Annotated in this window: 32 protein-coding genes and 1 pseudogene (1 of these 33 only partly in view); 17 read left to right on the top strand and 16 right to left on the bottom strand. The window is 70.9% G+C overall.

The window, feature by feature from the left end; all coding sequences use genetic code 11:
• The 4 genes and pseudogenes from AB0D49_RS15360 to glgB all read left to right on the top strand — a co-directional run.
• Positions 1–522 (top strand): annotated as a pseudogene (locus AB0D49_RS15360) (alpha-1,4-glucan--maltose-1-phosphate maltosyltransferase); the annotation flags it as partial.
• Complete coding sequence (treS, locus tag AB0D49_RS15355) at positions 519–2,219, top strand: maltose alpha-D-glucosyltransferase (protein WP_362756856.1); 1,701 nt, start codon at positions 519–521, stop codon at positions 2,217–2,219. The pseudogene AB0D49_RS15360 and the gene treS, both read left to right, overlap by 4 nt.
• Before the next feature lie 87 nt (positions 2,220–2,306).
• Positions 2,307–3,692, top strand: coding sequence for a phosphotransferase (locus AB0D49_RS15350; RefSeq protein ID WP_362756853.1), 1,386 nt, complete (start codon positions 2,307–2,309; stop codon positions 3,690–3,692).
• Positions 3,693–3,775: 83 nt separating this feature from the next.
• On the top strand, positions 3,776–5,932 hold the full coding sequence (gene glgB, locus AB0D49_RS15345) for a 1,4-alpha-glucan branching enzyme (RefSeq protein WP_362756851.1): 2,157 nt from the start codon (positions 3,776–3,778) through the stop codon (positions 5,930–5,932).
• A gap of 505 nt (positions 5,933–6,437) precedes the next feature.
• Here glgB and AB0D49_RS15340 read toward each other — a convergent pair.
• Both AB0D49_RS15340 and AB0D49_RS15335 read right to left on the bottom strand, forming a co-directional pair.
• Positions 6,438–7,178, bottom strand: a complete 741-nt coding sequence (locus AB0D49_RS15340; protein WP_362756938.1) for a response regulator — start codon at positions 7,176–7,178, stop codon at positions 6,438–6,440.
• A 5-nt stretch (positions 7,179–7,183) separates the two neighbouring features.
• The gene (locus tag AB0D49_RS15335; RefSeq protein ID WP_362756848.1) at positions 7,184–8,887 is read right to left on the bottom strand and encodes a sensor histidine kinase; all 1,704 of its coding nucleotides are present in this window, start codon (positions 8,885–8,887) and stop codon (positions 7,184–7,186) included.
• A 148-nt stretch (positions 8,888–9,035) separates the two neighbouring features.
• On the opposite strand from AB0D49_RS15335, the gene AB0D49_RS15330 reads away from it, so the two are divergent.
• From AB0D49_RS15330 to AB0D49_RS15300, 7 genes are all read left to right on the top strand, one after another.
• The gene (locus AB0D49_RS15330) at positions 9,036–10,454 is read left to right on the top strand and encodes a cation:dicarboxylase symporter family transporter (protein ID WP_362756844.1); all 1,419 of its coding nucleotides are present in this window, start codon (positions 9,036–9,038) and stop codon (positions 10,452–10,454) included.
• Between the two features lie 264 nt (positions 10,455–10,718).
• Positions 10,719–11,144, top strand: coding sequence for a MerR family transcriptional regulator (locus tag AB0D49_RS15325; protein ID WP_362756841.1), 426 nt, complete (start codon positions 10,719–10,721; stop codon positions 11,142–11,144).
• The gene (locus AB0D49_RS15320) at positions 11,141–11,473 is read left to right on the top strand and encodes a thioredoxin domain-containing protein (protein WP_362756838.1); all 333 of its coding nucleotides are present in this window, start codon (positions 11,141–11,143) and stop codon (positions 11,471–11,473) included. Before AB0D49_RS15325 ends, AB0D49_RS15320 begins: the two co-directional genes overlap by 4 nt.
• A gap of 194 nt (positions 11,474–11,667) precedes the next feature.
• On the top strand, positions 11,668–13,887 hold the full coding sequence (locus AB0D49_RS15315) for a UvrD-helicase domain-containing protein (RefSeq protein ID WP_362756835.1): 2,220 nt from the start codon (positions 11,668–11,670) through the stop codon (positions 13,885–13,887).
• Between the two features lie 278 nt (positions 13,888–14,165).
• Positions 14,166–15,536, top strand: a complete 1,371-nt coding sequence (locus tag AB0D49_RS15310) for an extracellular solute-binding protein (RefSeq protein WP_362756832.1) — start codon at positions 14,166–14,168, stop codon at positions 15,534–15,536.
• Between the two features lie 118 nt (positions 15,537–15,654).
• A complete protein-coding gene (locus AB0D49_RS15305; RefSeq protein ID WP_362756935.1) occupies positions 15,655–16,488 on the top strand; it encodes a sugar ABC transporter permease in 834 nt (277 codons plus the stop codon).
• 5 nt (positions 16,489–16,493) lie between these two features.
• Positions 16,494–17,321: a carbohydrate ABC transporter permease gene (locus tag AB0D49_RS15300; protein ID WP_362756829.1), complete on the top strand. Its 828-nt coding sequence runs from the start codon at positions 16,494–16,496 to the stop codon at positions 17,319–17,321.
• A gap of 13 nt (positions 17,322–17,334) precedes the next feature.
• Here AB0D49_RS15300 and AB0D49_RS15295 read toward each other — a convergent pair whose 3' ends face one another.
• A complete protein-coding gene (locus tag AB0D49_RS15295) occupies positions 17,335–17,793 on the bottom strand; it encodes a PPOX class F420-dependent oxidoreductase (RefSeq protein WP_362756826.1) in 459 nt (152 codons plus the stop codon).
• A gap of 42 nt (positions 17,794–17,835) precedes the next feature.
• Positions 17,836–18,861: an ATP-dependent 6-phosphofructokinase gene (locus AB0D49_RS15290; protein ID WP_362756823.1), complete on the bottom strand. Its 1,026-nt coding sequence runs from the start codon at positions 18,859–18,861 to the stop codon at positions 17,836–17,838.
• A 228-nt stretch (positions 18,862–19,089) separates the two neighbouring features.
• On the opposite strand from AB0D49_RS15290, the gene pta reads away from it, so the two are divergent.
• The 3 genes from pta (at position 19,090) to pyk (ending at position 24,028) form a co-directional block, all read left to right on the top strand.
• On the top strand, positions 19,090–21,213 hold the full coding sequence (pta, locus tag AB0D49_RS15285) for a phosphate acetyltransferase (protein WP_362756820.1): 2,124 nt from the start codon (positions 19,090–19,092) through the stop codon (positions 21,211–21,213).
• On the top strand, positions 21,210–22,427 hold the full coding sequence (locus AB0D49_RS15280; RefSeq protein WP_362756818.1) for an acetate kinase: 1,218 nt from the start codon (positions 21,210–21,212) through the stop codon (positions 22,425–22,427). The genes pta and AB0D49_RS15280 overlap by 4 nt, the downstream gene beginning before the upstream one ends.
• Before the next feature lie 170 nt (positions 22,428–22,597).
• On the top strand, positions 22,598–24,028 hold the full coding sequence (pyk, locus tag AB0D49_RS15275) for a pyruvate kinase (RefSeq protein WP_362756815.1): 1,431 nt from the start codon (positions 22,598–22,600) through the stop codon (positions 24,026–24,028).
• Positions 24,029–24,124: 96 nt separating this feature from the next.
• Here pyk and AB0D49_RS15270 read toward each other — a convergent pair whose 3' ends face one another.
• The 4 genes from AB0D49_RS15270 to AB0D49_RS15255 all read right to left on the bottom strand — a co-directional run bounded on the left by AB0D49_RS15270 (position 24,125) and on the right by AB0D49_RS15255 (position 28,613).
• Positions 24,125–25,504, bottom strand: coding sequence for a hypothetical protein (locus AB0D49_RS15270; protein WP_362756812.1), 1,380 nt, complete (start codon positions 25,502–25,504; stop codon positions 24,125–24,127).
• Complete coding sequence (locus AB0D49_RS15265) at positions 25,494–26,081, bottom strand: DUF6114 domain-containing protein (protein ID WP_362756809.1); 588 nt, start codon at positions 26,079–26,081, stop codon at positions 25,494–25,496. Before AB0D49_RS15265 ends, AB0D49_RS15270 begins: the two co-directional genes overlap by 11 nt.
• 177 nt (positions 26,082–26,258) lie before the next feature.
• A complete protein-coding gene (locus tag AB0D49_RS15260) occupies positions 26,259–26,894 on the bottom strand; it encodes a DUF6230 family protein (protein ID WP_362756806.1) in 636 nt (211 codons plus the stop codon).
• A 738-nt stretch (positions 26,895–27,632) separates the two neighbouring features.
• Positions 27,633–28,613 (bottom strand): tetratricopeptide repeat protein, encoded by a 981-nt coding sequence (locus AB0D49_RS15255; RefSeq protein WP_362756803.1) that lies wholly within the window; start codon positions 28,611–28,613, stop codon positions 27,633–27,635.
• A gap of 340 nt (positions 28,614–28,953) precedes the next feature.
• On the opposite strand from AB0D49_RS15255, the gene AB0D49_RS15250 reads away from it, so the two are divergent.
• Positions 28,954–29,586: a TetR/AcrR family transcriptional regulator gene (locus AB0D49_RS15250; protein WP_362756800.1), complete on the top strand. Its 633-nt coding sequence runs from the start codon at positions 28,954–28,956 to the stop codon at positions 29,584–29,586.
• 16 nt (positions 29,587–29,602) lie between these two features.
• Here the strand turns inward: AB0D49_RS15250 and AB0D49_RS15245 are convergent, their stop codons facing one another.
• From AB0D49_RS15245 to AB0D49_RS15230, 4 genes are all read right to left on the bottom strand, one after another.
• Complete coding sequence (locus AB0D49_RS15245; protein WP_362756797.1) at positions 29,603–31,303, bottom strand: methylmalonyl-CoA mutase family protein; 1,701 nt, start codon at positions 31,301–31,303, stop codon at positions 29,603–29,605.
• 139 nt (positions 31,304–31,442) lie between these two features.
• A complete protein-coding gene (locus AB0D49_RS15240) occupies positions 31,443–31,781 on the bottom strand; it encodes a DUF3817 domain-containing protein (RefSeq protein ID WP_362756794.1) in 339 nt (112 codons plus the stop codon).
• A gap of 88 nt (positions 31,782–31,869) precedes the next feature.
• Positions 31,870–32,379 (bottom strand): MarR family transcriptional regulator, encoded by a 510-nt coding sequence (locus AB0D49_RS15235; RefSeq protein WP_362756791.1) that lies wholly within the window; start codon positions 32,377–32,379, stop codon positions 31,870–31,872.
• An 11-nt stretch (positions 32,380–32,390) separates the two neighbouring features.
• Entirely contained in the window at positions 32,391–33,704 is a 1,314-nt protein-coding gene (locus tag AB0D49_RS15230; protein ID WP_362756788.1) for an MFS transporter, read from the bottom strand.
• 193 nt (positions 33,705–33,897) lie between these two features.
• On the opposite strand from AB0D49_RS15230, the gene AB0D49_RS15225 reads away from it, so the two are divergent.
• On the top strand, positions 33,898–34,875 hold the full coding sequence (locus AB0D49_RS15225; RefSeq protein WP_362756785.1) for a DUF5937 family protein: 978 nt from the start codon (positions 33,898–33,900) through the stop codon (positions 34,873–34,875).
• A gap of 111 nt (positions 34,876–34,986) precedes the next feature.
• On the top strand, positions 34,987–35,997 hold the full coding sequence (locus AB0D49_RS15220; protein WP_362756782.1) for a glycoside hydrolase family 6 protein: 1,011 nt from the start codon (positions 34,987–34,989) through the stop codon (positions 35,995–35,997).
• A 122-nt stretch (positions 35,998–36,119) separates the two neighbouring features.
• On the opposite strand, the gene AB0D49_RS15215 is transcribed toward AB0D49_RS15220, so the two are convergent.
• From AB0D49_RS15215 to AB0D49_RS15200, 4 genes are all read right to left on the bottom strand, one after another.
• A complete protein-coding gene (locus AB0D49_RS15215; protein ID WP_362756779.1) occupies positions 36,120–38,051 on the bottom strand; it encodes a kelch motif-containing protein in 1,932 nt (643 codons plus the stop codon).
• A 3-nt stretch (positions 38,052–38,054) separates the two neighbouring features.
• Positions 38,055–39,827, bottom strand: coding sequence for a cellulose synthase catalytic subunit (locus AB0D49_RS15210; protein WP_362756776.1), 1,773 nt, complete (start codon positions 39,825–39,827; stop codon positions 38,055–38,057).
• Positions 39,828–40,078: 251 nt separating this feature from the next.
• Positions 40,079–40,759 carry a TetR/AcrR family transcriptional regulator gene (locus tag AB0D49_RS15205; protein ID WP_362756773.1) on the bottom strand — a complete coding sequence of 227 codons (681 nt, stop codon included), beginning with the start codon at positions 40,757–40,759 and terminating at the stop codon, positions 40,079–40,081.
• A protein-coding gene (locus AB0D49_RS15200; RefSeq protein ID WP_362756770.1) for a DUF4166 domain-containing protein crosses the window boundary here: on the bottom strand, positions 40,756–41,173 show its 3' portion. Its footprint extends 287 nt past the window's final position; the window shows 418 of its 705 coding nt (coding positions 288–705); its start codon lies beyond the right edge, outside the window — the gene reads right to left on this strand; it ends in the stop codon at positions 40,756–40,758. The genes AB0D49_RS15205 and AB0D49_RS15200 overlap by 4 nt, the downstream gene beginning before the upstream one ends.

Below are 41,173 nucleotides of genomic sequence, written 5' to 3'. Positions count from 1 at the left end.
ACCCTCTCCCCCACCTGGGGCATCTACTCCGGCTACGAACTCTGCGAGAACACCCCCCAGGCGCCCGGCAGCGAGGAATACCTCAACTCCGAGAAATACCAGCTCAGGCCCCGCGACTGGGACGCCGCCGCCCGCGACGGCCACACCATCGCCCCCCTCATCACCCGCCTCAACACCATCCGACGCACCAATCCGGCCCTGCGCCAACTGCGCGATCTGCACTTCCACCACGCCGATCAGGAAGCGGTGATCGCGTACTCCAAGCGCTCGGGACCGAACACGGTTCTGGTGATCGCCAACCTCGACCCCCACCACACCCAGGAGGCCACGGTCTCGTTGGACATGCCGCGCCTCGGCCTGGACTGGCACGAGACCGTGCCGGTGCGCGATCTGCTCACCGGCGAGACCTACCACTGGGGCAGGGCCAACTATGTGCGGCTGGAGCCGGGCGTCCGGCCCGCGCACATCCTGACCGTCCTGCGACCGTCCACCCCGCAGATCGGAGGGTCATCCCCCCAATGATCGTCAATGAGCCCGTCCCGGACACGTTCGAGGACACCCCCGCCCAGGATCGCGACCCCGAGTGGTTCAAACGCGCGGTCTTCTACGAGGTCCTCGTCCGCTCCTTCCAGGACAGCAACGGCGACGGCGTCGGCGACCTCAAGGGCCTCACCGCCAAACTCGACTACCTGCAATGGCTCGGCGTCGACTGCCTCTGGCTGCCCCCCTTCTTCAAGTCGCCGCTGCGCGACGGCGGCTACGACGTCTCCGACTACACCGCCGTCCTCCCCGAGTTCGGCGACCTCGCCGACTTCGTGGAGTTCGTGGACGCCGCCCACCAGCGCGGGATGCGGGTCATCATCGACTTCGTCATGAACCACACCAGCGACCAGCACCCGTGGTTCCAGGAGTCCCGCAAGGACCCCACCGGCCCCTACGGCGACTACTACATGTGGGCCGACGACGACAAACAGTACGGCGACGCCCGCATCATCTTCGTCGACACCGAAGTCTCCAACTGGACCTTCGACCCGGTCCGCAAGCAGTACTTCTTCCACCGCTTCTTCGCCCACCAACCCGACCTCAACTACGAGAACCCGGCGGTGGTCGAGGAGATCCTCTCGGCGCTGCGGTTCTGGCTGGACCTGGGGATCGACGGCTTCCGGCTGGACGCCGTGCCGTATCTCTTCGCCGAGGAGGGCACCAACTGCGAGAACCTCCCCGCCACCCATGAACTGCTGAAACGGGTCCGCAAGGAGATCGACGCCCACTACCCGGACACGGTCCTGCTGGCCGAGGCCAACCAGTGGCCCGAGGACGTGGTCGACTACTTCGGCGACTACACGGCCGGCGGCGACGAATGCCATATGGCCTTCCACTTCCCCGTCATGCCCCGCATCTTCATGGCCGTCCGCCGCGAATCCCGCTACCCCGTCTCCGAGGTGCTGGCGAAGACCCCCGCGATCCCCTCCACCTGCCAGTGGGGCATCTTCCTGCGCAACCACGACGAGCTGACCCTCGAAATGGTCACCGACGAGGAACGCGACTACATGTACGCGGAGTACGCGAAGGACCCCCGGATGCGCGCCAACATCGGCATCCGCCGCCGCCTCGCCCCCCTCCTCGACAACGACCGCAACCAGATCGAACTCTTCACCGCACTCCTCCTCTCCCTCCCCGGCTCGCCGATCCTCTACTACGGCGACGAGATCGGCATGGGCGACAACATCTGGCTCGGCGACCGCGACGCCGTCCGTACCCCCATGCAGTGGACCCCCGACCGCAACGCCGGATTCTCCTCCAGCGACCCCGGCCGGCTCTTCCTGCCGACCATCATGGACCCGGTCTACGGCTACCAGGTCACCAACGTCGAGGCGTCCATGTCGTCGCCCTCCTCGCTGCTGCACTGGACCCGCCGCATGATCGAGATCCGCAAACAGAACCCCGCCTTCGGCCTCGGCACCTACACCGAACTCCCGTCCACCAACCCCGCCGTACTGGCCTTCACCCGGCAGTACGAGGACGACCTCGTGGTGTGTGTGCACAACTTCTCCCGCTTCGCCCAGCCCACCGAGCTGGACCTGCGGTCGTTCACGGGACGCCATCCGGTGGAGCTGATCGGCGGGGTGCGGTTCCCGTCCATCGGTGAACTGCCGTATCTGCTGACCCTCGGCGGACACGGCTTCTACTGGTTCCGGCTCCGCCAGGACACCGTGTAGGTGCAGGACCCGGGCGGGGTGGTTCCCCCGCCTCGCCCCGGGCACACGCATACGGAACACCCCGCCCCCGGGGAAAGGACGCACGCCATGTCGGAATCGGAAGCCGTCACCCGTGCCGCTTCGGCCGCCTCCGGGCTGCTCCCCTCCCTGGACCCACTGCTGCGACCATGGCTGCCCCGGCAGCGCTGGTTCGCCGGAAAGGGACGTCCCGTCAGCGGCTTCTCCCTGGTCGCCGCCACCGAACTGCTGCCGCCCGGCGGCCGGATCGGCCTGTACCACCTGCTGGTGCGGGCCCATCAGCCGCCGCGCGGCGACTGCTACCAGCTCCTCATAGGCACGCGCGAGGCGCTGCCGCCCCGGCTGGCGCCCGCGCTGATCGGCCATGTCACCGAGGGCCCGCTCGCCGGACGCACGGTGTACGACGCCCTGTACGACCCCCGGCCCGCCGAGGTGCTCCTGGAAGCCCTGCGCTCCCGGGCCCGCATCGGCGGGCTCCGCTTCGAGCGGGACGAGGACGCGGAGCCGGGGGCGGCGATCCCGCCGGGTCTGGTCCCCCGGCTGAGCACCGCCGAGCAGTCCAACTCCTCCGTCGTCTACGGCGACGCGTACGTCCTGAAGCTCTTCCGCCGGATCGCCCCGGGCGTCAACCCCGACCTGGAACTGCCCCTCGCACTGGCCCGCGAGGGCTGCGCCCGGGTGCCCGCGCCGACCGGCTGGATACGCGCCGACCTGGGCGGCGAACCGTTGGTGCTCGGTGTGCTCCAGCCGTTCCTGCCCGGGGTGACCGACGGCTGGGAGCTGGCGCTGCGCGAGCGGGCCAAGGGCCAGGACTTCACCGCCGAGGCCCGTGAACTGGGCCGGGCCACCGCCGACGTCCACACCACGCTGGCCCGCGCGCTGCCGGTGGTGACCCTCGGCCCGGCCCAGCTCGAACCGCTGGTCGCGGGTATGCGGGGGCGGCTGGACGCGGCGGTGCGGGCGGTGCCCGCGCTGCTGCCGTACGCGCCCGGACTGCGGGCGGCGTTCGACGCGCTCGCCGGGATCGCGCCGGGGAGCCGTACGGCCCAGCGCGTCCACGGTGATCTGCATCTCGGCCAGTGCCTGCGGGACCCGTCCGGCCGCTGGTCGCTGATCGACTTCGAGGGCGAACCGGCCCGGCCGCTCGCCGAACGCCGGATGCCGCAGCCCGTGGTCCGGGACATCGCGGGAATGCTGCGCTCCTTCGACTACGCGGCCCGCTCCGCCCGCCCTCCGGTGCCCGAGGACACGGCGGCGGCCTGGGCGGGCGCCTGCCGGGACGCGTACTGCGCGGGCTACGCCGAGGTGACGGGCGCCGACCCGCGCGCCGACGCCGTACTGCTGCGCGCGTACGAGACGGACAAGGCGGTGTACGAGGTCGTGTACGAGGCACGGCACCGGCCGGACTGGCTGGGGGTACCGCTGTCGGCGGTGGCCCGGCTGACGTCCGGCTGACGTCCGCTGTATGACGCCCGGCTTCCCCCAGCGACCCTTGCCCCTTTCCCTTTCCCTTTCCCTTTCCCGAGGAGGCTCCGTCCGTGACCCCGTACCCGACCGACCCCGCCGACCGTGAGCGGCTCCTCGCCGGTACGCACCACGACCCGCACGGCGTCCTGGGCGCCCACCCGACCGCCGAGGGGATCGTGGTCCGGGCGCTGCGCCCGTACGCCCGCGCGGTGACGGTCGTCGCCGGGGAGCTGAGCGCGGCACTGCACGACGAGGGCGACGGCTTCTTCTCGGGCCTGCTGCCGCTGAAGGACGTACCGGAGTACCGCCTCAAGGTGACGTACGAGGCGACCGTCCTGGAGACGGACGACCCCTACCGTCTCCTCCCCTCCCTCGGTGAGCTGGATCTGCATCTGATCGGTGAGGGCCGTCATGAGCGGCTGTGGGAGGCGCTGGGCGCCGAGCCGATGACCCACCAGGGGGTGAGCGGCACCCGCTTCACCGTGTGGGCGCCGAACGCCCGGGGCGTGCGGGTCGCCGGTTCCTTCAACCACTGGGACGGCACCGGCTTCCCGCTGCGGTCGCTGGGCGGAAGCGGGGTGTGGGAGCTGTTCGTACCGGGCGTCGGGGAGGGCGAGCTGTACAAGTTCGAGATCACCCGCCCCGACGGCTCGAAGACCCTGCGCGCCGACCCACTGGCCCGCCGCACCCAGGTCCCGCCGGAGACGGCGTCGGTGGTGACCCGGTCGGCATACGAGTGGGACGACGGCGAGTGGCTGTCCCGCAGAGGAGCCAGACCCGCGCACGAGGCCCCGCTGTCGGTCTACGAACTCCATTTGGCGTCCTGGCGCCCGGGACTGACGTACCGCGAACTGGCGGACCAACTCCCCTCCTATGTCGCTGACTTGGGCTCCACACATGTGGAGCTGATGCCGGTGGCCGAACACCCCTTCGGCGGTTCGTGGGGCTACCAGGTCACCGGCTTCTACGCCCCGACGGCCCGGCTGGGCACGCCCGACGACTTCAAGTTCCTCATCGACGCACTGCACCGGGCCGGGATCGGCGTGATCATGGACTGGGTCCCGGCGCACTTCCCGCGCGACGAGTGGGCGTTGGCGGAGTTCGACGGGCGTCCGCTGTACGAGCACGCGGACCCGCAGCGGGCGGCGCACCCGGACTGGGGGACGCTGGAGTTCGACTACGGCCGCCGCGAGGTACGGAACTTCCTGGTGGCGAACGCGGTGTACTGGTGCGAGGAGTTCCACATCGACGCGCTGCGGGTGGACGCGGTGGCGTCGATGCTCTACCTCGACTACTCCCGCGAGCCGGGCGAGTGGACGCCGAACGAGCACGGCGGCCGGGAGAACCTGGACGCGGTGGCGTTCCTCCAGGAGATGAACGCGACGGTGTACCGCCGGGTGCCGGGGGTCGTGACCATCGCGGAGGAGTCCACGGCGTGGGACGGGGTGACCCGCCCCACGGACGCCGGGGGCCTGGGCTTCGGCCTGAAGTGGAACATGGGCTGGATGCACGACTCGCTGTCCTACATGTCCCACGACCCCGTCCACCGCAAGCACCACCACCACGAGATGACGTTCTCGATGGTGTACGCGTACAGCGAGAACTATGTGCTGCCGATCTCGCACGACGAGGTGGTGCACGGCAAGCGTTCCCTGGTGTCGAAGATGCCGGGCGACTGGTGGCAGCAGCGGGCGAACCTCCGCGCGTACCTGGCCTTCATGTGGGCCCACCCCGGCAAGCAACTCCTGTTCATGGGCCAGGAGTTCGCGCAGGGCGCGGAATGGTCGGAGGCGCGTGGCCCGGACTGGTGGCTCCTGTCCCCGGAGTACGGCGCGGAACCGGACCACCGAGGGGTACGGGACCTGGTACGGGACCTGAACACGCTCTACACCCGCACCCCGGCCCTGTGGCAGCGGGACACCGACCCGGCGGGCTTCGAGTGGCTGCTCGGGGAGGCGGCGGCCGAGGACAACGTCCTGGCGTTCCTGCGCCGGGGGTCGGACGGCTCCCCGCCCTTGCTCTCCATCAGCAACTTCTCCCCCGTGGTCCGCGCTGACTACACCATCACCGTCCCGGCCGACGTCCCGGCCTGGGAGACGTGCCTCACCACGGACGCCGCACGGTACGGCGGAAGCGACGTCCCAGTCCCCGACGTGACCAAGCGAACCGGGGACGTCATCAGGTTGACCCTCCCCCCACTGTCGACGATATGGCTCCGCCCGACGTAAGCCGTCCGGGGCCGGAACAGTGACCCGGCACCAGCCGCTTTCCCACCCACCCACCCATTCGGCCCGCGAACCGGCATACCCCCTCCCCACCCGACCCCGAGCTGCCACAGCCCCCGGCACCCAGGCCGCTTACCCACCCACCCACCCGTTCGGGACGTGAACAGAACGACCTGGCCGCCCAGTTGGCCGAGACGGGTGGGCGGGTGGGAAACCCGTGCAGCGGACGGCCCCTACAAACTCCGCCCAGAAAAGGCCCGACGGCAACTGATCAACAGACCGAGACGGGCGGGCGGGTGGGAAAAGCTGGGCAGCAGGCGCCACCTTGCACACCCCGCCCACCGCAAGGCCAACCGAACCGATCAACAAGCCGAGACGGGCGGGTGGGTGGGAGATGCTGGGCAGCGGGCGGCGCGTCGCACACCCCGCCCAGGAGAAGGGCGACCTCGCTGATCAGCTGGCCGAGACGGGCGGGTGGGTGGGAAAAAACCGTACAGCCCACGGCGCCCTACACACCTCGCCCCGGCGGAGCCCCCCGTACCCACCGATAGACCAACTCCGGACGCCCCACCTGCCCATACTGCGGGCTCCGCCCCGCCCGCCCGGCGTCGACCAAATGCTCCAGATACCGCCGCGCGGTGATCCGCGAGATCCCGACCGCCTCGGCGACCCCCGCCGCGGTGAGCCCCTCCTCACACCGACGCAGCACACCGGTCACCCGCTCCAGCGTCGGCCCGCTCAACCCCTTCGGCAGCGCCGCCGGCCCCGGCGCCCGCAGCGTCGCGAGGGCGCGGTCCACCTCGTCCTGACCACTCGCCTCCCCCGCCGACGCCCGGAACTCCGCGTACCGCACCAGCCGGTCCCGCAGCGTGGCGAAGGTGAACGGCTTCAGCACGTACTGCACGACCCCCAGCGAGACCCCTTCGCGGACCACGGTCAGATCCCGCGCGGACGTCACCGCGATGACATCCGCGTGGTACCCGGCGGCCCGCAGCGACCGGGCGAGCTGGAGTCCGTGCACATCGGGCAGATGGAGGTCGAGGAGGAGCAGATCCACCGGCTCCCGTTCCAGCGCGCGCCGCGCCTCCGCGCCGGTGTGCGCCTTGCCGACCGCGGTGAAGCCGGGCACCCGCCCGACGTACATGACATGGGCGTCGGCGGCGACGGGGTCGTCCTCGACCACCAGGACCCGGATGGGCCGCCCGGTGCCCCTGCCCGCCTCACCGGTCCCGCCGGTCCCACCGGTCATGCCGGTCATGCCCGTCCTCCCGTCGCTGTGTGCCGTGCCGCGGACCGCAGCGGCAGCCGCACCTCGAACAGCGCCCCGCCGTCCGGTGCCTGGGTCACGGTCAGGGTCCCTTCGTGCCGGTGCGCCGCCTGCCGGACCAGCGCGAGGCCGAGGCCCCGCCCGCCGGGACCGGCCGGTTTGGTGGAGTAGCCGCGCTGGAACACCAGATCGGCGTGGGCGGGGTCCACCCCGGCACCGGAGTCGGCGACCCGCAGCACCAACTCCGCCCCGGAGCCGGCACCCGCACCCGCACGCCCACCCGCACTCGTACCCACACCCGCACCCGGCCCCGGCTCCGGCTCGGTCTCCGTGAACACGGCGACCGTGACCCGCGCCCCCACACTGCCCTGCGCCGCGTCCACGGCGTTGTCGATCAGATTGCCCAGGATGGTCACCAGATCACGGGCGGGCAAGGCCCGCGGCAGCAGTCCGTCGTCCAGGCCGCCGCTCTCCTGGGACACCTCAAGCTCCACACCGCGCTCGTTGGCCTGCGCGGTCTTGCCCAGCAGCAGCGCGGCGAGGACCGGTTCGCTGACCGCGGCGACCACCTGGTCGGTGAGGGCCTGGGCGAGTTCCAGTTCGGCGGTGGCGAAGGCGACGGCCTCGTCGGCGCGGCCCAGTTCGATCAGCGAGACGACGGTGTGCAGCCGGTTCGCGGCCTCGTGCGCCTGGGAGCGCAGCGCCTGGGTGAAGCCGCGTTCGGAGTCGAGTTCGCCCATCAGGGACTGGAGTTCGGTGACGTCCCGCAGGGTCACCACCGAGCCGCGCCGCTCACCGCCGGAGACCGGGGAGGTGTTGATCACGAGCACCCGGTCGGCGGTGAGGTGCACCTCGTCGACCCGGGGCGCGGCGGACAGCAGCGCCCCGGTCAGCGGGGCGGGCAGCCCGAGGTCGGCGACCGAGCGGCCGACGACCTCGCCGCTGACCCCGAGCAGCTCGCGCCCGCCGTCGTTGATCAGCGCGACCCGGTACTGCCCGTCCAGCATCAGCAGCCCTTCCCGCACCGCGTGCAGCGCCGCCTGGTGGTAGTCGTGCATATGGCTCAGCTCGGTCGCGTTCATGCCATGGGTATGGCGGCGCAACCGGGCGTTGACGACATAGGTGCCGACCGCGCCTATGGCGAGCGCGCCCGCCGCCACCCCGACCAGCGCCGTGACCTGCTCCTGCACCCGCTGACTGATCGCGTCGACCCGGATACCGGCGCTGACCAGCCCGATCACTCTCCCGTTGTCGGAGATCGGGGTGACCGCGCGGACGGAGGGGCCGAGAGTGCCGGTGTAGGTCTCGGTGAAGGACTCGCCCTGCACGGCGGCGTCGATATGGCCGAGGAACGGCTTGCCGATCTGCCCGGTGTCCGGGTGGGTCCAGCGGATGCCCTGTGGATTCATGATCGTGACGAAGTCGATCCCGGTGTCCCGCATGACCCGGACCGCGTACGGCTGGAGCTGGGCCGTGGGGTCGGTGGTGTGGATCGCCGCGCTCACCGAGGGCGCGTCGGCCACCGCCATGGCCACCGCCATCGCCTGCCGCCCGGCCGCGTCCTCGGCCTGGCTGCGGTCGCTGACGTAGGTGAACAGCGCGTATCCGGCCACGAGCACGGCTATCAGCACCGCCTGCATGGCGAAGAGCTGCCCGGCCAGGCTGCGGGGCCGAGGAAAACGGATGCGCATGACGCCAGTGTGCCTCCCCCGTGTGAACTAAATGAACGCAAGGGTGACCGGCCTCACACGGCGGGAGATAGTCACCGCAATCCTCAAAACGCCCGGTCGTGAGCCGCACACGGGTGATGCCGACGACGACGTCAAGGAGGGCCGCCGCGTGAGCAGCCGCACCCCGGAACCGGCACCTGCCGCATCCGCCGCACCCCCCGCCAAGCGGGACCGCACCCACTATCTCTACATCGCGGTGATCATTGCGGTCGCTCTCGGCATCGCCGTGGGTCTGATCGCACCCGACTTCGCGGTCGAGCTGAAGCCGATCGGAACGGGCTTCGTCAATCTGATCAAGATGATGATCTCGCCGATCATCTTCTGCACGATCGTGCTGGGCATCGGTTCGGTCCGCAAGGCCGCCAAGGTCGGCGCGGTCGGCGGGATCGCCCTGGTCTACTTCGTGATCATGTCGCTGGTGGCGCTGGCCATCGGTCTGGTCGTCGGCAACATCGTGGAGCCGGGCACCGGCCTCGCGGTCACCGACGCCATCCGGGAGACCGGACAGGCGCAGGTCGACGTCGAGGCGAAAGACACCACGGAGTTCCTGCTCGGGATCATCCCGACCACCATCGTCTCCGCCTTCACTCAGGGCGAGGTCCTCCAGACGCTGCTGATCGCGCTGCTCGCCGGGTTCGCGCTCCAGGCGATGGGCAACGCCGGACAGCCCATCCTGCGCGGGATCGAGCACATCCAGCGGCTGGTCTTCCGCATCCTCGCGATGATCATGTGGGCGGCCCCGATCGGCGCGTTCGGCGCGATCGCCGCGGTCACCGGCTCGGCGGGCGTGGACGCGCTCAAGAGCCTGGCCGTGCTGATGCTCGGCTTCTACGCGACCTGTTTCCTGTTCGTCTTCATCGTGCTGGGCGCGCTGCTGCGGATCGTCTCCGGGCTGAACATCTTCTCCCTGTTCAAGTACCTGGGCCGGGAGTTCCTGCTGATCCTGTCCACCTCGTCGTCGGAGTCGGCGCTGCCGCGGCTCATCGCGAAGATGGAGCACCTGGGCGTCAGCAAGCCGGTGGTCGGCATCACCGTCCCGACCGGCTACTCCTTCAACCTCGACGGCACCATGATCTACATGACCATGGCGTCCCTGTTCATCGCCGACGCCATGGGCACGCCGATGTCGGTCGGCGAGCAGATCTCGCTGCTGCTGTTCCTGCTGGTCGCCTCGAAGGGCGCCGCGGGTGTCACGGGTGCGGGTCTGGCGACGCTGGCCGGTGGCCTCCAGTCGCACAAGCCGGCCCTGGTGGACGGTGTCGGTCTGATCGTGGGCATCGACCGCTTCATGAGCGAGGCCCGCGCGCTGACCAACTTCGCCGGGAACGCGGTGGCCACGGTGCTGATCGGCACCTGGACCAAGGAGATCGACCGCCAGCGGGTGGACCAGGTGCTCGCCGGTCAGCTGCCCTTCGACGAGAAGACCCTGCTGGACGACGCCCACGGCGGCGGCTCCGATGCCGCCGGTGACCCGGCCGAGGTCGTCCCCGAGCAGCCGACCGGCGGCAAGACACTCGCCAAGACCTGACCCGACCCGACCTCACCTTTCCAACCCCACCGACGAGGGAAGCGGGCTCGTGGCCCGACCCGCTTCCCCCCCGGGTGCCCGCTCCCGCCTGAACCGGGTCCGGACACCCGTCCCCCGGGACCCCGGGCAGCTGAGTTCTCCCCCCGTCACTCAGCCCGCCCGGGGTCCCCGGGTGTCCCCCCGCTCCCCCCACCGTGCGCCGCCGTTCCCGTCCGGGACGGCGGCGCTTGCGTTGACGCCGACGTCAAGCCGTACGTTCGACGTATGCGCATCGGCGAGCTGGCGGAGCGGGCCGGGACCACCACCCGGACGCTCAGGTACTACGAGGCACGGGGGCTGCTGCCCGCCCGGCGGGACACCCAGGGGCACCGCGTCTACGACGAGCGTGATCTGCGGCTGCTGCGGCAGATCCGCACGCTCCAGGACGTCGGGTTCGGGCTGGAGGAGACCCGGCCGTTCGTGGAGTGTCTGCGGGCCGGGCATCCCGAGGGCGACCTGTGCCCGGCGTCCCTGCTGGTCTACCGGCGCAAACTGGCCGAACTGGACGGACTGATCGACGAGTTGACGGCGGTCCGGGCGCAGGTCGGGGAGCGGATGGCGCGGGCGGAGCGGGAGCGGGCGGCGCTGGCGGCCGAGGCGGCGGTTCCGGGAGGTCCGGAGCCGGGGTGCGAACTGGGAGGCCGGATATGAGCGGAGCGGCGGGCGTCGCCGAGGTGACCGACGCGGACTTCACACGGGAGGTGCTCGGGGCGGAATTGCCGGTACTGGTGGAATTCACCGCCGACTGGTGCCCGCCGTGCCGCCAGATGGCGCCGGTGCTGAGCGCGCTGGCGGCCGAGGAGGGCGACCGGCTGAAGGTGGTCCAGCTGGATGTGGACCACAATCCTGAGACCACCCGGCGGTATCAGGTGCTGTCCATGCCGACGTTCATCGTGTTCCGTGACGGTGAGCCGGTGCGGTCGATGGTGGGCAGCCGCCCCAAGCGGCGCCTGCTGGAGGAACTCTCCGACCACCTCTGAGCCCGGAACGGGACGGAGACCGGCCGGGAACGAAGAAATCCCCCGAGCAATTGCGCTCGGGGGATTTCTCTGCGTATATTCAAGAGTTCGCGACTTCAATTTGAAAGAAGTCGCGAGGAAGTCACTGAACACAGTATATCCGGGCGGGAGTCGAATTGTCAAACAGCGGATTTCCAGACGAGCCGGACCTCGAAATGCGGCGCGAGCAGGAATTCATCGACGGCCTGTACGCCCGGGTCGATGTGCTGCGCGGGGCCACCGAGGACTCCGTGACCGAGGCACTCGCCCAGGGCTCCACGCCCATGCAGGCCCGGCTGGAGCGGGACATCGCGGTCGCCGAACGCTCGGGCCTGCTCGCCGCGCTCGACGCGGTCGACGGCTCCCTGTGCTTCGGCCGGATCGACCTCACCAGCGGCGCCACCCACCACATCGGCCGGATCGGGCTGCGCGCCGACGACAGCGAGCGCACCCCCCTGCTCATCGACTGGCGGGCCGGGGTCGCCCGCCCCTTCTACCTGGCCACCGGCCACACCCCCATGGGTCTGCGCCGACGCCGCCATATCGCCACCGACGGCCACCGGGTCACCGCGCTGCACGACGAGATCCTCGACCTGGGCGACCGGGAGCGCACCGGCCACGAGGACCCGTCCGGCGACGCCGTCCTCCTCGCCGCGCTCAACTCGGCCCGCACCGGCCGGATGGCGGACATCGTGCAGACCATCCAGGCGGAGCAGGACGAGATCATCCGCGCCCCGCACCGCGGGGTCCTGGTCGTGGAGGGCGGCCCCGGCACCGGCAAGACCGCGGTGGCCCTGCACCGGGCGGCCTACCTCCTCTACGAACACCGCGAACTGCTCGCCAAGCGCGCGGTCCTGATCGTCGGCCCCAACCCCGCCTTCCTCGGCTACATCGGCGAGGTACTGCCCTCCCTCGGTGAGACCGGGGTCCTGCTGGCCACGGTCGGCGAACTCTTCCCCGGCGTGCGGGCGACGGCCACCGACTCCCCCGAGGCGGCGGCCGTGAAGGGCCGGGCGGCGATGGCGGACGTCCTCGCCGAGGCCGTACGCGACCGGCAGGCGCTGCCCGACCCGGTCATCGCGATCGAGCACGACCGCGAGATCCTGATGCTGGACGACGGGCTGGTCACGGTCGCCCGCGAGCGCACCCGCGCCGCCAAGCTGCCGCACAACGCCGCCCGCGAGATCTTCGAGGGCCAGATCCTCAACACCCTCACCGAGCTGTACGCCGAGCGGGTCGGCACCGACCCCTACGACGGCTCCAGCCTGCTGGACGACAGCGACCTCACCCAGATCCGCGACGAGATCGCCGAGAACCCCGAGGTCTGGTCCGCCATCGACCAGCTCTGGCCCCGGCTCACCGCGCGCCGCCTGGTCGCCGACCTCCTCGCCGCGCCCGAGGGGTACGTCCCGGAGGCCGACGCCGCCGCGATCCGCCGCCCGGTCACCCGCGCCTGGACGACGTCCGACGTTCCCCTCCTCGACGAGGCCGCGGAACTCCTCGGCGAGGACGACCGCGTCACCCGGGCCCGCGCGGACCGCGAACGCGAGCGGCAGATCTCGTACGCGCAGGGCGTGCTGGACGTGTCCTTCGCGTCCCGTACCTATGAGTTCGAGGACAAGGAGGACAGCGACCCGGAGTCCTCCGAGGTCCTCTCGGCGCACGACATCATCGACGCCGAACGCTTCGCCGAACGCCATGAGGAGGCCGACCACCGCAGCGCCGCCGAGCGCGCCGCGGCGGACCGGACCTGGGCGTTCGGCCACATCATCGTGGACGAGGCGCAGGAACTCTCCCCGATGGCCTGGCGCCTGTTGATGCGCCGCAGCCCCACCCGCTCCATGACCCTGGTCGGCGACCCGGCCCAGACCGCCGACCCCGCGGGCGTCGGCTCCTGGTCGGACATCCTCACCCCGTACGTAGGCGACCGCTGGACCCACACCCGCCTGGGCGTCAACTACCGCACCCCGGCCGAGATCATGGACCTGGCGGCGAGGGTCGTCCGCGCCGAGAACCCGACCTTCGAACCCCCGCGCTCGGTCCGCTCGACGGGCGTACGCCCCTGGATCCGCGAGGTCCCCGACATCCCATCGGCCCTCCCCGAGGCCCTCACCGAACTGACCCCGTCCGAAGGCCGCCTGGCGGTGATCGCCCCCCGCGCCCTCCACCGCCGCCTGGCCCCCCACCTTCCCGACACCCACCCGACCGACCCCCCGGACCTGACCCACCGGATCGTCCTCCTGGACCCCCGGGACTCCAAGGGCCTGGAATTCGACGCGGTCCTGGTGATCGAACCCTCCACGTACGAGACAAGCGACCTGTACGTCGCCCTGACCCGAGCGACCCAACGCCTGGGCCTCCTCCACTCGACCCCGCTACCCCCGCCCTTGACCTGACACAAACAAACAACCAGCTCAAGAAGCCTGAGCCCCGCGCACGCGGGGATGTTCCCCGCGCTCTGCCCCGCCCGCCGATCCACTCGGCCGGCGGGGCAGACCGCACCCTCCCCGTCCCCCCTCCCGCCCCCGGCGGAGCCGCCCCGCGCGTACCCCCCGCCCCCTGGGTATCCATCAGTCGACGCACACTCATTGACCGGACGAGACCCGCCCTCTTACGTTCGCCGGGCAGTTGTCTTCCGGCCACCCCCACCCCCACCGTGCGCCCGCTGGAGGTCATGTCCGTGCGCCCCACCGCCGTACTGTTCGCCGCCGTTCTGACGCTCACCGCCGCCTCGCTCTCCGCGTGCGGAGGCGGGTCCGGCAGTGATCCCGACACGCTGAAGGTCTCCTTCAAGCAGTCCACCGACAACTCCGTGAAGGTGATGGACACCTACCTCGCGGACATCAAGACGCAGTTCGAGAAGGCGAATCCCGGGAAGAAGGTCGAGTTCGTGCCGATCAAGGCCGCGGACTCGGAGTACTACACCAAGCTCCAGCAGATGCTCCGCTCCCCGAAGACCGCCCCGGATCTGGTCTATGAGGACACCTTCCTCATCAACTCTGACATCACCAGCGGCTATCTCACCCCGCTCGATCCCTATCTGGAGAAGTGGGCGGACTGGGACCAGTTCATCGACACCGCGAAGGCGGCGGCGCGCGGGGAGGACGGCAAGACGTACGGCGTCCCGGACGGCACCGACACCCGAGGGCTCTGGTACGACAAGGCGATCTTCGCCAAGGCGGGGCTCCCGGCCGAGTGGCAGCCGAAGACCTGGGACGACGTGCTGGCCGCGGCCCGCACGATCAAGGAGAAGGTGCCCGGCGTCACCCCCCTGAACGTCTACACCGGCAAACCCATGGGCGAGGCCGCCAGCATGCAGGGCTTCGAGATGCTGCTGTACGGCACGGGCGAGCCGGGCGAGGACCCCCTGTACGACAAGGACGGCAAGAAGTGGATCGCCGGAAGCCAGGGCTTCAAGGACGCGCTGGCCTTCGTCGAGACCGTGTACCAGGAGAAGCTCGGACCGGACGTGGCCGACGCCCTCGACCCCAACTTCGGTACCCGGGTCCGCGGTGAACTGCTGCCCGAGGGCAGACTCGGCATCGACCTGGACGGCTCGTGGCTGCCCCAGGACTGGCTGCCGGGCAGCGGACACGAGTGGCCCGAGTGGTCGGACAAACTGGGGCTCGCCGCGATGCCCACCCAGCACGGCCAGGCGCCCGGCAAGGTGAGCATGTCCGGCGGCTGGACCTGGTCCATCCCCGACAAGGCGGCCAACAAGGACCTCGCCTTCGACTTCATCACCACCATGCAGACCAAGGCGAACGCCCAGAAGTGGTACATCGCCAACTCCGGGATCGCGGTCCGCGAGGACGTCGCCGCCGACCCCGCGTACACCGCCGCCCAGCCCGGCATCGAATTCTTCACCGATCTGGTCTCCGCCACCCACTACCGCCCCGCCTACCCCGCCTACCCGAAGGTGTCCGTGGCGATCCAGGAGGCGATGGAGGGCGTGACCACCAGCGATCTCTCCGTGGACGAGGCGGCGAGCGGCTACGACGACACCCTCAAGGACGTCACCGACAACCAAGTGATCGAGAAGTGACGTGACGAGCACGCCCGTGGACGGGTCGTCCACCCTGGACGGCCCGCCCCTCAAGACCCCGGTACCGCCCCCAGGACCCGCCGCGCCCCACCGCGCCGCCCGTACCGTCTCCCGGTTCCTGCCCCTCTCCCCCGCCCTGGTCCTGCTGGTCCTCTTCCTCGCCGGGCCGATCGCCTACTGCGGCTACCTCGCCTTCACCGACCTCCAGCTCACCGGACAGGCCGAGTCGTCGTTCGTCGGGTTCGAGAACTTCCGTACGGCGTTCACCGACGAGGCGTTCCTCAACGCCGTATGGCTGACCCTCGTCTTCACCGTGCTGTCGTCGCTGATCGGGCAGAACACCCTGGGGCTGGCGCTCGCCGCGCTGATGCAGCGGGCGTCGAAGCCGGTCCGTACGCTCACCGGGGCGATCGTGATCACGGCGTGGGTGGTGCCGGAGGTGGTCGCCGGTTTCCTGCTGTACGCGTTCTTCCGCCGCGAGGGCACCCTCAACGCGATCCTCGACCTCCTGCATCTCCCGTCGCAGAACTGGCTGTTCACGCTGCCGATCCTCGCCGTGTCGTTCGCCAATGTGTGGCGCGGCACGGCGTTCTCGATGCTGGTCTACTCTGCGGCGCTGAACGAGATCCCCCGGGAGATCACCGAGGCCGCCGAGATGGACGGCGCGGGCGGCTGGCGCCGGATGTGGCACATCACCCTGCCGATGATCCGCCGCTCCATCGGCACCAATCTGATGCTCAACACCCTCCAGACGCTCTCCGTGTTCGGACTGATCTGGGTGATGACCCGCGGCGGTCCGGGCGACAAGAGCCAGACGCTCCCGCTGTTCATGTACGAGCAGGCGTTCCAGAACAGCATGATCGGCTACGGCACGGCGGTGGCGCTGCTGCTGCTGGTGGTGGGCTCGCTCTTCTCGGTGGTGTACATGCGGCTGCTGCGGACGGAGGTGTGAGGGGCATGGCACGACGGCACACGTCCCGGCGGCTGGCCGCCGACACGGGGCTGCTGGTGGTGGCGGCGGCGTTCGTGCTGCCGCTGGCGTGGGTGCTGCTGTCGGCGGTGGACCCGGGCGCCGATCTGCGGGTGAAGATCCCGGACGGGCTGACGTCCGCGCACTTCGACGCCGTACTGACCGAGGACGTCACCTTCCGGCCGCTGCTGAACAGTCTGATCCTGTGCGGTGGCGCGACCCTGCTGACGGTGGTCTGCGCGGCGCTGGCCGCCTACCCGCTGTCCCGGTTCCGCTCCCGGCTCAACCGGCCGTTCCTGCTGACCATCCTGTTCGCGACGAGTCTGCCGATCACCGCGATCATGGTGCCGGTCTACGCACTGTTCGTGCAGGTCGATCTGATCGACACGATGCAGGGCACGGTGTTCTTCTTCGCCGCGTCCCAGCTGCCGTTCGCGATCTGGCTGATGAAGAACTTCATGGACGGGGTGCCGAAGGAACTGGAGGAGGCGGCCTGGACGGACGGGGCGTCCTCGCTCCAGTCGCTGGTGCGGATCGTGCTGCCGCTGATGGGGCCGGGCGTGGCGGTGGTGACCGTGTTCGCCTTCGTGATGATGTGGGGCAACTTCTTCGTCCCCTTCATGCTGCTGCTCACCCCGGACCAGATGCCCGCCGCGGTCAGCATCAACGAGTTCTTCGGCAACCGGGGGATGGTGGCGTACGGGCAGCTCGCCGCGTTCTCGATCATCTACTCGACGCCGGTGATCCTGCTGTATGTGCTGGTGGCCCGGCGACTGGGCGGCGGGTTCGCGCTGGGCGGCGCGGTGAAGGGCTGACCGGGTCCACCGACTACGCGGCGGGGCCGTCCGGCAGTACGCCCGGCCGGAACGGCTCCACGCCCACCACATGCCGCACCCGTACCGGCTCGATCAGCAGCATCAGCCGCCGCTCGCCCGGCAGCAGCCAGGGATAGCGGTCCTCGCCGAGGTACTTGCGGGTCAGCCGGTCCATGGCCCGCTCGGCGCGCTCGCCCTCGACGAACGCGCTCACCCGGCCGCGGATCTCGATCCGGTCGTAGGGGTTCGCGGGGTCGATATGGGAGAGCGAGACCCGCGGGTCGCGCCGCAGGTTCTCCTCCTTCACCCGGCCGACCGAGGTGTTGACCATGACGAGGTCGCCCTCCAGGTCCGCCCACATCGGGGAGACCTGGGGCGCCCCGTCGGGGCCGACGGTGGCCAGATGCCAGAAGGTGGCCGCCCGCAGGCGGTCACGCACAAGGGTGTCGAGGACATCTCCGACGCGGTACACGGCAGGGACCTTTCCGACAGGGAGGGGGCCGGCGGGAGGGCGCTAGAAGACCGACTCCGCCTCGTCCATCCGGTCCTTGGGGACCGTCTTCAGCTCGGTGACGGCCTCCGCCAGCGGGACCATCACGACGTCCGTGCCGCGCAGCGCGGTCATCCGGCCGAACTCGCCGCGGTGGGCGGCCTCCACGGCGTGCCACCCGAACCGCGTGGCGAGGACCCGGTCGTAGGGGGTGGGGGTGCCGCCGCGCTGGACATGGCCGAGGATGACCGGCTTGGCCTCCTTGCCGAGGCGGCGCTCCAGCTCGAAGGCGAGGGCGGTGCCGATGCCCTGGAACCGCTCATGGCCGAACTGGTCGATCTCGCCCTTGCCGTAGTCCATGGAGCCCTCGACGGGGTGGGCGCCCTCGGCGACACAGACGACGGCGAACTTCTTGCCGCGCGAGAACCGCTCCTCGACCATCGTGACCAGGTCGGCGGGGTGGAAGGGCCGCTCGGGCAGACAGATGCCGTGGGCACCGGCGGCCATCCCGGACTCCAGGGCGATCCATCCGGCGTGCCGTCCCATGACCTCGACGACCATCACCCGCTGGTGGGACTCGGCGGTGGTCTTGAGCCGGTCCATGGCCTCGGTGGCGACCCCGACGGCGGTGTCGAAGCCGAAGGTGCGGTCGGTGGAGGAGATGTCGTTGTCGATGGTCTTGGGGACGCCGACGACCGGCAGTCCCGCGTCGGAGAGCATCCGGGCGGCGGTGAGCGTGCCCTCGCCGCCGATCGGGATGAGGGCGTCGATCCCGAAGTCACGGATCATGTCGGAGGCGTTCTCACAGGCTTCGCGGAGCCGGTCGCGCTCCAGCCGGGAGGAGCCGAGGATGGTGCCGCCGCGGGCCAGGATGCCGCTGACCGCGTTGAGGTCAAGCGCCCGGTAGCGGCCGTCCAGCAGTCCGGCGTACCCGTCCTCGAAGCCGATCACCTCGTCGTCGTACTGGGTGACGGCCCGGTGCACGACCGACCGGATCACTGCGTTCAGGCCGGGGCAGTCGCCACCTGCGGTGAGAACTCCGATACGCATCGTGCTGTGTCTCCTGCTCGCGTGGATGCCGGTGAGCCGCCTTCGATTGTTTCACGTCACCCGGGCACCCGGTGAACAGCGCCGCAAGCGGGCGCCTTATCCATCTGCGACAGTATTGTCAAGAGTGCCCGCTTCACCCTGATGAGTGAATCAGTACCGGCCCAGACCCGCCGAGACCGCACCCGCCCAGGCCCCGCCCCGGTCGGCCGACAGAGAGGAACAGCGCACGTGACGCGCAGCGTGTACGTGACCGGAATCGACCGCGGCGACGGCCGCCAGGTCGTCGAGCTGGGGGTCATGGAGCTGCTGACCCGGCAGGTCGACCGGGTGGGGGTGTTCCGTCCGCTGGTGCACGACGGCCCCGACCGGCTCTTCGAGCTGCTGCGCGCCCGCTACCGGCTGGCCCAGGACCCGGCCACGGTCTACGGCCTCGACTACCACGAGGCGTCCGCCCTCCAGGCCGAGCGCGGCACCGACGAACTGGTGTCGGCCCTGGTCGACCGCTTCCACCTGGTCGCCCGGGACTACGACGTCGTCCTCGTCCTCGGCTCCGACTACGCGGCCACCCAGCTCCCGGACGAGCTGTCCCTCAACGCCCGGCTCGCCAACGAGTTCGGCGCGTCGGTGATCCCGGTGGTCGGCGGACGCGGCCAGAGCACCGAGTCGGTGCTCGCCGAGACCCGCAACGCCTACCGCGCCTATGACGGCCTGGGCTGCGACGTACTGGCCATGGTCACCAACCGGGTGGCCCGCGAGGACCGCGACGAGATCGCCGAGCGGCTCACCGGCCGGCTCCCGGTGCCCTGCCATGTGCTGCCCGACGAGCCCGCGCTCGCCGCGCCCACCGTCTCCCAGATCGCCCACGCGCTGGGCGCCCGGGTGCTGCTGGGCGACCACTCGGGGCTGGCCCGGGACGCCCTGAACTTCGTGTTCGGCGGGGCCATGCTGCCGAACTTCCTGGCCGCCCTCACCCCGGGCTCCCTGGTGGTCACCCCCGGCGACCGGGCCGACCTGGTGATCGGGGCGCTGGCCGCGCACAGCGCCGGGACCCCGCCGATAGCGGGCGTGCTGCTCACCCTGGACGAGGTGCCCCGCGAGGAGATCCTCACCCTGGCCGCCCGGCTCGCCCCCGGCACTCCGGTGCTCTCCGTGCCGGGCACCAGCTTCCCCACCGCCGAGCATCTCTTCGCCCTGGAGGGCAAGCTGAACGCGGCGACCCCGCGCAAGGCGGAGACCGCGCTCGGTCTTTTCGAGCGGTATGTCGACACCGCGGATCTGCTGGACCGGGTCAGCGCCCCGAGCAGCGGCCGGGTGACCCCGATGATGTTCGAGCACCAGCTGCTGGAGCAGGCCCGCTCGGACCGGCGCCGGGTGGTGCTGCCCGAGGGCACCGAACCGCGGGTGCTGCACGCGGCGGAGGTGCTGCTGCGCCGCGGGGTGTGCGATCTGACCCTGCTCGGTCCGGTCGACCAGATCCGCAAGCGCGCCGCCGACCTAGGGATCGACCTCGGTGACGCCCGGCTGATCGACCCGGCCACCAGCGCGCTGCGCGACGCCTTCGCCGAGCGGTACGCGGGCCTGCGCGCCCACCGCGGGATGAACGTGGAGCTGGCCTACGACGTCGTCTCCGATGTGAACTACTTCGGCACCCTGATGGTCGAGGAGGGCTTCGCCGACGGGATGGTCTCCGGCTCGGTGCACTCCACGGCGGCCACCATCCGGCCCGCCTTCGAGATCATCAAGACCACCCCGCAGGCGTCCATCGTCTCCTCCGTCTTCTTCATGTGCCTGGCCGACAAGGTGCTGGTGTACGGGGACTGCGCGGTCAACCCGGACCCGGACGCCGAGCAGCTCGCCGACATCGCCATCCAGTCGGCGGCGACGGCCGCCCGGTTCGGGGTGACACCCCGGATCGCGATGCTCTCGTACTCGACCGGTACGTCCGGGTCGGGCGCCGACGTCGACAAGGTGCGGGAGGCGACCGCGCTGGTCCGCGAGCGGCGCCCGGACCTGAGCGTGGAGGGCCCGATCCAGTACGACGCGGCGGTGGAGCCGACGGTCGCCGCGACCAAGCTGCCCGGCTCCGAGGTGGCCGGACAGGCGAGCGTGCTGATCTTCCCCGACCTGAACACCGGCAACAACACCTACAAGGCCGTGCAGCGCTCGGCCGGGGCGATCGCGGTCGGCCCGGTCCTCCAGGGGCTGCGCAAGCCGGTCAACGACCTGTCCCGGGGCGCGCTGGTGCAGGACATCGTGAACACCGTCGCCATCACGGCGATCCAGGCACAGACCCCCCAGTCCCCCGAATCCGACGTCCGGGGCTCCTCCGACCAGAAGGTTTCCCGGCTGTGACCGCGACCCGTGTCCTCGTCCTCAACTCCGGCTCGTCGTCGCTGAAGTACCAGCTCCTCGACGCGCGGGACAGCTCACGGCTCGCGCAGGGCCTGGTGGAGCGGATCGGTGAGCGGGTCTCCCGGCTGAAGCACACCCCGGCGGGCGCGCCGAGCCGGGAGCTGACCGCCCCCATCGCCGACCACGACGCGGCACTGAAGGCGGTCGCCGCCGAACTGGAGCGGGACGGTCTCGGGCTGGACTCGCCGGAGCTGGCCGCGATCGGGCACCGGGTGGTGCACGGCGGAAAGACGTTCACCGAGCCGACGGTGATCGACGCGGCGGTGCTCGCCGAGATCGAACGGCTGATCCCGGTGGCCCCGCTGCACAACCCGGCCAATCTCACCGGTATCCGCACGGCCATGGCGCTGCGTCCGGACCTGCCGCAGGTCGCCGTGTTCGACACCGCGTTCCACACCACCATGCCGGAGTCGGCGGCCCGCTACGCGATCGACGTGGAGACCGCCGACGCGTACCGGGTCCGCCGCTACGGCTTCCACGGCACCTCGCACGCCTATGTGTCACGGGCGACGGCGGAGCTGCTGGGCCGGGCCCCGGAGGAGGTGAACGTGATCGTGCTGCATCTGGGCAACGGGGCGTCCGCCTCGGCGGTGCGCGGCGGGCGGTGCGTGGACACCTCGATGGGGCTGACCCCGCTGGAGGGGCTGGTGATGGGGACCCGCTCCGGCGACCTGGACCCGGCCGTCATCTTCCATTTGATGCGTGTTGGGGAAATGTCCGCCGACGAGATCGACACTCTTCTCAACAAGAGGAGCGGGCTGATCGGCTTGTGCGGGGACAACGACATGCGGGAGATCCGCCGCCGGGTCGACGAGGGCGACACACGGGCGCAGCTCGCCTTCGACATCTACATTCACCGATTGAAGAAGTACATCGGCGCCTATTACGCGGTGCTGGGCCGGGTGGACGCCCTGGTGTTCACGGCCGGGGTCGGGGAGAACGCGGCGCCGGTGCGGGCGGCGGCCACGGCGGGCCTGGACGGTCTCGGCATCGCGGTGGACGCCGGGCTGAACACCGTACGGGCCAACGGGCCGCGGCTGATCTCGCCCGCGTCGGCGCGGGTGGCGGTGGCCGTGGTGCCGACCGACGAGGAGCTGGAGATCGCGACACAGACCTACGCGCTGGTCGCACCGGGGGATTCCGAAAAGAAGTAGCGAAATACTCGGCTGAGCACCGGGCCGCCCATATGCACGTTCCTTGCATCGCCCCTTGCACTTCCCTCAGACGCACTTCCACCAGACGCACTTCGCCAGACGCACTTCCGCCAGACGCACTTCCACCAGACGGAATATTCCGCAGCGAAACAAACCGATAGGATCGCGCTATGCGCCGTTCGAAAATCGTCTGTACTCTCGGCCCCGCGGTCGACTCCCATGAACAACTGGTCGCGCTGATCGAGGCCGGGATGAACGTGGCCCGCTTCAATTTCAGCCACGGCACCCACGCCGAGCACCAGGGCCGCTACGACCGGGTCCGGGCCGCCGCCAAGGAGACCGGCCGCGCCATCGGTGTGCTCGCCGACCTCCAGGGCCCCAAGATCCGGCTCGCCACCTTCGCCGAGGGTCCGGTGGAGCTGGTGCGGGGTGACGAGTTCACCATCACCACCGAGGACGTCCCCGGTGACAAGACGATCTGCGGCACCACCTACAAGGGTCTGCCCGGCGATGTCGCCCGCGGCGACCAGATCCTGATCAACGACGGCAATGTCGAACTGAAGGTCCTGGACGTCGAGGGCCCCCGGGTCACCTCGATCGTGATCGAGGGCGGGGTCGTCTCCGACCACAAGGGCATCAACCTGCCCGGCGCCGCCGTCAACGTCCCCGCGCTCAGCGAGAAGGACATCGACGATCTGCGGTTCGCGCTGCGGATGGGCTGCGACATGGTCGCGCTGTCCTTCGTCCGGGACGCCAAGGACGTGGCGGACGTGCACCGGGTGATGGACGAGGAGGGCCGGCGCGTCCCCGTCATCGCCAAGGTGGAGAAGCCGCAGGCGGTGCAGAACATGGAGGACGTCGTGATGGCGTTCGACGCCGTGATGGTCGCCCGGGGCGATCTCGCCGTCGAATACCCGCTCGAAAAGGTCCCCATGGTGCAGAAGCGCCTGATCGAGCTGTGCCGGCGCAACGCCAAGCCGGTGATCGTGGCGACCCAGATGATGGAGTCGATGATCACCAACTCCCGGCCCACCCGCGCCGAGGCGTCCGACGTGGCCAACGCGATCCTGGACGGCGCCGACGCGGTGATGCTGTCCGCCGAGTCCAGCGTGGGCGCGTATCCGATCGAGACCGTCAAGACGATGTCGAAGATCGTCCAGGCGGCCGAGGAGGAGCTGCTCTCCAAGGGGCTCCAGCCGCTGGTGCCGGGCAAGAAGCCGCGCACCCAGGGCGGTTCGGTGGCCCGCGCCGCCTGCGAGATCGCCGACTTCCTCGGCGGCAAGGGCCTGGTGGCCTTCACCAAGTCCGGTGACACCGCCCGGCGGCTCAGCCGCTACCGCGCGGAGCCGGAGATCATCGCGTTCACCACGGACGAGTCCACCCGCAACCAGCTCACCCTGAGCTGGGGCGTGGAGCCGCATGTGGTGCCGTTCGTGAACAGCACCGACGAGATGGTCGACCTGGTCGACCAGGAGGTCGTGAAGCTGAAGCGGTTCGAGACCGGCGACATCCTGATCATCACGGCGGGCTCCCCGCCCGGTGTCCCCGGCACCACCAACATGGTCCATGTGCACCACCTGGGCGAGGGCGACCACACCTGAACCTGAGACCCGGCACCGTCCGGCACGGTCCGGCGGACAGCGACGAGGGCGCCCCTGGTACGTCACCAGGGGCGCCCTCGGCCGTACGGGCGGGCGTCAGTCGGTGGTGTACACCCGCATACCCGGGATGTGCAGTTCCCCGCCGAACTGGGCGGCCTGGACCACCGTGACATCGGTGAAGTAGATCAGCGGGATGTTCAGCGGCGGCGGGTGCTCCGGGCTGAACTCCACCGGGACCAGCCCCAGCAGCTTGCCGGAGATCTTCTCCGTGTACATCACGGTCTGGCCCTTGCGGATGGTGGACGTCGAGCCCTCCGCCGCCTGCACGTGGTACGTGGCACCGGCCTGCGGGTCGATCACCGTCTGGTGCAGATCGCCGATGTCCGTGCCGTTGGAGACGACGTACTTGAGGACCTTCTTGCGGACCCCGCTGGCCGTCTTCACCTCCACGATGCCCTGGTAGTCGGCGCCCTTGAGCAGCAGCGAACTGGCGCCCAGGTACCAGGGGTCGTCCGGCACCGGGACCTTGTTGTCGACCCCGCCCTCGTCGTCGGTGGCGACCGGGCAGCCGTCCAGGTCCGTGGTCTCGGACGCGCTCGGGGTGGGGGTCGGCGTCGGGGTCGCGGTCGCGGACGTGCTGGGGCTCGGGCTCGGCGAGGCGGTGGCCCCGTCCGAGGGCTCCCCGGTGGGGTCCGCGGGGTCGGGCGCCGGGTCCACGGGATCGGGGCCGGGCTCGGGCTCGGTGGTGGTGCCGCCCTGGGAGGGCGAGGGCGTCGGGCTCGGGCTCGCGGTGTCGTCCTGGCCGCCGCCGGTCAGACCGTCGGTGATGCCGTCCACGACCCCTTCGATGGCGTCGCCGATCTTGTCCAGCAGTCCGCCGCCGGACTGCGAGGGCGACGGGGCGGGGGACTCGGGGGTCGTGCCCCCGGTGGAACCCGAGGGCGTCGGGGCCGGAGTGGACCCGCCCCCGCCCGCCTCGGCCTCGTCCGCCTCGTCGTCCGTCCCGTCGTCCGTCTCGTCGCCGGAACCTGAATCCGGCGCGGAGGCGTCCTTCGAGGGCTCCCCGGCGTCACCGTCACCGCCGCCGGACTGGGGCTCGGTGTCCCCGGTGGGCGTCGGCTCCGGAGACTCCGTCTCCTCCGTCGCGGAGGGCGACGGCTCCCCGGCGTCCTCCTTCTCCTCTTTCCCGTCCTTCTCCGCGTCCTCCAGAGCGGTGACGCAGTCCTCGTACTCCTGTGCCGTCAGGTCGTCCGCCGCCAGGCTGCGTGAGGCGGGCTGGTCCTCGGCGAGCGCGAGCTTCGGGGTGAAGCCCATCCCCATGAGGACCGCGGTGGGCATCGCCGCGAGGGCTATCGCCTTGCCGGCCGGCAGCTGGATTCTGGTGAGCAGCGGCTTCCTGGGCGCCGCGTGGCGCGGCCCGGTTCTGACCCGGGGCCCCTCGACATGGGTCCCGCGGGCCGCCTCGTCAGCCGGCACTGTGCCTCCCGTTCGCCTCGTTGGCCGGGGTCGTTCCCGACAGGTCGTCACGCTCCCCCACCGCCTGGCCCGGGACTCCGGCGTCCTTGACGAACGGGTCCATGGCCGCCGTCGCCGGGTCCGCACCGGGCGCGACCGGCTCCGCGGCGGACGCGGGCTGGGCCGCCGCCTTGTCGCGGGGCGGGCTGTCCTCGGCCCAGGCCACCGCCATCGCGCCGCCGATCAGGGCGAGCAGGAAGCCGATCAGGAATCCGCCGAGGTTGGACACCGGGATGGACACCAGGGCCAGCAGGATCGCCGCGACCCCCGCGAAGGTCCGGACGTGCTTCTGGAACCAGAGGCTGAAGCCGAGGACGACCAGCAGTACGCCGATGATCAGCGATCCAGCGCCCGCGGTGGTGGCCATCGCCAGGGTCAGATGACCGATCTGGAGGTTTGCGTACGGGAAGTAGGCGATGGGGAGTCCGCCGAGCATGACGAACAGACCGGCCCAGAACGGCCGGGTGCTCCGCCAGGCACGGAACTGCCGCTTCCGGCGGGTGAACTGGCCGGCTACGACAGAGGTCTCGGCGCTCATGGAAAACGTCTCCCTGGAACGGCGTTGCTGTGGTGGAGAGTTGTTGTACCGCGCGCGGTCGCGCGTTCGGTGCGGGCGCCCTTCGCAGCGGATGAGCGCGAGGAAAGGAACGCCCGTGCGCGGGGCGCTGAGTGAGCGGGCGGGGGCACCGGGGCGCCCCCGCCCGTCAGCGAGTGCTTAGTAGCACTCCTTGACACCCGTCGACAGCGACATCTTCAGCCCGCTGAGCTTGAAGGTTCCGGCGGTGGTGGCCCACGCCGTCTGCTTCACGTCCTTCAGGGTGACCAGATCGGCCTGCTGGGCGAACCCGTACGGGTTGGACTGCTCCTTCCCGCCCTTCATGCCGGGACCCTTGGTGGCGTCCTTGGCGGCCACACCGATGTCGATGTTGGTGAACGTGGCATCGGCTTCGAGCTGAGCGACGTCGATGTACAGGTTCTCGGCCTCGACCGGCGTGGCACCGTCACCGGCGCGCAGGATGAGGCTGACGCTCCCGAGCACCGGGATGTTCGGGGTGACGACCGACTGGCACAGGCTCTTGATGGTCGCGCTCTTGAACGCGGAGACGGCGACCGGGTGGACCGTCTTCTCGCCCTTGAGCGTGTACCCCTCGTCGAGGGCCCCGTACTGGGAGAAGCCCACACCGTCGAGTTGCTTGGTCGTGACCTTGAACGACTGGCCGGACACGCTGAACGACGCGGCGAGAGCACCCTGAGCGAGGGCGACACCTATCGCGGCCGTGGCGGCCACGCTGGGCACCATGACGACGGCGAACCGCTTCCATCTGGTCCCGCCACGCACCTGGGACTCCATATTTCCTCCTTCTCGGACGTACATCTCCTGACCCCGGCCCGCCAGGGAGCGGCTCGGCCGCGGCAGGGATGGGAGAAGTGCTACGTCCTCGGGAAGGAGAACGCCCGCGCCCGGGGGCGCGAACCGCGCCCCGATCGCCGGCGATCACCCCCGAGCGACAACCACTGGTCGCGCCTGACACGCATCACGCACAACCTTGCTGGACAGGCTTCGCCGTCCGGCGAAGACCCCCCTGTCCAAGGACCGGCAGCGGTGCCGCCCGCCCTGCTCGGTGGGGACCCAGTAAGTCCCGCGGCCCGACCGGCTGTCGGGGAACGGGAATGGACCGAGCGTCGCCGATCGTGGTGCATTCTGGCCGCCCGCACAAGGGGGTTCGTTACTGGCTAGTAACGGGCGGATAACCGCACAACGACACAGGGGTTCGAATCGGCGACGCTGGGTGGTACCCATGGGTAGGACAATCCGCTGAACGCTGGACACAATCCGACACAACGGCGGGGTCAACTTACTTGCAGTAACAGCGGCCGTGATTGCCAAGTTTTGGCAAAGCACGGCCGCTTCAGGTCCCCTGTGACACCCGGTGTCACTCCCGTACCCGCCCCACGGGCACCGGGTGTCCGCTCAGCTCCGTTCCGCTCCGTTCACCTCTGCTGCGAACAATCCAGAGCCGTTTCAGAGCCCGTTCAGAGCCCGTTCAGAGTCATGCGGAGCCGTGCGGAGATCCGTTCGGAGATCTCCTCAGAACAGAGCGCGCGCCAGCGCACGCCGGGCCGCGGCCACCCGCGGATCCTCGCCCCCGACGACCTCGAACAGCTCCAGCAGCCGCAGCCGTACGGCGTCCCGGTCGTCGCCCGCCGTGCGCCGCACGGTGTCGATGAGCCGTCCGAAGGCGTCCTCCACATGTCCGCCGACCAGATCGAGGTCGGCGGCGGCGATCTGCGCCGGGACGTCGGCCGGGCGGTCGGCGGCGTCCTTGCGCACCCGCTGCGGGTCGAGCCCCTGCACCCGCTGGAGCAACTCGGCCTGGGAGAGCCCGAGTTTCGCCTCCGGATGCCCGGGGTCGTCGGCCAGCACCTCGCGGTACGCCTGGACGGCACCGGCGAGGTCACCGGCGTCCAGCGCGTCGGCGGCGGCGTTGAGCAGGGCGTCGTGGGGTCCGGCCGGGATCTCGGCGGCGGCCTGCGGGGCTGCGCCGCCGGGTGTGGCGTCGGGGTCGACGGTGAGGCCGGTCAGCCCGAACCGCTGCTCGGCGACCTGCACCAGCTGATCGAGGGTCCCCCGGATCTGGGGCTCGGCGGCGGCCCCCTGGAAGAGCGGCAACGCCTGCCCCGCGACGACGGCGAACACCGCGGGAATCCCCTGGATCCCGAACTGCTGCATCAGCAGTTCATTGGCGTCGACATCGATCTTGGCGAGCAGGAAGCGGCCGTCGTACTCGACGGCCAGCCGTTCGAGGACGGGGCTGAGCTGCTTGCAGGGCTCACACCACTCCGCCCAGAAGTCGAGGACGACGGGTACCTCGGCGGAGCGCTGGATGACATCGCGCTCGAAGCCGGCCTCGTCGACGTCGATGACGAGATCGGCCGGGGAGACGGCACCGCCCCCACCGTGCCGGGCGGTCTCGGCGCGCGTCTGCTCCGCCTTCGCCTTGGCCTCCTGGGCCGCCTTCACCGCGGCGAGGTCGACGACGCCGCTCATGGACATGTTCCGTGGCTGCATACGTCTATCCTCCCCCGTCCCGTGCCCGTGTGAAAAACGCCGTGGGATCCCGCCCCTGACCGGTGTGCCGTCCGGCCCGGACCGGGTATGCCGTACGGCACCGGGTCCCCACCCACGCCGCGCGGCCGATCGCTCAGTTCGCCCCACCGCGTACGTCCGCTCGCGGGGCACAGCACCGGCAGTGGACCAGCGCTTTCGCTACGAGCCGTAGCGTAATGGCTTCGGCACCGGAAACGGAACCGTGCGGGGGCGACCTCGGGGTGACCTCCCTCACGGACCCCGTGCGGTGGGGCCGTCGCGGGCCGAATCCCCCTGGACAGCGGGCGGATAGGGTGCGGGAATGCAGAGCCGCCCTCCCGCCGCCCGTGGCCGCCCGCGCAGTTCGGCGGCGGACGCCGCGATCCTGAGCGCCACGCGGGAGGCGCTGGTGGACCTCGGCTGGTCGGGGCTGACCCTGTCGGACGTGGCGGCCCGCGCGGGCGTCGCGAAGACCACCCTCTACCGGCGCTGGTCGGGCAAGAACGAGCTGGTGGTGGACGCGGTCGCGGAACTCTTCGACGAACTGCGGCTGCCGGACCGGGGTTCGCTGGCCGCCGACATCGAGGGCGTGGTGCTCCAGTTCGCGGCGATTCTGTCCCGGCCGGAGGCCAAGAGCGGGCTGATGGCGGTGGTCGCGGAGGCAACCCGGGACGAGGCGCTGCGCGCGCGCATCCGGGCGTCCATCGTGGACCGGCAGAAGCGGCTGGTCCTGGAGGGCCGGGCGCGCGCCCAGGAGCGCGGTGAACTCACCCCGGAGGAGGACCCGGAGGAGGCGGCCCGCACCGCCGACCTGATCTTCGACATGGTGGCGGGCGCGGTGGTCCACCGGGCCCTGGTCAGCGCGGAACCGGCGGACGAACGCTGGGTCCGCTCGCTGACCCGGATCCTGCTCCTGGGCCTCCCGGGCGCGTCCGCCAGCCCCGGCCCCGGCTAGCCCCCCCCGGGAGGGGCTAGAACCCGGGCGGTTCGACGTAGATCCCCCATTCCTCCCGCAGCACCCCGCAGATCTCGCCGAGCGTGGCTTCCGCCCGTACGGCGTCCACCATCGGGCCGATCATGTTGGAACCGTCGCGGGCGGCGGCCAGCATGGCGGCCAGGGCGGAGCGTACGGCGGTCTCGTCCCGGCGTGCCTTGCGGTCCCCGAGGGCCCGCACCTGCTCGCGCTCCACCTCGTGGCTGACCCGGAGGATCTCCAGATCGCCGGTGACGGAGCCGGTGTGGACATTGACGCCGACGACCCGCTTCTCGCCCTTCTCCAGGGCGCGCTGGTACTGGAACGCGGACTCGGCGATCTCGCCGGTGAACCAGCCGTCCTCGATACCGCGCAGGATGCCGGACGTGACCGGCCCGATGGGGTGCCGTCCGTCGGGGTGCGCCCGCAGGCCCCGCTCCTTGATCTGCTCGAAGATCTTCTCGGCGTCGGCCTCGATCCGGTCGGTGAGCTGCTCGACGTACCAGGAACCGCCCAGCGGGTCGGCGACGTTGGCGACGCCGGTCTCCTCCATCAGGACCTGCTGGGTGCGCAGGGCGATCTCGGCGGCCTGCGCGGAGGGCAGGGCGAGGGTCTCGTCCAGGGCGTTGGTGTGCAGCGAGTTGGTGCCGCCGAGCACGGCGGCGAGCGCCTCGACCGCGGTCCGTACGACGTTGTTGTACGGCTGCTGGGCGGTGAGGGAGACACCGGCGGTCTGGGTGTGGAAGCGCAGCCACTGGGCCTTGTCGGTCCTCGCCCCGTACACGTCCCGCATCCAGCGGGCCCAGATGCGGCGGGCGGCGCGGAACTTGGCGATCTCCTCGAAGAAATCGACATGGGCGTCGAAGAAGAAGGACAGCCCGGGGGCGAACACATCGACGTCCAGACCCCGGCTGAGCCCCAGCTCCACGTACCCGAACCCGTCGGCGAGGGTGTACGCCAGCTCCTGCGCGGCCGTCGCCCCGGCCTCGCGGATGTGGTAGCCGGAGACGGAGAGCGGCTTGTAGGCGGGGATGCGCTCGGCGCAGTACTCCATGAGGTCGCCGATGAGGCGCAGATGCGGCTCGGGCTGGAAGAGCCACTCCTTCTGGGCGATGTACTCCTTGAAGATGTCGGTCTGGAGGGTGCCGTTGAGGACCCCGGGGTCGACGCCCTGCCGCTCGGCGGCGACCAGGTACATGCAGAAGACGGGGACGGCCGGGCCGCTGATCGTCATGGAGGTGGTGACGTCCCCGAGGGGGATGTCCCGGAACAGCACGTCCATGTCGTCGGCGGAGTCGATGGCGACCCCGCAGTGCCCGACCTCGCCGAGCGACCGCGGATCGTCGGAGTCCCGCCCCATGAGCGTCGGCATGTCGAAGGCCACGGACAGCCCCCCACCACCGGCGGCGAGGATCATCTTGTACCGCTCATTGGTCTGCTCGGCGTTCCCGAACCCGGCGAACTGCCGGATCGTCCAGGTCCGCCCCCGGTACCCGGTGGCGTGCAGCCCCCGGGTGAACGGATACTCCCCCGGCCACCCGATCCGCTCGAACCCCGCGTACCGGTCCCCGTCCCTGGGCCCGTACACCGGCTCCACGGCGTCCCCGGACAACGTGGTGAAGTCCGCCTCCCGAGTACGAGCGGCGTCAAACCGGGCCTGCCAACGACGGCGGCCCTCCTCTATGGCGTCAGCGTCCATACCATCGAATTTACTAGGACGTCCAAGTAAATGTCGACCGGATGCTAGGACGTCCTAGTAAATAGCCCGGAGAATCCGCCGTACGCGAGACAGGGAACCCGGGTCGGCGTACGGCGGGCAGGGGAGGAGGAGCCGGCTCTCAGACCTTCACGGTGGCCGGGGCGTCCCGCTGGACCTTGGCGTCCAGCTCACGCGAGATCCTGCGTTCGACGAAGAACGCGGCGGTCGGGACCGTGCCCGCGAGCAGCACCCACAGCTGCTTGCCGACCGGCCACTTCGCCTTGGAGCCCAGATCGAAGGCGAAGACCAGGTAGAGCACATACAGCCAGCCGTGCGCGATGGAGACGACCTGGGTCGCGCCGTCGGCGCCGTCGAGCTTCAACAGGTACTTGCCGATCATGCAGAAGCACAGCAGGACCAGAAGCACGCCGGTGACATAGGCCATGACGCGGTAGCGGGTCAGCACGCTCTTTTTCATGCCGACGAGCGTATCCGCCCGTTCCGGGCGATCTTCCGGCGGGTCGACCCACCCGGAAGGTGCCCTTCAGCCCCGTCCCGGCCCCCGCTCACTGCTCCTCGAAGTCCTCCGCCGCCACCCTCAGGGGGCGGAGCATCGCGAAGATCTCTGTGCATTCCTCCGCGTCGTAGACGCCCAGGCCGAAGTCCATGGTCATCAGGTCGCGGGTCGCGGACTCCACCACCTCGCGGCCCTTCTCCGTGATCACGGCGAGGGTGCCGCGGCCGTCGTTGGGGTTGGGGCGCTTGGCGACCAGGCCGGACTTCACCAGGCGGTCGACGGTGTTGGTGACCGAGGTCGGATGGACCATCAGCCGTTCGCCGATCTTCGACATCGGCAGCTCGCCCGCCTTGGAGAAGGTGAGCAGCACCAGCGCCTCGTACCGGGCGAAGGTCAGACCGTACGGCTTGACCACCGCGTCGACCTCGGCGAGCAGGATCTGTTGCGCCCGCATGATCGAGGTGATCGCGGCCATGGAGGGCACATTGCCCCAGCGCTGCTTCCAGAGTTCATCGGCGCGCGCGATGGGGTCGAACGGGAGACTGAGCGGCTTCGGCACGGCATCAGACCCTACCGGTCGGTCATTTGGCGGTCAGCCCTGTCTCGTTCCTCGGTCAGTGTCCCGCTCCCCGCCCGCCGGGCCGCCCGCACCTCCCACGCCAGCGCCGCGCAGCACACCGTCCCGACCACCGCGACCCCGGCGACCACCGTCCCCACCGGCCAGAACTCCGCCGCCGCGCCCGCCCCGGCCATGCCCACGCCCTGGATCGTCATCAGCCCCGCCGTCTGCACGGTCATCGCGCGGCCCCGCAGTTCCTCCGGCACCGCGTCCACGAACCAGCGGTCCGCCCCCAGGGTGTACGCCCCCGACAGGCCGGTGACCACCAGCGCCGCCAGGATCACCGGCAGGCCGGGGGCGAAGGCGTACGCGAGGAGGGGGAGCAGGCCGAGGGAGAGGAGGGGCAGGACGATACGGGCTCGGGTTCCCGGTGACAGGGCTGAGCCCGCGTACAGCTCCCCCGTGATCGTGCCGATCGGCATCGCGCACATCAGCAGCCCGACCCCCGCCGTACCGACCCCGATCTGGTCCGCGTACGCCGCCGCCAGCGCCTCCGGCGCGACCACGAACATCGGCGGCACCCACAGGAGCAGCAGCAACGAGCGCACCCGGCGGTCCGCCCACACCTCCCGCACCCCGGCCAGGGAGTAGGAGAGGAGACCGGCGTCCTTCGTCGCCCGTGCCGGACGGCGGCGGGTGCCCAGGCGCAGCAGTACCGCCGAGACCAGGAACGTACCGACCGTGATCGTCAGCGCGCCCCTCGGCGAGACGACCGTCAGCAGCAGCCCGCCCAGCCCGAAGCCCAGCAGGACCGAACTCTGCGACACCATCCGCAGCAGCGAACGGCCCAGCACGAACAGGTCGCCCGTCCCGAGGATGTCCGCCAGCGTCGCCGTCCGCGTCCCGGTGAACACCGGCGACACCGCGGCGATCACACACCGCAGCGCCAGCAGCGCCGCCACCGGTGTCATCGGCAGGGACATCAGCAGCGCGCACACCGCGCACACCAGATCGCACACCACCAGCACCCGGCGGGCCGGGAAGCGGTCCGCGACCCCGGCCAGCAGCGTGCCGCCCACCAGGTACGGCAGAAAGCCCAGCGCGAAGACCAGTGCGCTCAGCAGCGGCGAGCCGGTCATCTCGTACACCAGGACGGTCAGCGCGATCTCGGCGACGACGACACCGAGCAGGGAGAGCGCGTGCGCGGCGAACACCGCGCGGAACTCACGGACCGCGAAGACGGCCCGGTAGCCGGGGGTGGAGGGGGGCGCGGAGGGCGGCGGGGGCTGGGGCGCGGACGAGGGCCGGGGTGGGGCTTCGGTCATGGGGAGAGGGTGGGGAGGGGGGACGGGGCGGCGTTAGAGTTTCGGCCACTGCCGAATGTTCCGGCCAACGTCGACCGACTCCGGCCAATCTCGAGACTCTCCCTACCGTCCGTCGGATGTTCCGGACACCAACGGCCTTCCATCGCCCCTTCCATCGCCCCGTCCCCCAGCGTCCGTCGGAGTGAGTCCGCCCGTGCCCTATCACCTGCGCTTCACCGACGACGATCTGCTGCACTGCCGGTTCGCCGTGTCGCCGCTGTGGGAGACGCAGGAAGCCGTCCGTACCCTCGGGCGGCCCGACCGGCACGGCTATCACGCGCCCTGGCTGCGCCGTATCCAGCGGGCCGCGCGGGAACTGGACCTCGCGCCCTTCCGGCTGCTGATGCCCCGCCGCGGACACAGCCCCGACTTCATGGGCCCGCCCCCGATCGGTCCCGCCGCCACCTTCGAGGAGGAGATCGCCCGGGTCCGTGCCGCCGACCCCGACGCCGCCCGCGCCGACCTCGCGATGGCGCTCGCCGACACCCCGGGCGCCCTGCGCTCCCCGCAGGGCCGGGCCCTGCTCGCCGACCCCGCCCGCACCATCCGGCATCTCGCCGATCTGCTGGAGGCCGCCTGGCACACCCTGATCGCCCCCGACTGGCCCCGGCTGCGCGCCCTGCTGGAGGCCGACGTCACCTTCCACTCCCGTCGTCTCGCCGCGGTCGGGCTGGGCGCGCTGCTGCCGGAGCTTGACCGCCGTATCTCCTTCTCCGGGCGGCTGCTGACCGTGCGCGGCAAGCCCGATCACGGGCGGGACCTGGACGGGCGGGGGCTGGTGCTGATGCCGAGCGTGTTCTCCTGGCCGGATGTGGTCAGCGGCTTCGAACCGCCCTGGCAGCCGACCCTCGTCTACCCGGCCCGCGGCCTCGCCGGGCTGTGGAACGGCCCCGGCGACCACGCCCCCGAGGCGCTGGTCCGGCTGCTGGGGCGCGGCCGGGCCACCGTACTGACCGCGCTCGACGAACCCGCCACCACCAGCGCCCTCGCCCACCGGCTCGGTCTCGCCCCGTCCTCCGTCTCCGCGCATCTCACCACCCTGCGCGACGCCGGTCTGCTGCTCTCCCGCCGCTACGGCCACCAGGTCCACTACGAGCGCACCCCGCTCGGCACCGCCCTGCTCGCCCCGTGACCCGCGGCCACCTCATGTCCCTGTGCGACCTTTTTATCCCGTTATGCGATTATGTCGGCGATACTGACGTTCCATCATGGATGGGGTACGACCCCGCAGGGAGCGAGCCGTATGTCCCGCCGTACGTTCCGGCCGATCCACCTCCTCGCGGGCCTCGTGGCGCTGGGGCTCGCCTCGGGGTGCGCCGCCGCGCCCGAGGTCGGGCAGGCGTCCGTCGCCGGGCCCGCCTCGCAGCGGGCGCGGGCCGCCTCCCCCTTCTGGGTCGACCCGGACAGCCCGGCCGCCCGGCAGGTCCACGGCTGGCGGCAGCAGGGGCGGACCGCGGACGCCGAGACGCTGGAGCGGATCGCCGGGCAGCCCGTCGCGCTCTGGCCCGCCGGGGAGACCGACCCGGGCCCGCAGATCCGGGCCGCGGCCGGCGCCGCCCGCCGGGCTGACCGGACCCTGCTGCTCACCGCGTACAACATCCCGCACCGCGACTGCGGCCAGCACTCCGCGGGCGGTGCCGCCGACGCGGACGCCTACCGGGACTGGATCGAGCGGTTCGCCGCGGCGATCGGCGACACCGAGGCGCTGGTCGTCCTGGAGCCGGACGCCATCGCCCACGTCATCTCCGGCTGTACCCCCGTCGAGCTGGAACCGGAGCGGGAGGCACTGCTCCGCGAGGCGGTCGCCCGGCTCACCCGGCAGCCGCACACCCGGGTGTACCTCGACGCGGGCAACCCCGCCTGGATCAAGGAGCCCTGGAAACTGGCCGACCCGCTGCGCCGGGCCGGGGTCGCGGACGCCGACGGGTTCGCGCTGAACGTGGCCAACTTCCAGACCGACGCGGTGGCCACCGCCTACGCCCGGGAGCTGTCGAAGGCGCTCGGCGGGCGCCACTTCGTCATCGACACCAGCCGCAACGGCCGGGGACCACTGGACGGCGTCTGGTGCAACCCGCCCGGCCGGGCCCTGGGCACCCGGCCCACCACCGACACCGGGGTGCCCGGTCTCGACGCCTACCTCTGGATCAAGCGGCCCGGCGAGTCGGACGGCGACTGCGAGGGCGGCCCGCAGGCCGGGCGCTGGTGGCCGGAGTACGCCTTGGAGCTGGCCCGCAACTCCGGGGCGCAGGGATGACCCAGGGCGGACCTGGGGCGGACCTGGGGCGGACCTAGGGCGGACCTAGGGTGTGTCCGACCCTTCCCGCCTGCGGCGCGACGCCCCGCACGCACGCACGCCCGCTCGCTCGCGGCGGCGGACTACCGCTCCACATGCACCCACTTCGCCTCGGACGGCGTACCGGCCGCGTCGGTGACAAAGAGCATGTACCAGCCGGGCGGCACCAGCGCCGGGTCGTCCGGTACGCCGAGCGTCACCGACCCGCCCTTCCTGGTCACCGTGAGCTGGATCGAGCGCTGTTCGACGTCCGTGGTGTGGGTGACCGCGCTGGGCCGCATCAGCCGGGCGGCCGTGATCCGTGCGGCGTCGTCCGTACGGTAGGTGAGCGTGCCGTCGGCGGCGGGCTTCTCCGGGCCGTCCGCCAAGGCCGGGCGGTCGCCACCCGCGCGGTGCAGGGCGGGCGGCGTGAACACCTCCATGCGCTGCTCGAAGTGGCCCAGCTTGGTGTTCTGCTGGTCGTCGAAGAGCGGGTCGGAGCCGAAGGTGGCGACCCGGCCGTCGGGCAGCAGCAGCCCCTCGGAGTGGTAGTTGCGGCCGACCTGGGGCGCGGCGGCCTCCCGGAAGGCGTTGGCCCGGGGGTCGTAGATCTGCGCCTTGAGGATGTTGCTGGCGCTGCGGCCTCGGTAGTCGGAGGAGCCGTTGGAGGTGAAGACGGTGTCGTCCGGCATGATCACGCTGTTCAGATAGCGCGTGCCCTGCGGGAGCCGGGGGCCGTCCTCGAAGACCGGGTTGTCCGCCTTGAGGTCGACGACGGCCGTGCGCGGGGTCGCCCGGGAGGACTCGCCGACGCCTCCGCCGCCGAGGATCATCACCTTCTGGTCCTGTGCGGGCGGCAGCAGCAGTGAGGCGGCCGTCTCGGTCTGGTCGGCGTCGCTGAGGCCGGGCACCTTGGTGAAGGTGTTCTTCTCCAGGTCCCAGATGCCGGGCTCGCGCCCCTGGTCGGCGGGCCCGTACCCGGCGTTGGCCGCCGAGTAGAACAGCTTGCCGCCCTGGGTGAGGAAGAGCGCGGGATAGGTCGGGAAGTACCGCTTCGGCCCCGGTGTCCACCGCTTGCTGCGCGGGTCGTAGATCTCGTTGTCGCCGGGGTCGATCATCCCGACGTCGTCCAGCCCGGAGACCGCGAGCACCCGCCCGTCGTCCAGGCCCACCAGGGTCGGGTACCAGCGGGCCTTGTCCATCGGGTCGACCGGGACGTACTTCTCGGCGACCGGGTCGAACTCGTAGGCCGCGCGGATGCCCTGGAAGTCCTGCTTGTCGAGGGTGATCCGCTCGCTGAGCCCATAGGTGTTGGCGGCGTCCTTGCCCCTCAGCCCGACGACCTCGTACTGCGCCTGCTTCTCGGTGACCGACAGGGGGCCGGACTCGACGGCCTCGACGAAGACCCGGGCCTCGCTGGCGGTGACGGTGATGCCCCGGGCGCCGCCGGTGGTCTTCGCCGCCCGGGGCACGGTCACGTCGAAGCGGGTCGCGTACTCGACCCCGGCGGGTGAGCGGAAGCGGGTGCCCTTCTTCAGGAAGACCGTTTTGTCGGGGTTCTCGTTCTTCACCCGCATCCCGCCGCCGGCCCGCTCGACCTCGCCGTCGAGGAGTTCGTAGCGGGCGGTGCCCCCGGCCACCAGGAGCCGCCCGTCGGGCAGTTGGGCGTGGCCCGAGCAGAAGAAGTCGTCCGGTGTCGGGATCTTCCGGAAGGCGTTGGTCCGGGGGTCCCACAGCACGGTGTCGAAGGACCCCTCGTCGAACTTGCGCTGCTCGTTGCCCGACCCGGCCACGATCAGCACCTTGCCGGTGTGCAGCAGGGCCGCGTGGATGGCGTTGGTGCGGTACTGCTCGGGGATGGATATCTGCTCCCAGGACCCGTACGCGGCCTGGTACTCGGGCCGGGAGATCCGGTAGGCGTGGTACTTCTCCCCGGCGAAGTCGAGGGCCGCCGGGGCGTTCAGACCGAGCAGCAGGGCGACCCCGCCGATGCCGAGCACGGTCTTCCTGGTCCGCTGCGAGGGCTGGTAGGCCATGACCTAGCTCCCTCCGGTCGGGGTGGTGGTGCGGGCGACGGCGAGCGCGGGCTCGGGTACGTGGTCCAGCAGGGCCCGGCGTTCGCGCCGCTCCCGCCACCGGGTCACGGCCCAGACGGCGACCGGGGCCAGCGAGACGGCCGTGGCGAGGACCGCCCAGGTGCGCATGGCGGCATGGGTGTGACCGAGGACCACGGACGCGGCCAGGGAGGTGACGAGCACGGCCGCCCAGCCCAGATGGACGCGGAAGGTCATCAGCCGGTCGGGGCTGGCGCCGTCGCCCTTGGGAGTGACCACGAACCGGCTCGGACGGCGGGTCAGCGCCTCGGTGAACGACTTCAGATAGATGGGCGCGGACAGCGCCGACATCGCCATCCCGGCCAGCCCGCCGGAGCCGCGCGGCTCGTGCGGGGAGACGTTGTGGCGCCGGTTCCACAGATACAGCCCGATCTGGAGGGCGGCGGCGTCGCTGTAGAGCATCAGCCAGACCGAGGCGGCGACCTGCGTCCCGGACGCCCCGAACCACAGGAACAGCACACAGCTGAGAATCCCGAGGAACCAGTTCACCGCCGTCATCGGGTAGTACACGAGCATCAGCGAGTACGAGAACAGCCGCCCCGGCGGCATGGTGAACGGCGCCTTCCAGTACTGCGTGAACAGCGTCTCGTACGTCCCGCGCGACCAGCGCAGCTGCTGGGTGAAGAAGTCGGTCCAGGAGGCCGGTCCCTCCCCCACCGCCAGCACGTCCGGCGTGTAGACGGACCGCCAGTGCCGCCCGGTGCCCGGATTGCGCCGCCGGTGCAGTTCGAAGCCCGTGGCCATGTCCTCGGTGATGGAGTCGTACAGCCCGCCGATCTGCCGGACGGCGGCGATCCGTACGACGTTGTTGGTGCCGACGAACATGGGCGCCCGGTACCGGTTCCCGGCCCGCTGGATCAGCGCGTGGAACAGAAACTGCTGCGACTCGGCGGCCTTGGTGACCGGGGAGGTGTAGTTCCCGTACACCTGGGGACCGACGACGAAGGCGATGTCCGGGTCCCGGAAGTAGCCGGTCATCCGCTCCAGGAACTCCGGCAGCGGGACATGGTCGGTGTCGACGGAGGCGAAGAGGTCGTAGGCGTCGCCGTGCCGGGCGATCCAGGCGTTGTAGTTGCCGTGCTTGGTCCGGGCCTTGTGGACACCGGCGGGGCGGTTCCACTCGGGGACGCCGTGCCGGGTGAAGTGCCGGACCCCGAGTTCCGCGCAGAGCGCCCTGGCCCCCGGGTCGTCGCCCTCGTCCAGCAGCCAGACGTCGAGCGGACCGGGATGGGTGATCCGGCGGGCGCCTTCGAGGGTGGCGCGGACCATGGAGAGCGGCTCTTTGCCGGGGACGTACGTCGTCAGGAAGGCGACCCGGACACCGGGCTCGGGGCGGACCGGGACGGGGTCACGGGCGACCATCGTGGCGTGCGCCACAGAGGCCACGTTGACGACCATGAACAGCTCGACCAGGCCGATGGATATCAGCATCGTGAGATCCAGCCAGACCAGCCACCGGTCACCGCCCTCGCGCTCCACCCAGTGGGTGGGCCAGACGAGGTAGACCAGCAGCACACCGGTGAGCACCGGCGCGAGGGTCATCAGCAGGACGGCACGTATTCGATGCGGCTCACGCGCCAGCAGCGAGGTGTACTCCACCTGATACGCACCACCGGACGGCTCGGTGAGCGGCCCGGCGAGTCTGCTGTGGGTGTCGTAGTCATAGCCGTCATAGCCGTCATAGCCCTCGGGCCGCACAGCGCCCTCCCGTGAAGTTGAATGATCGAACGAGTTCGATATCCACACGAAAGAGCAGTTTCCGCCCCCTGTCGAACGGGAGACGTCCAGGTGGGTGGGGACCACATCTGACGCCGAGTGGGCCACATCCCCTCAGGGGCGCGGGTCCTCTTTGAGACGCCGAGCCCGGCAACCCCCCCAAAGGGGCACTGGGGGTACCCCCTCTGGGGGAGGAACTGCGCGACCAGCCCCCACCGACCCGCACCGACCCCCTACGACACCCCACCCCTCTCCCGAACAACCCGCCGCAACTGATGCCGAACAGCCCGCTGAGCAACCGGCCCAAGCCCCTCCAACGCCGCCACCAACACCCCCAACCGCTCCAACGCCACCATCCCCGCCGCAGCCCCCTCCGCATCAACCCCCTCGTACAACTCGATCCCCACGAACGACGCCGCAACCGCCCGCGCCAGCCCGGAGGGATCGGCGAACTCCCCGAACGGCGTATCCGCGAGCACCCGCACCAGCACCGACTCGATCTCCACGATCCACAGCTCAAGACCTGCCGCCGTCGCGGGCCCGAGGCTCGGATGCGTCTGCGCCCCCGCGAGCAACTGCCCGAGCCGCGCCACATGCCCCGCGTCCCGCTCCTCCTGATGGATCTCCCACCCGAGCGCCAGCAGTTCGCTCAGCGACCCGACCGCCGCGAACCGCTCCCGGTACCGCGAGACGGCCCGCTCGGCGCCGTGCCGGCAGGCCGCCGCGAGCAGCTCGTCCACCGACCCGAAGTGATAGAAGACCAGCGCCTGATTGACCCCGGCGGCACCGGCCACCGTCCGGGCCGACACCTTGGCGATCCCCTGCTCGGTGAGCGTCCGCAGCGCCCCCTCCAGCAACTTCTCCCTGGTCTCCAGCGACTTCGCGGTCACCGGCTTCGCGCCCTCGACACTCACGCCCGCGCCTCCTCACGCACGGGCCGCAGCCCACGCCGCACCCCATGACGCCGGACGTCCCCGTACACCACCCCGAAGCTGCCCTCGTACCCGAACAGCGGCCCGAACCGTTCATTGACCACCCGCACCCGTACCCGGAACCGCCCGGTGCGCTCGTCGAACGCCTCCCTGACCTCGGCGTCCCCGCCGATCAGCGCGGGCACCCGGACGTCCACCGGCCCCTCCCGGAAGCGGTGCGCGCCGGACCGGATCAGCAGCGAGCCGTCCGGTTCGGCATGGAAGTGGAGGTCGGTGGCGAGATGCTGATGGGTGCCGAGGTAGTCCACGACCCGGTCGCCGCGCGGGTCCAGCACCATCTGGGCGTCGAAGCGGCGGGGACGGCCCGGCAGGTCGAAGGTACGCACGAAGGTCACC

It is taken from the genome of Streptomyces sp. NPDC048290, assembly GCF_040652095.1.
In the GTDB taxonomy this organism is placed as follows: domain Bacteria; phylum Actinomycetota; class Actinomycetes; order Streptomycetales; family Streptomycetaceae; genus Streptomyces.
Note: the sequence above shows the minus strand (reverse complement) of the source record. Positions and strands in the feature narration are given on the sequence as shown.

Excerpts from the sequence above, each read along its gene's own strand:
- treS (WP_362756856.1), top strand. The coding sequence starts at position 519 with ATGATCGTCAATGAGCCCGTCCCGGACACGTTCGAGGACACCCCCGCC.
- AB0D49_RS15350 (WP_362756853.1), top strand. The coding sequence starts at position 2,307 with ATGTCGGAATCGGAAGCCGTCACCCGTGCCGCTTCGGCCGCCTCCGGG.
- AB0D49_RS15340 (WP_362756938.1), bottom strand. The coding sequence starts at position 7,178 with ATGACCGGTGGGACCGGCGGGACCGGTGAGGCGGGCAGGGGCACCGGG.
- AB0D49_RS15335 (WP_362756848.1), bottom strand. The coding sequence starts at position 8,887 with ATGCGCATCCGTTTTCCTCGGCCCCGCAGCCTGGCCGGGCAGCTCTTC.
- AB0D49_RS15325 (WP_362756841.1), top strand. The coding sequence starts at position 10,719 with ATGCGCATCGGCGAGCTGGCGGAGCGGGCCGGGACCACCACCCGGACG.
- AB0D49_RS15320 (WP_362756838.1), top strand. The coding sequence starts at position 11,141 with ATGAGCGGAGCGGCGGGCGTCGCCGAGGTGACCGACGCGGACTTCACA.
- AB0D49_RS15315 (WP_362756835.1), top strand. The coding sequence starts at position 11,668 with ATGCGGCGCGAGCAGGAATTCATCGACGGCCTGTACGCCCGGGTCGAT.
- AB0D49_RS15310 (WP_362756832.1), top strand. The coding sequence starts at position 14,166 with ATGTCCGTGCGCCCCACCGCCGTACTGTTCGCCGCCGTTCTGACGCTC.
- AB0D49_RS15300 (WP_362756829.1), top strand. The coding sequence starts at position 16,494 with ATGGCACGACGGCACACGTCCCGGCGGCTGGCCGCCGACACGGGGCTG.
- AB0D49_RS15290 (WP_362756823.1), bottom strand. The coding sequence starts at position 18,861 with ATGCGTATCGGAGTTCTCACCGCAGGTGGCGACTGCCCCGGCCTGAAC.
- pyk (WP_362756815.1), top strand. The coding sequence starts at position 22,598 with ATGCGCCGTTCGAAAATCGTCTGTACTCTCGGCCCCGCGGTCGACTCC.
- AB0D49_RS15265 (WP_362756809.1), bottom strand. The coding sequence starts at position 26,081 with ATGAGCGCCGAGACCTCTGTCGTAGCCGGCCAGTTCACCCGCCGGAAG.
- AB0D49_RS15260 (WP_362756806.1), bottom strand. The coding sequence starts at position 26,894 with ATGGAGTCCCAGGTGCGTGGCGGGACCAGATGGAAGCGGTTCGCCGTC.
- AB0D49_RS15255 (WP_362756803.1), bottom strand. The coding sequence starts at position 28,613 with ATGCAGCCACGGAACATGTCCATGAGCGGCGTCGTCGACCTCGCCGCG.
- AB0D49_RS15250 (WP_362756800.1), top strand. The coding sequence starts at position 28,954 with ATGCAGAGCCGCCCTCCCGCCGCCCGTGGCCGCCCGCGCAGTTCGGCG.
- AB0D49_RS15245 (WP_362756797.1), bottom strand. The coding sequence starts at position 31,303 with ATGGACGCTGACGCCATAGAGGAGGGCCGCCGTCGTTGGCAGGCCCGG.
- AB0D49_RS15240 (WP_362756794.1), bottom strand. The coding sequence starts at position 31,781 with ATGAAAAAGAGCGTGCTGACCCGCTACCGCGTCATGGCCTATGTCACC.
- AB0D49_RS15230 (WP_362756788.1), bottom strand. The coding sequence starts at position 33,704 with ATGACCGAAGCCCCACCCCGGCCCTCGTCCGCGCCCCAGCCCCCGCCG.
- AB0D49_RS15220 (WP_362756782.1), top strand. The coding sequence starts at position 34,987 with ATGTCCCGCCGTACGTTCCGGCCGATCCACCTCCTCGCGGGCCTCGTG.
- AB0D49_RS15215 (WP_362756779.1), bottom strand. The coding sequence starts at position 38,051 with ATGGCCTACCAGCCCTCGCAGCGGACCAGGAAGACCGTGCTCGGCATC.